This window comes from Bradyrhizobium sp. BR13661, assembly GCF_029892425.1.
Lineage (GTDB): Bacteria > Pseudomonadota > Alphaproteobacteria > Rhizobiales > Xanthobacteraceae > Bradyrhizobium.
The window spans coordinates 1-55,059 of the sequence record NZ_JARXWB010000032.1; the positions used below are offsets into that span (position 1 = coordinate 1).

The 55,059-nt window shown below is 64.2% G+C and carries 58 protein-coding genes and 1 pseudogene (1 of these 59 only partly in view); 38 read left to right on the forward strand and 21 right to left on the reverse strand.

The window, feature by feature from the left end; genetic code table 11:
• The first annotated feature begins 418 nt into the window (after positions 1-418).
• A complete protein-coding gene (locus M2427_RS34500; protein ID WP_280711280.1) occupies positions 419-1,162 on the forward strand; it encodes a hypothetical protein in 744 nt (247 codons plus the stop codon).
• Between the two features lie 196 nt (positions 1,163-1,358).
• Positions 1,359-2,462 carry a S8 family serine peptidase gene (locus M2427_RS34505; RefSeq protein WP_280711281.1) on the forward strand — a complete coding sequence of 368 codons (1,104 nt, stop codon included), beginning with the start codon at positions 1,359-1,361 and terminating at the stop codon, positions 2,460-2,462.
• A 3-nt stretch (positions 2,463-2,465) separates the two neighbouring features.
• Here M2427_RS34505 and M2427_RS34510 read toward each other — a convergent pair whose 3' ends face one another.
• From M2427_RS34510 to M2427_RS34530, 5 genes are all read right to left on the reverse strand, one after another.
• The gene (locus M2427_RS34510) at positions 2,466-3,773 is read right to left on the reverse strand and encodes a Gfo/Idh/MocA family oxidoreductase (RefSeq protein ID WP_280711282.1); all 1,308 of its coding nucleotides are present in this window, start codon (positions 3,771-3,773) and stop codon (positions 2,466-2,468) included.
• A 161-nt stretch (positions 3,774-3,934) separates the two neighbouring features.
• The gene (locus M2427_RS34515; RefSeq protein ID WP_280711283.1) at positions 3,935-4,735 is read right to left on the reverse strand and encodes a phytanoyl-CoA dioxygenase family protein; all 801 of its coding nucleotides are present in this window, start codon (positions 4,733-4,735) and stop codon (positions 3,935-3,937) included.
• Positions 4,736-4,872: 137 nt separating this feature from the next.
• Positions 4,873-5,550 (reverse strand): GntR family transcriptional regulator, encoded by a 678-nt coding sequence (locus M2427_RS34520; protein WP_280711284.1) that lies wholly within the window; start codon positions 5,548-5,550, stop codon positions 4,873-4,875.
• A 163-nt stretch (positions 5,551-5,713) separates the two neighbouring features.
• Complete coding sequence (locus M2427_RS34525; RefSeq protein ID WP_280711285.1) at positions 5,714-6,526, reverse strand: alpha/beta hydrolase; 813 nt, start codon at positions 6,524-6,526, stop codon at positions 5,714-5,716.
• Between the two features lie 2 nt (positions 6,527-6,528).
• Complete coding sequence (locus M2427_RS34530) at positions 6,529-7,347, reverse strand: alpha/beta hydrolase (protein WP_280711286.1); 819 nt, start codon at positions 7,345-7,347, stop codon at positions 6,529-6,531.
• Positions 7,348-7,499: 152 nt separating this feature from the next.
• On the opposite strand from M2427_RS34530, the gene M2427_RS34535 reads away from it, so the two are divergent.
• Positions 7,500-8,042: a methylated-DNA--[protein]-cysteine S-methyltransferase gene (locus M2427_RS34535; RefSeq protein ID WP_280711287.1), complete on the forward strand. Its 543-nt coding sequence runs from the start codon at positions 7,500-7,502 to the stop codon at positions 8,040-8,042.
• A gap of 3 nt (positions 8,043-8,045) precedes the next feature.
• Here M2427_RS34535 and M2427_RS34540 read toward each other — a convergent pair.
• Both M2427_RS34540 and M2427_RS34545 read right to left on the reverse strand, forming a co-directional pair.
• Positions 8,046-9,589, reverse strand: a pseudogene (locus tag M2427_RS34540) (acyl-CoA synthetase).
• A gap of 91 nt (positions 9,590-9,680) precedes the next feature.
• Positions 9,681-10,853 (reverse strand): acetyl-CoA C-acetyltransferase, encoded by a 1,173-nt coding sequence (locus M2427_RS34545; RefSeq protein ID WP_280711288.1) that lies wholly within the window; start codon positions 10,851-10,853, stop codon positions 9,681-9,683.
• 207 nt (positions 10,854-11,060) lie between these two features.
• Here M2427_RS34545 and M2427_RS34550 point away from each other — a divergent pair, with 207 nt between their 5' ends.
• The 8 genes from M2427_RS34550 (at position 11,061) to M2427_RS34585 (ending at position 20,028) form a co-directional block, all read left to right on the forward strand.
• Complete coding sequence (locus M2427_RS34550; protein ID WP_280711351.1) at positions 11,061-11,663, forward strand: TetR family transcriptional regulator; 603 nt, start codon at positions 11,061-11,063, stop codon at positions 11,661-11,663.
• Between the two features lie 55 nt (positions 11,664-11,718).
• Positions 11,719-12,477: an SDR family NAD(P)-dependent oxidoreductase gene (locus tag M2427_RS34555; RefSeq protein ID WP_280711289.1), complete on the forward strand. Its 759-nt coding sequence runs from the start codon at positions 11,719-11,721 to the stop codon at positions 12,475-12,477.
• Between the two features lie 188 nt (positions 12,478-12,665).
• Positions 12,666-13,472: an enoyl-CoA hydratase/isomerase family protein gene (locus M2427_RS34560; protein ID WP_280711290.1), complete on the forward strand. Its 807-nt coding sequence runs from the start codon at positions 12,666-12,668 to the stop codon at positions 13,470-13,472.
• A 43-nt stretch (positions 13,473-13,515) separates the two neighbouring features.
• The gene (locus tag M2427_RS34565) at positions 13,516-15,387 is read left to right on the forward strand and encodes an AMP-binding protein (RefSeq protein WP_280711291.1); all 1,872 of its coding nucleotides are present in this window, start codon (positions 13,516-13,518) and stop codon (positions 15,385-15,387) included.
• 27 nt (positions 15,388-15,414) lie between these two features.
• Positions 15,415-16,542, forward strand: coding sequence for an acyl-CoA dehydrogenase family protein (locus tag M2427_RS34570; protein WP_280711292.1), 1,128 nt, complete (start codon positions 15,415-15,417; stop codon positions 16,540-16,542).
• Positions 16,543-16,683: 141 nt separating this feature from the next.
• Complete coding sequence (locus M2427_RS34575) at positions 16,684-17,928, forward strand: acyl-CoA dehydrogenase (protein ID WP_280711293.1); 1,245 nt, start codon at positions 16,684-16,686, stop codon at positions 17,926-17,928.
• A 9-nt stretch (positions 17,929-17,937) separates the two neighbouring features.
• On the forward strand, positions 17,938-19,182 hold the full coding sequence (locus M2427_RS34580) for an acyl-CoA dehydrogenase (RefSeq protein ID WP_280711294.1): 1,245 nt from the start codon (positions 17,938-17,940) through the stop codon (positions 19,180-19,182).
• Between the two features lie 132 nt (positions 19,183-19,314).
• Positions 19,315-20,028: a nitroreductase family protein gene (locus tag M2427_RS34585; RefSeq protein WP_280711295.1), complete on the forward strand. Its 714-nt coding sequence runs from the start codon at positions 19,315-19,317 to the stop codon at positions 20,026-20,028.
• A 68-nt stretch (positions 20,029-20,096) separates the two neighbouring features.
• On the opposite strand, the gene M2427_RS34590 is transcribed toward M2427_RS34585, so the two are convergent.
• Both M2427_RS34590 and M2427_RS34595 read right to left on the reverse strand, forming a co-directional pair.
• Positions 20,097-20,645 (reverse strand): sigma-70 family RNA polymerase sigma factor, encoded by a 549-nt coding sequence (locus M2427_RS34590; protein ID WP_092288831.1) that lies wholly within the window; start codon positions 20,643-20,645, stop codon positions 20,097-20,099.
• Positions 20,645-20,878 (reverse strand): NepR family anti-sigma factor, encoded by a 234-nt coding sequence (locus M2427_RS34595; protein WP_280711296.1) that lies wholly within the window; start codon positions 20,876-20,878, stop codon positions 20,645-20,647. The genes M2427_RS34590 and M2427_RS34595 overlap by 1 nt, the downstream gene beginning before the upstream one ends.
• 222 nt (positions 20,879-21,100) lie before the next feature.
• Here M2427_RS34595 and M2427_RS34600 point away from each other — a divergent pair, with 222 nt between their 5' ends.
• The gene (locus tag M2427_RS34600) at positions 21,101-21,907 is read left to right on the forward strand and encodes a response regulator (RefSeq protein ID WP_008135383.1); all 807 of its coding nucleotides are present in this window, start codon (positions 21,101-21,103) and stop codon (positions 21,905-21,907) included.
• Positions 21,908-21,975: 68 nt separating this feature from the next.
• Here M2427_RS34600 and M2427_RS34605 read toward each other — a convergent pair whose 3' ends face one another.
• Complete coding sequence (locus M2427_RS34605) at positions 21,976-22,803, reverse strand: energy transducer TonB (RefSeq protein WP_280711352.1); 828 nt, start codon at positions 22,801-22,803, stop codon at positions 21,976-21,978.
• Between the two features lie 211 nt (positions 22,804-23,014).
• On the opposite strand from M2427_RS34605, the gene M2427_RS34610 reads away from it, so the two are divergent.
• The 4 genes from M2427_RS34610 to M2427_RS34625 all read left to right on the forward strand — a co-directional run bounded on the left by M2427_RS34610 (position 23,015) and on the right by M2427_RS34625 (position 26,746).
• Positions 23,015-23,614, forward strand: coding sequence for a nuclear transport factor 2 family protein (locus M2427_RS34610; protein WP_280711297.1), 600 nt, complete (start codon positions 23,015-23,017; stop codon positions 23,612-23,614).
• Between the two features lie 277 nt (positions 23,615-23,891).
• Positions 23,892-24,323: a hypothetical protein gene (locus tag M2427_RS34615; protein ID WP_280711298.1), complete on the forward strand. Its 432-nt coding sequence runs from the start codon at positions 23,892-23,894 to the stop codon at positions 24,321-24,323.
• A 139-nt stretch (positions 24,324-24,462) separates the two neighbouring features.
• Positions 24,463-26,340 carry a molecular chaperone HtpG gene (gene htpG / locus M2427_RS34620; protein ID WP_280711299.1) on the forward strand — a complete coding sequence of 626 codons (1,878 nt, stop codon included), beginning with the start codon at positions 24,463-24,465 and terminating at the stop codon, positions 26,338-26,340.
• A gap of 121 nt (positions 26,341-26,461) precedes the next feature.
• The gene (locus M2427_RS34625) at positions 26,462-26,746 is read left to right on the forward strand and encodes a DUF3551 domain-containing protein (RefSeq protein WP_280711300.1); all 285 of its coding nucleotides are present in this window, start codon (positions 26,462-26,464) and stop codon (positions 26,744-26,746) included.
• Between the two features lie 40 nt (positions 26,747-26,786).
• Here M2427_RS34625 and M2427_RS34630 read toward each other — a convergent pair whose 3' ends face one another.
• The gene (locus M2427_RS34630) at positions 26,787-27,767 is read right to left on the reverse strand and encodes a tripartite tricarboxylate transporter substrate binding protein (RefSeq protein WP_280711301.1); all 981 of its coding nucleotides are present in this window, start codon (positions 27,765-27,767) and stop codon (positions 26,787-26,789) included.
• A gap of 227 nt (positions 27,768-27,994) precedes the next feature.
• Between M2427_RS34630 and M2427_RS34635 the strand changes: the two genes are divergently transcribed.
• From M2427_RS34635 to M2427_RS34655, 5 genes are all read left to right on the forward strand, one after another.
• The gene (locus M2427_RS34635) at positions 27,995-29,809 is read left to right on the forward strand and encodes a long-chain-acyl-CoA synthetase (protein WP_280711302.1); all 1,815 of its coding nucleotides are present in this window, start codon (positions 27,995-27,997) and stop codon (positions 29,807-29,809) included.
• Between the two features lie 151 nt (positions 29,810-29,960).
• The gene (locus tag M2427_RS34640; RefSeq protein ID WP_007597226.1) at positions 29,961-30,206 is read left to right on the forward strand and encodes an acyl carrier protein; all 246 of its coding nucleotides are present in this window, start codon (positions 29,961-29,963) and stop codon (positions 30,204-30,206) included.
• Entirely contained in the window at positions 30,193-31,575 is a 1,383-nt protein-coding gene (locus M2427_RS34645; protein ID WP_280711303.1) for a fatty acid--CoA ligase family protein, read from the forward strand. Before M2427_RS34640 ends, M2427_RS34645 begins: the two co-directional genes overlap by 14 nt.
• Positions 31,568-32,290, forward strand: a complete 723-nt coding sequence (locus M2427_RS34650; RefSeq protein WP_280711304.1) for an SDR family NAD(P)-dependent oxidoreductase — start codon at positions 31,568-31,570, stop codon at positions 32,288-32,290. The genes M2427_RS34645 and M2427_RS34650 overlap by 8 nt, the downstream gene beginning before the upstream one ends.
• A gap of 132 nt (positions 32,291-32,422) precedes the next feature.
• On the forward strand, positions 32,423-32,638 hold the full coding sequence (locus tag M2427_RS34655; protein WP_280711353.1) for a hypothetical protein: 216 nt from the start codon (positions 32,423-32,425) through the stop codon (positions 32,636-32,638).
• A gap of 12 nt (positions 32,639-32,650) precedes the next feature.
• On the opposite strand, the gene M2427_RS34660 is transcribed toward M2427_RS34655, so the two are convergent.
• The gene (locus tag M2427_RS34660) at positions 32,651-33,034 is read right to left on the reverse strand and encodes a hypothetical protein (protein ID WP_280711354.1); all 384 of its coding nucleotides are present in this window, start codon (positions 33,032-33,034) and stop codon (positions 32,651-32,653) included.
• Positions 33,035-33,232: 198 nt separating this feature from the next.
• Here M2427_RS34660 and M2427_RS34665 point away from each other — a divergent pair, with 198 nt between their 5' ends.
• Positions 33,233-34,387 (forward strand): DUF3095 domain-containing protein, encoded by a 1,155-nt coding sequence (locus M2427_RS34665; RefSeq protein ID WP_280711305.1) that lies wholly within the window; start codon positions 33,233-33,235, stop codon positions 34,385-34,387.
• Here M2427_RS34665 and M2427_RS34670 read toward each other — a convergent pair.
• Both M2427_RS34670 and M2427_RS34675 read right to left on the reverse strand, forming a co-directional pair.
• Complete coding sequence (locus M2427_RS34670) at positions 34,384-34,824, reverse strand: DUF2147 domain-containing protein (protein ID WP_280711306.1); 441 nt, start codon at positions 34,822-34,824, stop codon at positions 34,384-34,386. The genes M2427_RS34665 and M2427_RS34670 overlap by 4 nt on opposite strands.
• Positions 34,825-34,912: 88 nt before the next feature.
• Complete coding sequence (locus tag M2427_RS34675; protein ID WP_280711307.1) at positions 34,913-35,440, reverse strand: GNAT family N-acetyltransferase; 528 nt, start codon at positions 35,438-35,440, stop codon at positions 34,913-34,915.
• Positions 35,441-35,558: 118 nt separating this feature from the next.
• Here M2427_RS34675 and M2427_RS34680 point away from each other — a divergent pair, with 118 nt between their 5' ends.
• A complete protein-coding gene (locus M2427_RS34680) occupies positions 35,559-37,019 on the forward strand; it encodes a caspase family protein (protein WP_280711308.1) in 1,461 nt (486 codons plus the stop codon).
• A 6-nt stretch (positions 37,020-37,025) separates the two neighbouring features.
• Here M2427_RS34680 and M2427_RS34685 read toward each other — a convergent pair whose 3' ends face one another.
• A complete protein-coding gene (locus M2427_RS34685) occupies positions 37,026-37,532 on the reverse strand; it encodes a hypothetical protein (RefSeq protein ID WP_280711309.1) in 507 nt (168 codons plus the stop codon).
• A 193-nt stretch (positions 37,533-37,725) separates the two neighbouring features.
• On the opposite strand from M2427_RS34685, the gene M2427_RS34690 reads away from it, so the two are divergent.
• The 11 genes from M2427_RS34690 to M2427_RS34740 all read left to right on the forward strand — a co-directional run bounded on the left by M2427_RS34690 (position 37,726) and on the right by M2427_RS34740 (position 45,679).
• Complete coding sequence (locus M2427_RS34690) at positions 37,726-38,322, forward strand: superoxide dismutase (RefSeq protein WP_280711310.1); 597 nt, start codon at positions 37,726-37,728, stop codon at positions 38,320-38,322.
• A gap of 168 nt (positions 38,323-38,490) precedes the next feature.
• A complete protein-coding gene (locus tag M2427_RS34695) occupies positions 38,491-39,093 on the forward strand; it encodes a permease (RefSeq protein ID WP_280711311.1) in 603 nt (200 codons plus the stop codon).
• Positions 39,090-39,590, forward strand: a complete 501-nt coding sequence (locus M2427_RS34700) for a hypothetical protein (RefSeq protein WP_280711312.1) — start codon at positions 39,090-39,092, stop codon at positions 39,588-39,590. Before M2427_RS34695 ends, M2427_RS34700 begins: the two co-directional genes overlap by 4 nt.
• Positions 39,591-39,634: 44 nt before the next feature.
• On the forward strand, positions 39,635-39,895 hold the full coding sequence (locus M2427_RS34705) for a hypothetical protein (protein ID WP_280711313.1): 261 nt from the start codon (positions 39,635-39,637) through the stop codon (positions 39,893-39,895).
• A 2-nt stretch (positions 39,896-39,897) separates the two neighbouring features.
• Positions 39,898-40,650, forward strand: coding sequence for an ABC transporter ATP-binding protein (locus tag M2427_RS34710; RefSeq protein ID WP_280711314.1), 753 nt, complete (start codon positions 39,898-39,900; stop codon positions 40,648-40,650).
• A gap of 6 nt (positions 40,651-40,656) precedes the next feature.
• The gene (locus tag M2427_RS34715; RefSeq protein WP_280711355.1) at positions 40,657-41,526 is read left to right on the forward strand and encodes a metal ABC transporter permease; all 870 of its coding nucleotides are present in this window, start codon (positions 40,657-40,659) and stop codon (positions 41,524-41,526) included.
• Positions 41,527-41,528: 2 nt separating this feature from the next.
• On the forward strand, positions 41,529-42,389 hold the full coding sequence (locus M2427_RS34720) for a zinc ABC transporter substrate-binding protein (RefSeq protein ID WP_280711315.1): 861 nt from the start codon (positions 41,529-41,531) through the stop codon (positions 42,387-42,389).
• A gap of 54 nt (positions 42,390-42,443) precedes the next feature.
• Complete coding sequence (locus M2427_RS34725; protein ID WP_280711316.1) at positions 42,444-43,493, forward strand: GTP-binding protein; 1,050 nt, start codon at positions 42,444-42,446, stop codon at positions 43,491-43,493.
• Complete coding sequence (locus M2427_RS34730) at positions 43,493-44,512, forward strand: WD40 repeat domain-containing protein (protein WP_280711317.1); 1,020 nt, start codon at positions 43,493-43,495, stop codon at positions 44,510-44,512. The genes M2427_RS34725 and M2427_RS34730 overlap by 1 nt, the downstream gene beginning before the upstream one ends.
• 30 nt (positions 44,513-44,542) lie before the next feature.
• On the forward strand, positions 44,543-45,259 hold the full coding sequence (locus M2427_RS34735; RefSeq protein ID WP_280711318.1) for an MgtC/SapB family protein: 717 nt from the start codon (positions 44,543-44,545) through the stop codon (positions 45,257-45,259).
• A 78-nt stretch (positions 45,260-45,337) separates the two neighbouring features.
• Positions 45,338-45,679 carry a hypothetical protein gene (locus M2427_RS34740; protein ID WP_280711319.1) on the forward strand — a complete coding sequence of 114 codons (342 nt, stop codon included), beginning with the start codon at positions 45,338-45,340 and terminating at the stop codon, positions 45,677-45,679.
• 84 nt (positions 45,680-45,763) lie between these two features.
• Here M2427_RS34740 and M2427_RS34745 read toward each other — a convergent pair whose 3' ends face one another.
• The 4 genes from M2427_RS34745 to M2427_RS34760 all read right to left on the reverse strand — a co-directional run bounded on the left by M2427_RS34745 (position 45,764) and on the right by M2427_RS34760 (position 49,657).
• Positions 45,764-47,206 (reverse strand): homospermidine synthase, encoded by a 1,443-nt coding sequence (locus M2427_RS34745; RefSeq protein ID WP_280711320.1) that lies wholly within the window; start codon positions 47,204-47,206, stop codon positions 45,764-45,766.
• Between the two features lie 63 nt (positions 47,207-47,269).
• Complete coding sequence (locus M2427_RS34750; protein WP_280711321.1) at positions 47,270-47,659, reverse strand: RidA family protein; 390 nt, start codon at positions 47,657-47,659, stop codon at positions 47,270-47,272.
• Between the two features lie 137 nt (positions 47,660-47,796).
• Positions 47,797-48,384, reverse strand: a complete 588-nt coding sequence (locus tag M2427_RS34755; protein WP_280711322.1) for an N-acetyltransferase — start codon at positions 48,382-48,384, stop codon at positions 47,797-47,799.
• 130 nt (positions 48,385-48,514) lie between these two features.
• Entirely contained in the window at positions 48,515-49,657 is a 1,143-nt protein-coding gene (locus M2427_RS34760) for a type III PLP-dependent enzyme (RefSeq protein WP_280711323.1), read from the reverse strand.
• On the opposite strand from M2427_RS34760, the gene M2427_RS34765 reads away from it, so the two are divergent.
• On the forward strand, positions 49,656-49,844 hold the full coding sequence (locus M2427_RS34765; RefSeq protein ID WP_164935684.1) for a hypothetical protein: 189 nt from the start codon (positions 49,656-49,658) through the stop codon (positions 49,842-49,844). The two genes, M2427_RS34760 and M2427_RS34765, sit on opposite strands and share 2 nt — an antisense overlap.
• 488 nt (positions 49,845-50,332) lie before the next feature.
• On the opposite strand, the gene M2427_RS34770 is transcribed toward M2427_RS34765, so the two are convergent.
• On the reverse strand, positions 50,333-50,587 hold the full coding sequence (locus M2427_RS34770; protein WP_280711324.1) for a hypothetical protein: 255 nt from the start codon (positions 50,585-50,587) through the stop codon (positions 50,333-50,335).
• A 136-nt stretch (positions 50,588-50,723) separates the two neighbouring features.
• Between M2427_RS34770 and M2427_RS34775 the strand changes: the two genes are divergently transcribed.
• From M2427_RS34775 to M2427_RS34785, 3 genes are read left to right on the forward strand one after another with little or no spacing between them, the layout of a single operon-like run.
• Positions 50,724-52,799: a M3 family metallopeptidase gene (locus M2427_RS34775; RefSeq protein ID WP_280711325.1), complete on the forward strand. Its 2,076-nt coding sequence runs from the start codon at positions 50,724-50,726 to the stop codon at positions 52,797-52,799.
• Positions 52,799-53,437, forward strand: a complete 639-nt coding sequence (locus M2427_RS34780; RefSeq protein WP_280711356.1) for a DUF1007 family protein — start codon at positions 52,799-52,801, stop codon at positions 53,435-53,437. Before M2427_RS34775 ends, M2427_RS34780 begins: the two co-directional genes overlap by 1 nt.
• On the forward strand, positions 53,434-54,558 hold the full coding sequence (locus M2427_RS34785) for a nickel/cobalt transporter (protein ID WP_280711326.1): 1,125 nt from the start codon (positions 53,434-53,436) through the stop codon (positions 54,556-54,558). Before M2427_RS34780 ends, M2427_RS34785 begins: the two co-directional genes overlap by 4 nt.
• Positions 54,559-54,710: 152 nt before the next feature.
• On the opposite strand, the gene M2427_RS34790 is transcribed toward M2427_RS34785, so the two are convergent.
• Positions 54,711-55,059 carry the 3' portion of an MAPEG family protein gene (locus M2427_RS34790; RefSeq protein ID WP_280711327.1) on the reverse strand. 50 nt of this gene lie beyond the right edge of the window, so only the last 349 of its 399 coding nucleotides appear in the window; its start codon lies off the right edge, out of view; the stop codon is at positions 54,711-54,713.

Consider the following 55,059-nt stretch of genomic DNA (forward strand, 5'->3'; position numbering starts at 1 on the left):
TGCTCGCAAGCTTCTCACCATCCTCAACGCCATGCTCAGGGACCAAAAACCATGGCAACCCGCTTGACAAAGAACACAGTCGCTGAGGAGACCGCCACCGGGTCCGCGCAAAGCGCGGCCCGATGACAGGCTCCGCGGTCGTCGCGAAGGACGAGGCGCGCGCTCGGATCGCGTCGAACGGCTGTCTGCTCGCGGGCGTAGACCGAACCTGGGTGTGGCCAATCTTCAGTTCGGCTCTTGGAACCCGTAGCGGACAATCGCGCTCAGCCGAAGCCAGCCAAATTCTGCCAACACATTGATCTCGATCAAAGGGCGAATATCAGCGAGACGCTAGTTGAGCGTGTGCCGCTTTTTTCGCGCGCGGCTTTGCTGCCGGGCGCAATGATCGCGTCGCACAGTGAGAGAAGGAGGACGATCGATGTCGTTGCCGAAATTCTTCTCCAAACAGTTCCGCGAACAGATGCTGTGCCACCCCGTCTGGCTTCCTGGCGAGAGTAGAGTGCCGGGCGATATCGGCGTGATGCACGACGGCATCTTCACACGTCAGGGCAGCTTCTCCGACTTTACGGCAGTCGAGGCCAACATAGTCGACGAGGAGATCCCGGTCTCCACAAAGAGCAAGTTCTCGATCGGCGTCACCATGTCGCTCCGGCTAGGCGCCAAAGCTACCATCGATCCCAACGCGCAGGTCGGCGCAGAGCTCAGAATCGAGCGCGGCGGCGGCATGGTGCTGCACATTCCCAATCAACGCCGCCGCTACATTAGCAACCTGCTCGAGGTGTTGCATGCGCTCCCCTGGAGCAGCGAGGGCTTTGGCATGGACACCGTACTGGTGTCCGAGGTCAAGCTGGCGAAAGCGATCGCGCTGGTGCTGTCGGAGACAGGCGATACCAACGTAGACCTCACCGGCAAGGCGCTTGCGCTGCAAGCGCTCGATATTGCAGACGCCTCGGTTTCGTTCGGTGCGACCACGGCAGCTTCCTACACGACCTCGGTAGGTGATCCGCAGGGCCAGGCCTTTTATCCCTATGGCTTGCTGCTCTACAGGGCGCGCAACGGTTGGTTTCAGGATGGCAAGATCGTGCCGCTCGAAGCCACGCCGGGTACCGGCATGGACATGGCGCCATTTGAGGAAGTCTCGCCCTATGACGAGGAACTCTGAGGCAGCGCTCCAATATTCCGGTGCGGCAGCGGAAGCGCTGATCGCCGGTTACGATCCCGCGAGCGGGAGCTGGGCCTTTCCCCGCCTGGGTCCTTTCTGGGACGCGGTCGCAGAGGCGCATCGGCGCGGACAGCGTGGCTTCGGGCGGCGCATCGCGATTCTCGATTCGGCATTCGATCTTTCAGCGCCAATCCTCGTGCGCGACGCGGCGGTGTGCCTGCCCAACCGCCTCGGCGCCGACCTATCGCACGGCACTGCAGTCGCGTTGCTCGTGCGTACTGTGGCGCCCGAAGCGGCACTCGACCTTTACGCGATCGGCAGCGCCGATGGACCCGATCGTCACGCGATCGGGGCTGCGTTGCGCAAGGTCGCGGCTTCCGAAGCGACGGTTTTGTGCATGAGTCTCGGCGTGCCGGTATCCCTTGCCAACGTCGAACTGAACATGCTCGACCCGTCGCTGCTGGCGGTGGCGGCCCGGCCGCGGCAATGTCCTATACCTTCGGGCTGCCTGTGCGAGGCGATCACAGCGCTGGGCGATCGCGCGGTATTCGCTGCGGTCGGCAATGACGCCGGCAGCCTGTTCTGCCCGGCCATGTCACAGGCCGTTTACGCGATCGGCTTTCAGCTTGAACGGCGAATTGCCGATCCCGAGCGCGGCGAAAGCGCTTGGGCAACCGAGCCAAGCGGCTACGGTCAATCGGCCGCAGTGGTCGACTATACGCTGATGCAGCCTGAGGGCGTGCTCGGCAGTAGCTTCGCGACACCGCTCGTTGCCGGGGCCGCAGCGCTGCAGAACGATCCGGCGGCGATTGAGTCGATGCAGCAGGCTTGTCATCTAGGCGCAGTGGCGGACAATTTGCTCGCCGACTATCGTTCGAAAGTCGCTGATCCAGTCGAGCTGGCGCAAGCGCTTGAATTATACAATAAGGCCCTCCTCACCTTTCCCCATCAAGCGGACCTGCAGGCTGGTGCGCACTGGTGCATAGGGTGCGCGCTTTATGGCGGCACGCTGTTCGTAAATGCCGGCTTGGCGCATCTCGAAGCGAAAGATTTTGCGAGCGCCGAGCGGCTGCTCCGCATCGCGCGGCAGATTACGCCGCGCAGCGCGGACGCAGCCGCCAATCTCGCGACCTGTCTGATGCTGCGCGCCGAGACGATTCCCGACGAAGCCGGTGCATCGCTCTTGCGAGAGGCGGTCGCCGCTTTTGACCAGGCGATCGCCCTGCGCCCCAACTATCGTGGCTACGACCAGGCGCGGGCGCACGCGGCAACGATGCTCGCATCGCGTAACGCTCGGTGATCGCTACTTCGCGAACGCCGCCTCCATCGCCTTCCGCGTCTTGATCGTCTCGTTATTCGCGTCGAACGCGACATCGCTCCAGCGCACGATCTCGCCATGGGGGATGTCGTGCTTCAGCTTGAGGCGGTGGGCGAGGCCGATCGGCAGGGCACCTGTCTTCAGGCTCGCGGCCGCAGGCACGAGCTTGCCCCACACGGTGTAGCCGCCTTCGCCGTCCAGGATCTCGCCGGCGCGAAGGTTTCGCTTGGCGACGGAGGCGACATCGCCGCGGAAGCCGAAAGGCTGGCCGGTCGGCTCGCCCCGCAATGCCGCCGACAGGACCGAAATGTTCAGCTCGAGCCCGATCAGATGATAGGGCTTGTACATCGCGGCGAAGCGCCCGCTCGCGTCCGTCTTCAGGCCGTATTGCTTGAAGCAATCGGCGGCGTAATCGTTCGGCGCCTCCAGCACGACATAGACGCCCCAGCGCAGATCGCGAAATACCGGGCGGCCGTCGCGCTCCAGCGAGGAGACGACTTCGACCACGCCCGACCGTTCCAGCACGCCGCCGCGCGATCGTGGCCGCATGATGTGCGGCAGATCGTCGACGCCGCAGGGTGGAAACAGAAGTCCCTCCGAGGGCACGTCGAGCCCGCAGGCATTCGCAATCGCGGCCATCTCGATCGCCGATTTGGTGCCGTCGAGGAAGGAGTTGAACATCTGCGGATTCATGCCCGCCGACTGCGCCTCGCCGGCGGTGAGGCCATAATGCTGCCAGACGCCATCAGGCGTCACGTCGTGATAAGCGGGCAGATATTTTGTCCCTTTACCGGCGGCGACGACGCGAAAACCTGTGGCGCGGGCCCAGTCGACCATCTCCGCCGTCAGCGCCGGCTGGTCGCCATAGGCGAGCGAATAGACCACGCCGGCTTTCCGCGCCTCCTCGGCGAGCAGCGGGCCCGCCAGCACGTCGGCCTCGACATTGACCATCACGACATGCTTGCCCGCCGCGATCGCGGCGCGCGCATGCTTTATGCCGACGGCCGGATTGCCGGTCGCCTCCACCACCACATCCATCGCCCCACCCGCGATGGCGCGCGCGCCGTCATCGGTGAAGATGGTGGCAGCGATCCGCTCGGCGCTCCAGCCGACGGTGCGGCAAGCCTCGCGCGCGCGGTCGCGATCGATGTCGACGATGATGGGCACCTCGAGCCCCGGCGTGTGCGGCACCTGCGCCAAAAACATCGAGCCGAATTTACCGGCGCCAACAAGCGCGACACGGACAGGCTTGCCGGCGGAGGCGCGGGCCTGGAGGAGACGGAAGAGGTTCATGGGGATGTGTCCTGAGCAACTACCGTGTCCCGGACAAGGTGCAGCGTGTAACGCTGCACCGCAGAGCCGGGACCCAGTGTGAGGGAATTCAGTGTCGCCTGGGCCCCGGCTCAGCAGCGCATCACTGACGTGCTGCGCTGCGTCCGGGGCACGAGGCCAATCTACTCCGCCGCCTGCCGAGGCGCCCGCGTCAGCCGCAGCAACGCATCGTCATCCACCGTCTTGATCGGCGCAAAATCGCGGTGCGCGATGTACTCGGGGCGCGTCGGCGTGCGGATGTAGTTCGAGACCGCGTTCAACGTCAGGTACACGATCTTGCGCGGATAGGGCGTGATGTTGCCGCTTGAGCCATGCACGAGATTGCCGTGGAACATCAGCATGCCGCCGGGCTTGCCGGTTGGCGCGACGATGCCGCCCTGCTTGACGAGACGCGTCACGGTGTCCTCGTCCAGCGTCCAAAGCGGGTACGAGGTCGTCGAGAGGTCGTGGGAAGCCTGCAGATCGCCGGCGTTCTGACTGCGCGGCACCAGCATCAAGGGCCCGTTGATCGGCATCACCTCGTCGAGGAAGATCGCGATGTTCATCGCGCGCGGCTCCGGCATGCCGTCGTCGCGCTTCCAGGTGCCGTAATCCTGGTGCCACTGCCAGACATCGCCGGTGAAGGCCGATTTCGCGTTGATCTTGAACTGGTGCATGTAGACCGGCTCGCCGAAAACCTGTTCGACCGGATCGATCATGCGCGGATGCGCGCCCAGAATGCCGAACGCTTCGTTGTAGAGATGCGCAGCAAAGGCCGTGCGTGGCGCGCCGCTCTTCTCGCGCCAGACCTCGGGCCGGTTGGTGTCGTAAATGCCGACCGCCTCGCGCGCGAGCAGATCGACCTCCTCTTGGGCAAACAATTCAGGCAAAAACAGCCAGCCCTCGCGGTGGAAGAACTCCAATTGCGCCTCGGACAGTTTCATGGGTCGTCCTCCTTGGTTTTGTTTTTTCGTCATTCCGGGGCGCGCGAAGCGCGAACCCGGAATCCATTTGTCGTCAGTCTCTGCGGCCTAATGGATTCCGGGCTCGGTCCTACGGACCGCCCCGGAATGACGGCGAGCTACGCCGCCACCTCGTCCGCAGCCCTCAATCTCTCCTCAGTCATCCGTCCCGCCGTCTGCGCATGCGCCAGCGCGGCGCGCTCGGCCGCGTCAGCATCGCCTGCGAGAATGTGCCTGGCGATATCGGCATGCTCGGCCCAGGCGCTGCCGCGATAGTCGAGCTCCGACAGCACCGTCGCCATCGAGCGGCGCATATGCGGCCATTGCGGCGTGATCGTCTCCTCGATCACGGGATTGCCGGCGAGTTGATAGATCGCGCGATGAAATTCGACGTCGAGCGCGATCAGCTCGGCGAGAACAGTCTTGCGATCGATGCGGCGTCCGGCGGCGAGCGCCGCCTGCAGCCGCGCGCGTCCGGCTGCGTCGGTTGCAGCACGCTGAGCCGCAAGCCGCGCCGCGAGCGCATCGATGGCACCGCGCACCTCGTAGAGTTGGCGGATCCGCGCGGGATCGAGCTGAGTGACTTCAAAGCCGCGCTTGCCGCTTTCGGCGACGAGACCCTGACGGTGCAGCAGATGCAGCGCATGCGAGACCGGCTGGCGCGACACGCCGAGCTTGTCGGCGAGCTCGTTTTGCCGGATGCGCTGGCCGGGCTGCAGCGTGCGATCGGAGATCGCCTCCAGGATCCGTGCATAGACCTGGTCGATGAGGTTCGGGAGCGGGTCGAGAGGGATCACGCCGGCAGCTCCAAAAAGGGAATACCGAATTCCGTATTCGAAAATAGGGCGGTAAGGGAAGACCGTCAATGCCGACGGCGCTGCTCCGATAAGCCTTTGATTTTATTGAGGCCGTCTACTGTGCATGGGGTTGTTTTCGCAGGTCTGAGGCGGACACTGGCCGTTACTCCGCTAAAAACCGATCCACCGCCTCGCCGAACACCTCGGGCGCCTGCTCGAACATCCAGTGTCCGGCATTGGGGATCACCGCCGTCTTGCTGCCCGCGATGTGCCCTGCCAGCACCCGCCATAGCACCGACAGGCTGCCGGTGGTGGCGCCGCCGCCGATCAGCAGCGTCGGCGTCTTGATCGCCTGCGCATCCGCAACCGTATAGGGCCTGCGCTGCTCGTTGATCTGGCCGAGGAAGGTGAGCGTGTTGTCGCGCAGCTGCTGCTTGGCCGCCGCCGGCAAGCGCCGCCACGTGCCGTCGCCCTCGATGCCTTCGTAGAAATTCTGCAGCGCGCCCTCGATGTCGCCGGCGCGGATCATCTCGACCGAGCGAATCGTCTTCGCGGCGAGCGGCGGATGCGCCGGCGTTCCCTCCGGCAGCGGCAGGCTGGCGTCGAGATCGCCGCCGGGCTCGGCCAGCACCAGTTTTCGCAGGAGATCAGGCCGCGCCTGTGCCACGCGAAACGCGATGTGCCCGCCGCGCGAGTGGCCCATTAGGTCGACCGGCCCGGGCGTGACCTGCTCGATGAAGGCGATCGTATCAGCAACGTGCTGCGCCATCTTGTAATCGTCTCCGACGGCATCCCAATGCTCGGGAAAGAAATGCCGCAGGCTGACCGCGATGACGCGATGGTTCTTCGACAGCGGGCCAAGCACCGAATACCAGGTGCGGAAGTCGCCGAGCGTGCCGTGCACGCAGACCAGCGGGTGGCCTTGGCCTACTTCGAGATAGGCCATGTCGTAACCGTTGACGCGAAAGCTCTGCATGATCAGCTCGCCAGAAAATCCAGGACCACTTCGGAATATTTCTGCGGCGCCTGCTCGAACATCGGATGCGTCGCGTTCGGGATGATCGCCGTCTTGGAATAGGGCACGTGCGCGGCCAGCGCATGCAGCACCTTCGGCAGCAGGCCCTTGGTCCGTGCGCCCAGGATGAACAGCGTCGGCATCAGAATCGCTTCCGCATCCGCCTTCGAGAACGGCGGACGGTTGTCGCGGACCTGCCCGATCAGCGTGGTGGCGTTGTCGCGCAGATTCTGCTTCACCATCGCCGGCAGCCGCGGCCAGGTGCCAGGCCCTTCCAGCGTGTCGACGAAGACGGCAAGCCCGCCATCGACATCGCCCGCCGCGATCTTCTCGGCCGACGCCGTGAAGCGCGCCAGCAGCGGCGAGGGGCCGCCGGCATAGTCAGGATCGAGGCTGGCATCGAGCTCGCCGCCGGGTTCGGCGAGCACCAGCCGCCGCAGCAGATCGGGCCGTTGCTGCGCCACGCGAAAACAGATGTGCCCGCCGCGGGAATGGCCCATCAGATCGACCGGGCCGAGGTCGAGCTTCTCGATGAAGGCGATGACGTCGCTGACATGCTGGGCGATCGAATAGGTGTCGCCGACGCCGTCCCATTGTGCAGGGAAGAAGTGCCGGAGGCTCGGGACGATCATCCGGTGCCGTTGCGTCAGTGGGCCGAGCACGCAGCCCCAGACGCGGAAGTCGGAGAGCGAGCCGTGCACGCAGACCAGCGGCGGTCGGTCTCGATCCTCGCCCACGTCGAGATAGGGCATGTCGTATCCAAGGACGTCGAGGCTTTGCATTTGGTTCTCGGAAGTATTGGCTCGCGGAAAGGTAAAGCGGAACTCCTGTGCAAGATTCCCGGAAACCGGGTGGATCGCAACTATTTCCAAGCCTAGATTTGCACCGAGATCACAATGGGGGCATGCGAAGACGCCAGTCCAGGAACCCAGTCATGACCGACCAGCATTTTGCCCTGTTCGACACCAGGATCGGCCTCTGCGCCATCGCCTGGGGCCCGCGCGGCATCAACGGCACGCAGCTCCCGATGGGCGGTGAGCAGAAGATCCGCACCCGCATCAGCCAGCGCCACACCGACGCTACCGAAGCCGAACCGACGGCCGAGGTGCAGCAGGCGATCGACCGCATGACAAAATTGCTTGCGGGCGAGCCCGATGACCTCACCGATATCGAGCTCGATCTCGACGGCGTGCCCGACTTCAACCGCGGCGTCTATGAAATCACGCGCGCGATACCGCCCGGCAAGACCATCACCTATGGCGACATCGCCAAGCGCCTCGGCGGCGTCCAGCTCTCGCGCGACGTCGGCCAGGCGCTCGGACACAATCCTTGCCCGATCGTCGTGCCCTGCCATCGCGTGCTTGCGGCCGGGAACAAGCCCGGCGGCTTCTCGGCCAACGGCGGTGTGGTGACGAAGCTGAAGATGCTCGAGATCGAGGGTGCGCTGGTGAACCACACGCCGAGCTTGTTTGATTGAGCGTTAAATCTTCGCCGCCGTCTTCGGCCAATACCGATCGCGCAGATGCCGCTTCACCAGCTTCCCCGTCGGCGTGCGCGGTAGCTCGGCTTCGAAATCGATCGAGCGCGGGCATTTGATCGCCGACAGGCGCGTCTTGCAGTAGGCGATCAGGTCTGCTTCCAGCGCCTTGCCGGCGCGATTCATGTCGTGCGGCTGCACCACCGCCTTCACCTCTTCGCCCATCTCCTCGTTCGGCACGCCGAACACCGCGACGTCGGCGATGTCGGGGTGGGTGATGAGGACGTCCTCGGTCTCCTGCGGATAGATGTTCACCCCGCCGGAGATGATCATGTAGGACTTGCGATCGGTGAGAACAGGAAGCCGTCCTTGTCGAGATAGCCGACGTCGCCGAGCGTCGACCAGCCCTTGGCATTGTAGGCCTTCTTCGTCTTTTCAGGGTCGTTGTGATAGGTGAAAGCGGGCGCATCGGCGAAATAGACGGTGCCGATTTCGCCGACAGGCCGCTCCTCGTCGTTCTCGTCTAGGATCTTGATCTTGCCGACCACGGCGCGGCCGACGCTGCCGCGATGCTCCAGCCATTGTTGCGAGTTGCAGACGGTGACGCCGTTGCCTTCCGAGCCCGCGTAATACTCGATCAGGATCGGCCCCCACCATTCGATCATCTTCGCCTTGACGTCGACCGGGCAGGGCGCGGCGGCGTGGATCGCGCCCTTCAGCGTCGAGACGTCGTATTTCGCGCGGATCTCGCCGGGCAGCTTCAGCATGCGCACGAACATGGTCGGCACGAGCTGGGACTGCGTGACCTTGTATTTCTCGACGAGCCTCAGAAATTCCTCGGCGTCAAAATGCTCCATGATGATCGAGGTGCCACCGAGCACGACAGCCATCATGTTGAAGCGCAGCGGAGCCGCATGATAGAGCGGCGCTGGCGACAGATATGTGCTCTCGGCATTCATGCCGCACATGTCGGCACAGAGCACGCGCAGGAACGCGTTGGGCACGTCGATCTTGTTGCCTTCGAACGCCTTCTTGATTCCCTTCGGTCGACCGGTGGTCCCCGACGAATACAGCATGTCGTAGCCGGCGACTTCGTCCGCAATCGGCGTTTTGGGCTGCGCGGCCACTTCCTTGTCGTAGGAGCGGAAGCCGGGCAGGGGCTCGTCGACCATGTAGAAGATCGGCTCGCCCGGCGCACCCTTGACCAGGTCCTTGATCTGGTCGACGCATTTCGGCGTGGTGATCACGACCTTGGCGCCGCAATCGCCGATGATGTAGTCGATCTCGTCCTGCTTCAAATAGCGGCTGATCGCGGTGTAGTAGAGCCCGCTGCGTTGTGCCGCCCAGCAGATCTCCATGAACGCGAGCCGATTTTCCATCAGTAGCACGATGTGGTCGCCGGCCTTCAGGCCGAGCGAACGGAACAGGTGTGCGCCCTGGTTCGAGAGCTCGTCGAGCTCGCGATAGGTGATTGCCTTGCCAGTCCCTGCCATCTGGTAGGCGATCTTGTCAGGCGTGGTTCTGGCGTAGACGGACGGGTGGGTCATGGCGGTTCCTCGAATGTGCGAATGGCGAGTAGCGAGTGGCGAATAGGGCCACCCCACTCACCATTCGCAACTCGCTATTCGCTTCTTCTCGTTACAGCCGCTCCACGATCGTGACGTTGGCCATGCCGCCGCCTTCGCACATGGTCTGGAGACCATAGCGCTTGCCGCGCTGGTGCAGGGCGTGAACCAGCGTCGTCATCAGCTTGGTGCCGGAGCCGCCGAGCGGATGGCCGAGCGCGATCGCACCGCCATTGACGTTGAGGCGATCAGGATCGGCGCCGGTGGTCTTGAGCCAGCCTGTTGGAACCGAGGCAAAGGCTTCGTTGACCTCGAACAGGTCGATGTCGCCGATCTTCATGCCGGCCTTTTCCAGCGCCTTCTTGGTGGCGTGCAGCGGCGCGTCCAGCATGATGACGGGATCACCGCCGGTCATGGTCATGTGGTGGACGCGCGCAAGCGGCTTCACGCCGAGCTGCTTGAGGCCGCGCTCGTTGACGACCATCACGCCGGAGGCGCCGTCGCAGATCTGGCTGGCGCTGGCCGCAGTCAGCTTGCCGTTCTCGGCGATCAGCTTGACGCCCTTGATGCCTTCGAGCGTAGCGTCGAAGCGGATGCCTTCGTCGATGTGGTGGGTGTCCCTGCTGCCGTCGGCTCTGACGATCTCGAGCGGCACGATTTCCTTCTTGAAGTGACCGGCTTGCGTCGCCGCGATCGCGCGCTGGTGGCTGTTGTAGGAGTACTCGTCGAGATCATCCTTCGACAGGCCGTACTTCTCGGCCATCATCTCGGCGCCGGTGAACTGGCTGAACACGATGTTCGGATATCTCGCCTCGATGCCCGGGCTCTTGTAGTTGCCAAAGCCGTTCTTGGCCGGAAGCTGGGACGACAGGCCCATCGGCACGCGCGTCATCGATTCCACCCCTGCCGCGATCACCACGTCCATGGTGCCGGACATCACGGCTTGCGCGGCGAAGTGCAGCGCCTGCTGCGAGGATCCGCACTGACGGTCGATCGAGGTGCCCGGCACGCTCTCCGGCAGCTTCGAGGCCATGATCGCGTTGCGCGCGACGTTGTTGGACTGTTCGCCGACCTGCATCACGCAGCCCATGATCACGTCCTCGACCAGAGCGGGATCGACCTTGGTGCGATCGACCAATTCGTCCAGCACCTTGGCGGCGAGATCGGCCGGATGCCAGCCGGCGAGGCGGCCCCCCTTGCGCCCGCCCGCGGTACGCGCAGCGGCGACGATGTAAGCCTCGGCCATTTCGGTCTCTCCCATGATTGTTCTGAATTGGGTTGTCGGGGTTTTAAGGGGCGCGCTATCGTTTAGTCAATCGATCAATTAACTCTTGTGGGGAGGCGCTGCTTGGGCTTATCTGCGGCCCGCCTCAAGCGGCGAGAGCAAGGGATCTCCGTGAATACCAGCGTACCGAACAGGCTCCCCAGCGGAAAGAATTCCACGGCAGAGAAATTGCTCGTGGCCGCCAGCGAGCTGATGATCGAACGCTCCTCGATCGAGATCTCGCTCTCCGACATCGCGCAGAAGTCCGGCGCGAATGCCGCGCTGGTCAAATATCACTTCGGCAACAAGGACGGCCTGCTGCTGGCGCTGCTCGCGCGCGATGCCGCGACCGAAATGTCCAATCTCGAATATCTTTTGGCGCAGCAGATCACCTCGACCGCGAAGCTGAAGCTGCATATCGCCGGCATCATCCGCGCCTATCACCGGTTCCCCTACATGAACCGGCTGATCCACTATCTCCTGCACGAGAGCGCTGCCGGCTCCGCCGACGAAGTCTCGAAATTCTTTGTCGCGCCGCTACTCGACTTTCATCGCCGGCTCCTTGCAGAAGGCGTCAGCCGTGGCGAATTCCGCCCAACCGATCCGGTGTTGTTCTACACCAGCCTGATCGGCGCCTGCGATCACCTGTTCTTCGGCCGGCACGCGATGTCTCGCGCGACCGGCGTCGGCCCGGTCACCGACGACGTCTGCCGGCAATACATCAAACATATGGAAACGCTGATTTGCGGCGGCATCCTCACGCAAGCCGAGGAAGCAGTCGCGGCCGGATAATCCGGCCATCACTCTCAAGTCTAGAGAAGAAACGTCCAAGGAAAGGTAGCCTGTCATGGAATTGAAAGACGTAGCCGTTCTCATCACGGGTGGTGGCTCGGGTCTCGGCGAAGCGACCGCTCGCGCCATGGCCGCCAAGGGCGCCAAGATCGGCGTCATCGACCAGAACAAAGCCAATGCCGAGAAAGTCGCGGCCGAAGTGAAGGGCGTCGCACTCCATGCCGACGTCACCAGCGAGGAGCAGATCAAGGCCGCGATCGCGAAGGCTGAAGCCGCGCACGGCGTGGCCCGCGTGCTGATGAACTGCGCCGGCATCGGCGGCTCGCAGCGCATCGTTGGCCGCGACGGCGTTTATCCGCTCGAAAAGTTTGCCCGCATCATCAACGTCAACCTGATCGGCACCTTCAACTGCCTGCGTCTGTTCGCCGAGCGCCTCGTCACGATTGAGCCGATCGGTGAAGAGCGCGGGGTCATCATCAACACGGCCTCGGTTGCCGCATACGAAGGCCAGATCGGCCAGATCGCTTACTCGGCGTCGAAGGGTGGCGTCGTCGGCCTGACGCTGCCGGCCGCGCGTGACCTCGCCAGCCAGAAGATTCGCGTCAACACCATCGCACCCGGCCTGTTCTTCACGCCGCTGCTGATGGGTCTCAACGAGGAAGCCCGCAAGAGCCTCGGCGCCCAGGTTCCGCATCCCTCGCGCCTCGGCGATGCCAAGGAATACGGCGCGCTCGCCGTCCACATCGTCGAGAACGCCATGCTCAACGGCGAGACCATCCGCCTCGACGGCGCAATCCGTATGGCTCCGCGGTAAGCGATGCCCTTCTTACCCTCCCCTGGAGGGGGAGGGTCGGCGCGAAGCGCCGGGGTGGGGTGATCCCTCCACTCGGGCAGTGTTCGTTGGGGAGAGACCGTCACCCCACCCCGCTCGCGCTGCGCGCGATCGACCCTCCCCCTCCAGGGGAGGGTGGCAGTCCGGCTCACGACGATGTGCGAGGCCTTATGTCCCAACCGCTGCTGATCGAGCATGACGACGGCGTCGACCGGGTGACGCTCAATCGTCCTGACAGCCTCAATGCGCTCGATCCCGCGCTGATCGATGCGCTCACCATTTATTTCCAGGGGCTCCAGCGCAACCGCGATACGCGCGTGGTCGTGCTCCGGGGCGCCGGCAAAAACTTTTGTGCCGGCCTCGACCTCAAGGCCGCGATGGCGCGCCGTGCCGGCCAGCAGGAACCGCCCGGCGTCACCGAGTCCTTGGACTCGCAACGTCGCATCGCCGACATCGTGATGTTGATGCGGCGCTGTCCGCAGCCGATCCTGTCGCTGGTGCAGGGCGCGGCGGCCGGCGGTGGCTTTGCGCTGGCGCTCGCTTCCGACATTCGCATCGCGACCAGATCGGCGCGGATGAACTGCGCCTTTATCAAGCTTGGCCTTGGCGGCTGCGACATCGGCACCAGCTACTTTCTGCCGCGGCTCGTCGGCGTCTCAGTTGCCTCTGAACTCATCCTTACCGGGCGTTTCATCGGCGCCGAGCGCGCGCTCGCGGTCGGGCTGGTCTCCGAGGTCGTCGACGAAGACAAGCTCGATGCCGCGGCCGAGCCTTATGTCGACGCGATGATGATGGCCTCGCCAGTGGGACTGCGTCTCTCAAAGGAATGTCTCAACATGAGCGTCGATGCGGGATCTCTGGAAGCTGTCATCGCGATGGAGGACCGCAACCAGGTCCTGTGCAGCCGCTCCGAGGAATTTTCGGAAGGCATCAGGGCCTTCCTTGAGAAGCGAAAGCCTGTCTATATCAAGCGCTGAACAACGAAGATCCGCAAAGGACGATAATTCCGGGAGACGCAAAATGAGTGGAAGCGCGGCGGCGGTGCTGGCAAAGCCCGCCTTTCGCAAGGTCGAGTGGCTGGCGCGCGACATCGATGTCGAGCGGCGTAGCGACGGCACCGTGTTGCTGAAGTCGCGCATTCCGCTGCAGGCTTACGAGACCCATCTTCCGGCCTCGCTCGCGAAATGGGCGAAGGAAGCACCGGAACGCATCTGGCTGGCGCAGCGTGGTGGTCTCAACCGCGAATGGCGAAAGGTGTCATATGGCGAGGCCAAGCGCACCGTGGATGCGCTCACTCAAGCGCTGCTCAACCTTAGGCTCGATGGACGCCCGGTCGCGATCCTGTCCGGCAATTCGATCGAGCACGCGCTGATGACGCAGGCCGCGATGCAGGCGCGTGTCCCTGCGGCGCCGGTGTCGCCGGCCTACTCGCTGATGAGCCACGATCACGTCAAACTGAAGTACCTGTTCGACCTGATCAAGCCGGCCGTGGTGATGGTGCAGGACGGCCCGGCCTTCGAGAAGGCGCTGAAAGCGCTCGATCTCGACGGCGTCACCGTCGTTCACGTCGTGCCGCCCTGCGAGGGCATCAAGAGCGTCAGCTTTGCCGAGCTCGCGGCGACGCCGATGACCAAGGATGTCGATGCTTCGATCGCTGAGATCACGCCCGACACCGTCGGCAAGCTGCTGTTCACGTCGGGTTCAACCGGCATGCCCAAGGCCGTCATCAATACGCAACGCATGATGTGCGCCAATGCGGCGATGATGATGCAGGTGCGGCCGCGCACGCCCGGCGGCCCGTTGCCGGTGGTGCTCGACTGGATGCCCTGGAACCACACCATGGGCGGCAATGCCGCGTTCCACCCCGTGCTGGTCGACGGCGGCACGCTCTATATCGACGACGGTCGGCCGATGCCGGGCCAGCTCGAGGAAACCATCAAGAACCTGCGCGAGATCTCGCCGACCTATTACGCCAACGTGCCGGCCGGTTACGCCGCGCTTGCGGCGGCGATGGAGAAGGACGACGCGCTCTGCCGGTCCTTCTTCAAGAACCTCTCGATCATGGCCTATGGCGGTGCGCGGCTGCCGGACGATCTCTATGATCGCATGCAGACTCTCGCTGTGAAAACCACCGGCGAGCGGATCGTGTTCTACACCGGCTGGGGCTCGACCGAGACCGCGCCGACGTCCACCGGCACCTATTGGGACACCGAACGCGTCGGCCTGATCGGCCTGCCGTTCCCCGGCGTCGAATTGAAGATGGTGCCGTGCGGCGCGAAATACGAGCTACGCCTGCGTGGCGTCAACGTCACGCCCGGCTATTTCGGCCAGCCTGAACTCACCAGGAAGATGTTCGACGAGGAAGGTTTTTACTGCATCGGCGACGCCGGCATCTTCGTTGACGATGCCGATCCGGTGAAGGGTATCATCTTCGCTGGTCGCGTCGTCGAGGACTTCAAGCTGACGACCGGCACCTTCGTGCATGTCGGTTCGCTCCGCACCGATGCGATCGCGGCTGCGACGCCGGTCGTGCATGACGCGCTGGTCGCGGGGCAGGATCGCGCCTTCATCGGTCTGCTCGCCTGGCCGAACCTCCACGCCTGCCGCCAACTGGTCGGCAATCCCGACCTCAGTTTCGAGGAGGCGGTGAAGCATCCCGAGGTGATCGCCTGCTTCAGGCGCGGGCTGCAGGCGCACAACAAGGAGTGCGAGGGTGCCAGCAGCCGCGTTATTGCCCGCGCAATGCTGATGGCCGAACCTCCTTCGATCGACGGCAATGAGCTCACTGACAAAGGCTACATCAACCAGCGCGCCGGCCTCGAGCGCCGCGCCATACTGGTCGAACGGCTTTATGCCGACAAGCCGGATCAAGACATCATCCTTCTCAAGTAATCGACCTCATCAACACGGGTACGCGCCATGAATTTCGATTTCTCCGACGACCAGAAGCAGCTCCGGGACCAGGCGCGAAAATTCCTCGCCGAGAAGTGCTCGCCCAAGGCGGTGCGCGTCGTGCTCGACGGCAAGGCTCCTTACGACAAGGAGCTCTGGAAGGGCCTCGCCGAGATGGGCTTCCTCGGTGTCGCAATCCCCGAGGAATTCGGCGGCGCCGGTGCCGGTCATCTCGAGCTCTGCGTGATTGCGGAAGAGATGGGCCGTGCCAATGCGCCGGTGCCCTTCTCCTCGACGGTTTATCTTGCGGCGGAAGCGCTGCTGATCGCCGGCAGCGACGCGCAAAAGAAGAAGTGGTTGCCGGCAATTGCCTCGGGTGAGGCGATCGGCACGCTGGCGCTGTTCGAGGGTAAGGGCAATCCGGCGCCGAAGAACGTCAAGCTGATGGCTACGAATGGCGTGCTCAACGGCGTCAAAAAGCCGGTGGCCGATGGCGCGATCTCCGACTTTGCGGTGGTCGCCGCGCGCACGGGATCGAGCGGGCGCGACGCCGATATCTCGCTGTTCCTGGTCGACCTCAGGGCCGGCGGTGCCGAGGTGAAGAGCCTGACCAATCTCGATCCGACCCGCGGGCAGGCCGAGATCATTTTTAGGGATTGCAAGGCCGAGCCGCTCGGCGCGCCCGGCGAGGGCTGGAGCATTTTGACCCAGGTGCTCGACCGCGCTGCGGTGCTCTGCGCCTTCGAGCAGGTCGGCGGCTCCGACCGTGCGCTGGAGATGGGCCGCGACTACGCGCTCGACCGCATTGCGTTCGGCCGCCAGATCGGTTCTTTCCAGGCGGTCAAGCACATGCTCGCCGACATGTATGTCTCGGCGACGCTGGCGCGCTCCAACAGCTATTATGGCGCCTGGGCGCTCTCGACCAACGCGGCCGAGTTGCCCGAGGCCGCTGCCGCCGCGCGCATCAGCGCGACGCAGGCGTTTCAGCACTGCGCCAAGAACAACATCCAGGTTCATGGCGGCATGGGCTTCACCTGGGAGTTCGACTGCCACATGTACTACCGCCGCGCCAACGCGATGGCGCTTGGCCTCGGCAGCCTGTCCTACTGGGAAGACCAGCTGATCGATCGCATGCGCAAGAAGAACGCGGCGTAATGCCGTTGGTGTCCCGGACGCGATGCGGCATGCAATGCCGCTTCGCAGAGCCGGGACCCAGGGGCCGCAATGGACCCCGGATCTGCAGCGCACCACTTCGTGCTGCGCAGCGTCCGGGGAACGAAACCGAGAGATGAGACCATGAACTTCGACGACACCCCGCAGGAAGCCGAATTCCGCAGCCTGGCCCGCGCCTGGATCGGCGCCAATGCGCCCAAGCAGTATGAGGACGAGCTGCGCAAATCCTCGCTCGGCCGCACCGTGCTCAAGGACGCCAACATTCTCGAGGTCGCAAAAGCCTGGCAGAAGAAGAAGGCCGACGCCGGCTGGGCCTGCCTGCATTGGCCGAAGGAATATGGCGGCCGCGGCTCCTCGCCGATCGAGCGCGTGATCTGGCAGCAGGAAGAGGGGCCGTTCGGCCAGCTCTCCCGCATGTTCATCATCGGCCACGGCATGTGCGGGCCAACCATGATGGCGTTCGCGCGCGAGGAGCATAAGCGCACCTATCTGCCGCCGCTCGCATCAGGCGAAAAGATCTGGTGCCAGCTGTTCTCTGAACCCGCCGGTGGTTCGGACGTCGCAGGGCTCCGCACCCGCGCGGAAAAGGACGGCGACGACTGGGTCATCAACGGCCAGAAGATCTGGACCTCGGGGGCGCATTATTCCGATTACGGCATCCTGCTCACGCGCACCGATCCAACCGTGCCCAAGCACAAGGGGCTCACCATGTTCTTCCTGGACATGAAGAGCCCGGGTGTCGAGGTACGGCCGATCAAGCAGGCGAGCGGTGCCTCCGATTTCAACGAGGTCTATTTCACCAATGTCCGCATCCCCGACCATCAGCGCCTCGGTGAGGTCGGTGACGGCTGGAACGTCTCGCTGACCACGCTGATGAACGAGCGCAGCGCGATCGGCGCCGCGGTCTCGACCGGTTTTCCGGAGCTGTTCGAATATTGCTCCAGCCTGATGCTCGACGACGGTCCCGCGATCGAGGATCGCGCGGTGCGCTCGAAGCTGGCGAACTGGGCGGTGAAGGCAAGCGGGCTGAAATACACCAGCATGCGCGCGATCTCCGCGCTGTCGAGGGGCGAGCGGCCAGGACCGGAGAATTCCATCGGCAAGCTGGTCGCGGGTTCGATGATCCAGGACGTCGCGACCTACGCGCTGGATTTGCAGGGGGCGAGCGGCGTGGTCAGCGGCGAGGATGCCGAGCTGGCCGGCCGCTTCCAGGCCATGCTGTTGCGTGCGCCCGGCACGCGTGTCGAAGGCGGCACCGACGAGATCATGCGCAACATCATCGCCGAGCGGGTGCTGGGCCTGCCCGGCGACATCAGGGTCGACAAGGACGTGCCGTTCAACAAGATCCCGACCAAGGGAAGAGGGTAGAGGTTCGCCATGAATTTCGACGACACCCCGCAGGAAGCCGCATTCCGCGAGACCGCGCGCAAATGGGTCGCCGCCAACGCGCCGAAGGAGTTCGAGGAGGAGTTGTCAAAATCCTCGCTCGGCCGAATCCGGCTTGCCAAGCACGACATGGTCGAGGTCGGAAAAGCCTGGCAGAAGAAGAAGGCCGAGGGCGGCTGGGCCTGCCTGCACTGGCCGAAGGAGTATGGCGGCCGCGGCGCCACGCCGATCGAGAAGGTGATCTGGCAGCAGGAAGAAGGTGTCTACGGCAAGCTGACGCAGCCGTTCCAGATCGGTGAGGGCATGTGCGGTCCGACCGTGATGGCCTGGGGCAGTGAGGAACTTAAACGCCGCTATTTGCCGAAGCTCGCCTCCGGTGAAGAGATCTGGTGCCAGTTGTTCTCCGAGCCCGCCGGCGGCTCCGACGTCGCCGGACTACGCACCCGCGCGGAAAAACAGGGCGACAACTGGATCATCAATGGCCAGAAGATCTGGACCTCCGGTGCGCATTATTCCGACTACGGCCTCCTGATCACCCGCACCGATCCGAACGTGCCCAAGCACAAGGGGCTCACCATGTTCTTCCTGGACATGAAGAGCAAAGGCGTCGAAGTGCGACCGATCAGGCAGGCCAACGGCATGCAGGAGTTCAACGAGGTCTATTTCACTGACGTCGTGATTCCCGACAGCCAGCGGCTCGGCGCGGTCGGTGATGGTTGGAACGTTTCACTGACCACGCTGATGAACGAGCGCATGTCGATCGGCGCGCGGCTCGCGACCGGCGTGCCGGAGTTGTTCGAATTCTGCTCGAACCTCATGCTGGAGGACGGGCTCGCGATCGATGATCCCGCCGTGCGTTCGAAACTTGCCACTTGGGCTGTCAAATCCAGCGGGCTCAAATACACCAGCTACCGGGCGATCTCGGCATTGTCGAAGGGCGAGCGGCCCGGTCCTGAAAACTCAATTGGCAAGCTGGTGTCGGGCACGATGCTGCAGGACATTGCGGCTTACGCGATGGATCTTCAGGGAGCTGCCGGCGTGCTCACCGGGGATGCAGAGGAAATCGTCCAGGGCCAGTTCCAGCAGATGCTGTTGTCCTCTCCCGGCATGCGCATCGCCGGCGGCACCGACGAGATCCTGCGCAACATCATCGCCGAGCGCGTGCTGGGATTGCCGGGCGACATCCGTGTCGACAAGGACGTGCCGTTTAACAAGATCCCGACCAAGGGCAGGTAATCTCTCTCGTGTCCCGGACGCGGCGCAACGCGCCGCAGAGCCGGGACCCAGGGGTTACAATGGGCCCCGGCTCTGCAGCGCACCGCTGAAAAAGCGCTGCGCTGCGTCCGGGGCATGAAAGCGAGACAAGTGATGGACGCCAAAGCATCAAACTCCCGCCACTCCAATGAAGACCGCATCGGCGTGCTCGAAGAGCTCCTCAACGAGCGCTATTCCGTGCGCGCCTTCCTGCCCAAGGAGGTCGATCGCGCCACCATCGAGCATGTGCTCACCACCGCGCAACGCACCGCGTCCTGGTGCAATAGCCAGCCCTGGCAGGTCGTCATCGCCAGCGGCGAGGCCAAGGAACGCTTTCGGCAGCTGATCTACAAGGAGGCCTCAGGCGGTCTCGGCGATGACTATGATTTCAAGCCGCCGCGCGAATATGTCGGCGTCTATCTCGATCGCCGCCGGGAGAGCGGCTTCCAGCTCTACAACACGCTCGGCATCGCCCGCGGCGACAAGATGGCTTACGCAAAGCAGGCGCTGGAGAACTACAATTTCTTTGGCGCGCCGCACGTCGCCATCATCCACACCAACGAGCCGCTCGGCATCTACGGCGCGATCGATTGCGGGGCCTATGTCAGCAATTTCATGCTCGCGGCCCAGGCACTCGGGCTCGGCACGATTCCGCAGGCAGCACTTGCGCGCCATTCCGGCCTGATCCGCCGCCACTTCAACCTGGCCGATGACCGCCGTGTCGTCTGCGGCATCTCGTTCGGGCATGCGGACGATTCGCACAAGGTCAACAGCTACCGCACTTCGCGCGCATCAGTCGCTGACACCGTGACATTCATCGACAAGTGATCACACGCTCGCAAAGACGGCCGCGCGAACGGCCGCCTTCGCAGCTTTGCCTTCAATCGATTGACGCGCTATCCGCCGCTGCCGCCGATCACGGCGCGCACGGTCTCGTCCGGCCCGAAATCCTCGGCGCCGTCGACATAGAGCAGCGCGGCGAGCTTCGAGCGCGCGCGGTTGACGCGGCTCTTGATGGTGCCGACCGCGCAGCCGCAGATCGAGGCCGCATCCTCATAGGAGAAGCCGGAGGCGCCGACCAGGATCAGGGCTTCGCGCTGGTCCTGCGGAAGCTTGTCGAGCGCGGTGCGAAACTCCTCGAACTCGAGATGCGCGTTCTGCGAGGGCTGCGTCTTCAGCGTCTTCGCATAATTGCCCTCGGCATCCTCGACCTCGCGCCGCCGTTTGCGATAGTCGGAGCGGAACAAATTGCGCAGGATCGTGAACAGCCACGCCGGCAGGTTGGAGCCGGGCTGAAATGAGTCGATGTTGGCGAGTGCGCGCAACAACGTCTCTTGCACCAAATCGTCGGCGCGGTCCGCATTGCCGCTGAGCGAGATCGCGAACGCGCGAAGGCTCGGCACCGCGGCCAGGATGTCGTCCCGCAGGGAGTTCGTGAGAGGCATTAGTCCCTCCCATTGTTGTCGTTGGAGCCCCCAGCCCCATTCTCGTTCCGGGATTCACCTCCCGGCGCATCAAGTTTCTTGATGAGCTCCGCGAACCGGTCCGGAACCCCCTGCCGCACGACGTCGTCATACATCGCGCGCAGCTGATGCCCGATCCGGGATTGGATCTCCGGAGTTAGGCCTCCCTTGCCGGGGGTCGTGCTTTTGCTGGCTTGAGACTTGAGATCTTTCATGACCTGTTCCACGTTTCCCCGAGTTAAGTAACTGTATAATCGAGAAGTTTTCTCAACCGGGAGCCGTTCCCTGGATAAGCACAATTCCAGGTTCGACAAAAAGTTCCCTAGTCACGGGAACTTTTCTTATCCTGAGGCGTAATCAGCCCCAGCAGGGGAACCTGGGCCACCCCTCGTATTGCCTGGTTCTTCAAGGTTGGCCCGATGATGAATGGAGTGGGGATGTCCCGTTCACAGCTCGTTGCTGAACACTTGCCGTTGTTGCGCCGGTATGCCCGCGCCCTGACGGGCAGCCAGGCCTCCGGCGACGCCTATGTCGCAGCCATGTTGGAGGCCATGCTGGGGGATCCCAGCGTGCTCGACGAGTCCCACGGGCCGCGGGCTGGGCTGTTCCGGCTGTTCACGCAGATCTGGAATTCGGTCTCCGTCAATGACGATTCCGAGGTGACGACGCTCCCGATGCCGCCGGAGCGGCGGCTGTCGAACATCACGCCACTGCCGCGACAGGCCTTCCTGCTGCTCTCGCTCGAGGGATTTTCGGAAGAGGAAGTCGCCTATGTGCTCGGCACCGATGTCGCCGAGACGCGCCGGCTGGCCGACGCCGCCGGCCGCGAGATGGCGGCGGAGATCGCCACCGACGTCCTGATCATCGAGGACGAGACCTTCATTGCCATGGACCTCGAGAGCCTGGTGAAGAATCTCGGCCACAACGTCGTCGGCGTCGCGCGCACCCACGCGGATGCGGTGGCGCTGGCGAAGAACAAGCGGCCGGGCCTGATCCTCGCCGACATCCAGTTGGCTGACGGTTCGTCAGGTCTCGATGCCGTCAACGAACTGCTACGCACCTTCGAGGTGCCGGTGGTGTTCATCACCGCCTATCCGGAGCGCTTCCTCACCGGCGAGCGTCCGGAGCCGGCCTTCCTGATCTCAAAACCGTTCCAGCCCGCCATGGTGTCGGCGGTGGCGAGCCAGGCGCTGTTCTTCCAGCGCAACTCGCGCAATCGCACGCCCAAGGCGCCGGCGGCTTAAGGAAGCTTTCGTCGGATAAGGAGACGGCGCGTCGCAGGGCGCGCCGTTTTTTTCTGCCGACACCCACCTCAGCAGCCGCGGCAGATGCTGCGAAGCATGGAATTAAGCTTGACGTCGCTCGGCCCAGGCGATTTCGCATTCAGCTTGGCCTGATCCTTGATCCAGGATTGGAGCGTTTTTTCCTGCTCCGGCGACGGCGCCAGGTTCGGCTGCGTCCCGTCGAAAGCTATGAGGACGGTCACTCTCTGCAGGTCGTCCTTCGCATCGGCGGGCGGTTTCGGGAATGGCACGGATCGCTCGACCATGGCGAGCGTCTCGGTATCCAGCGGCGCGAAGCCCGTGCTTTCCACCAAAGCGCTTGAGATGAGTTTGCCTGAACGATCGACCACGAATGTGACGCCGGCATCACCTCTGCGGCCGATCGCCTGCGGAGGAAACGCCCTGTTGCGCCAGACGTGCTCGGTGACCGCCTTGCGCCAAGCGGCCATAGCCTCGGACTCTGCGAAGCCGGAAGCCGGCGTGCTCAGCACCAGCCCGTTGGTCGAGACCTGGAATTGACGGCCGTTGAATACAATCGGCACTATGAAATAAAAAGTCTCTCCCTTCAGCTCCGAAGGCGGCTGCGGAAACGGTTGGGCGCGGGCGACGATCTCCAGCGCAGCATCGTCGAGCAGTCGCGAGCCGGTGCTCCCAACCAGTGCCCGCGAGACCAAATTGCCGGACCGGTCGATGACGAAGCCTACCCTGGCCTCACCGGTTTGCCCCAGTGCCCCGGCTGGAAATAGCCTGCTCTTTGCGATGTGTGCGGACAGCTTCGCCTTCCAGGCCTGGGCACTTTCGCTCTGCGTATCCGTCTGCGCATATGCGGGGAAAGTCGCGAGCAATCCGAGAAGCACGGCCAGCAAGGGGAATTTCATCTGCATCGGTGCGGATACTAATCGCGGTCCGGTTGATTGCAAGGTTCGTTGCTCGTATCGCGCTTGCTCCGCTGTGGGCAATTCGAACGGCCCCGAAGCAGCGAGCGCTTGACGCCAATCTCATTGCCCCGTTGATACGTTAGGCCGATGACATTCATCGCAGCCTCAAGCCGCCGGGAGGGACGTGCCCATGGACCAGCAACTGCTCGACCGCCTCGCCATCCGCGACCTCGTCGAGAATTGGGCGGTGTGGCGCGATGCCGGCGATTGGGAGCGGTTTGCCACCGTCTGGCATGAAGAGGGCTGGATGTCCGCGACCTGGTTTCAGGGGCCGGCGCGGGAGTTCATGCGCGTCAGCCAGGAGGGCTTTGCCAGGGGCGTGCGCATCCTGCATTTCCTCGGCGGCACCAGCATTGATCTCCAGGGTGAGCGGGCCATCGCCCAGACCAAGATGACGATTTCGCAACGGGCTCTGGTGCACGACGTGCTCTGCGACGTCGTCTGCACCGGGCGCTTCTACGATTTCCTGGAGAAGCGGAAGAGCCAATGGGGCATCGTCCGCCGCCAGCCGATCTACGAGAAGGACCGGATCGACCCGGTCGACCCCGCAGCAAATCTTCGCCTCGACCAGACGGCGCTGGCCGCGCTGCCCGAGGGTTACCGCCACCTCGCCTACATGCAGGAGCTGATCGGCTACAAGGTCAAGCGGGACATGCCAGGCCTGATCGGCCCCGAGGTCGAGAAGCTCTATGGCGAGGGACGGGACTGGCTCGCTGGGAAGGCCAAGTAAGCAAGCAAAGTGAGCCCCAGACAAAAGTAAGGCGCGACTGGCATCACCACAGTCGCGCCCTACGTCGCCGGCTTATGGGGCAGGGGGGAATAGCCGGCTGTGGAGACGACTCCCGGGCGCGAGAGTCGTTCCAGGGACCTGCAAAATTTTTTGTGCGGCGTCTTTGTGCGGCCTGGCGTGAATTTAGCACACGGTTAAGTGATCTTAACGTTCCGGAAACTCCGGTCCTCCCTTCGCGTTGTTCCCGCGATCGCCATGGGGCGAGGGATCGACAGCCATGCCACAGATTCAAAAGGTATTCTTTGGTGCCGTCGCACTCGCCGCGACGTTGGGCGTCGTCCAGGTCGGCGCCGTGCAGTTGGCCGCCGGCCATGATCTGGCCGACCGGTGGGACGCGGTCGCTGATCAGCCGGCCCAGACCTCAGGCCGCAACCTCGCAAGTCAAAACGTCAATCGGTCGGTCAAGTCCGACCGGCTCGCCGAGATGAAGCCGGCAGCGGTTCCCACCCGAACCGTCTCGATGCGACTGAACGACCTGCCCGGTACGTCGGTGCTGCTCCGCGTCCCCGCTTCCATCGAGACTGGCAATGCCAAGCCGGCCTCCACGCTGCTGAAGCAGGGTCGCAAGCCGACCATCGCCTGCGAGCCCATGGTCAGCTCCCTGACCGAGGTCGCAAAGCTGCTGCAGCCCGGTCGCTGCGTGACCTGATCCGCATCGGCTGCCTCGATGTCGGCTGTGTTGGAGAAAGGCCTTCCCGGCGGGAGGGCCATTTTGCATGTGCACTTGATCCCTTTTCCCGTCGCGCTATATCCCGGCTTTCTCCATTTCCGATTGACCGGGTAAACGCATGACGACGTCAGACACCGCCACGCATACGCAGCCCTTCCAGGCCGAGGTTTCCGAGCTGCTGCACCTGATGGTGCATTCCGTCTATTCGGAGACCGACATTTTCCTGCGCGAGCTCGTCTCCAACGCCTCGGATGCCTGCGACAAGCTGCGCTATGAGGCGATCGCCAATCCCGCCCTGCTGGGCGAGGGCGATGCGCTCAAGATCCGGATCATCCCGAGCAAGGCCACTGGGACGCTCACGATCGCCGACAATGGCATCGGCATGGAGCGGCAGGAGCTGATCGACCATCTCGGCACCATTGCCCGCTCCGGCACCAAGGCCTTCGTCTCGAAGCTGAAGGAGGCCAAGGACGGCCTCGGCCTGATCGGCCAGTTCGGCGTTGGCTTCTATTCCGCCTTCATGGTCGCCGACAAGATCGTCGTCATCAGCCGCCGTGCCGGCGAGAGCGACGTCTGGACCTGGACGTCGTCGGGCGGCTCCGGCTTCGAGATCGCGCGTGCCAGTGACGACGAGGCGGCGCGCGTTCAGCGCGGCACCGAGATCGTCCTGCACCTGAAGGACGACGCCAAGAAATATCTCGAAACCTACGAGATCGAGCGCATCGTCCACGCCTATTCCGACAACATCCTGTTTCCCATCGAGCTGGTGCCGGAAGAAGGCGAGGCGCGCCAGATCAATTCGGCGAGCGCGCTGTGGCAGCGCTCGAAATCCGAGCTTTCGACTGAAGACTACAAGAAGGCCTATCAGCAGATCGCATCCGCCTTCGACGACCCCGCGATGACGCTGCATTATCGCGCCGAGGGGCGCTACTCCTACGCCGTGTTGCTGTTCGCGCCGTCGACGAAGCCGTTCGACCTGTTCGAGCCGAACCGCAAGGGCCGCGTCAAGTTGTACGTCCGCCGCGTCTTCATCACCGATGATGCCGACCTCTTGCCGGGCTATCTGCGCTTCATCCGCGGTGTCGTCGACAGCGAGGATCTCCCGCTCAACATCTCGCGCGAGATGCTCCAGAACAACCCGCAACTGGCCCAGATCCGGAAAGCGGTGGCGACCCGGGTCGTCAACGAGCTCGAAAGCCTCGCCGAGAAGGACGTCGAGAATTTCGCAAAAATCTGGGACGCCTTCGGTGCCGTGCTGAAAGAGGGCATCTACGAGGACTTCGAGCGTCGCGAGAAGCTGCTGGCTCTGTCGCGCTTCACCACCACATCAGGTGAGAAGCGCGCGCTCAAGGACGTCATCGCCGATTTCAAGCCGAACCAGACCGAGATCTATTATCTGGTCGGCGAGAGCATCGAGCGGCTGAAATCCAGTCCGCGGCTCGAGGCCGCGGCCGCGCGCGGCATCGAGGTGCTGCTGCTGTCCGACCCGGTCGACGCCTTCTGGACCTCGATGCCGACGGAGTTCGAGGGCAAGCCGCTGAAATCCCTGAGCCAGGGCGACCTCAATCTCGACTTGATCCCGCGCGTCGACGACAAGGACGAGGCGAAGAAAGACGAGCCCGCGGCAGACGAGGCCGCCACCATCGCCGTGATCAAGGCGGCGCTCGGCGAGCGCGTCAGCGACGTCAAGGCCTCGACCCGCCTGACCAGCTCCGCTTCCTGCCTGGTCGCCGACAGCCAGGGCCCGAGCCGCGAGCTCGAGCGCATCCTGGCGCAGCAGAACCGCGGCATGCGCACCAAGCCGATCCTGGAGATCAATCTGCGCCACCCGATGGTCACGGCGATCTCCAGATCCCAGGCCGGCTCCAAGACGGTCGACGATCTCAGCCTGCTCCTGCTCGAACAGGCGCAGATCCTGGATGGCGAACTGCCGGAGGATCCGGCGGCGTTTGCGGCGCGGTTGAACCGGCTGGTGTTGCAGGGGCTGGGCGGGTAGCGCGTGCGGCGCGCTCACCTTGCCGTCATTGTCCCCAGGAACAGTCGCTTCCGGTGTGGTGTTGTGTCATAGGAGGCGTCGGCGTCATATCCGCCGACGCCGCGAATTCGAGGAAATGTCCATGCGCCTGCCTCTCCTGATCCTCACCGCCATTGCCACGCTGTTCGTCGTGGCAGATGCCAGCGCCCAGACCTATGATCCGCGCTACCCGGTGTGCATGCACAAATACTCGGGTGGCGGCGGTGGCTTGGGTGGTGGTGGCGGCGGCGGCTATTTCGATTGCTCGTTCACGTCGCTGGAGCAGTGCCGAGCGACGGCATCGGGCCTCGCGGCCAGCTGCGACGTCAATCCATACTACGCGTTCGACGAGCACACACCGCGCAGGCGCTACAAGAAGGTGCACTGACGGGCCGCGCACGAGCGTGGCTTGCGCCCGCGGGGGCAAGCTATTCCTTCTTGATCCCCGACAGTGATACCACCTTGCGCCACCGCTCGGTCTCGGCGGTGAGCATGCCGCCGAACTCGCCGGCATTGCCGTGCAGCGGGATCGCGCCGAGTTCGGCAATGCGCGCCTTGATCCCGGCGTCGGAGAGCGCCGCATCGATCTCACGGTTGAGCAGGTCGACGATCTCGCGCGGCGTGTCGTAGGGCGCGCCGACGCCGTAGAAGGACGATGTCTCGTAGCCAGGCAGCGAATCCGCGATCGGCGGCACGTCGGGCAGGATGTCCGAGCGCTCGCGCGTGGTGACGCCGAGCGCACGCAGCTTGCCGGCGCGCACCAGCTCGAAGGACGAGGTGACGTTGTCGAACATGCCCTGAATCTGGCCGCTCATCACGTCGGTCAGCCCCGGCGCGGAGCCGCGATAGGGCACGTGCGTGAACTGCACGCCGGCCATCGATTTGAACAGCTCGCCGGAGAGATGCAGCGAGGTGCCGATGCCGGAGGAGGCGATCGACATCTTGCCGGGATTGGCCTTGGCGTAGGCGATGAAGTCGGCGACGTTGCTGACCGGAAGATCGTTGTTGACGACCAGCACCAGCGGAATTCGCGCGACGCCGGCGACCGGTGCGATGCCTTTGGCAAAGTCATACGGCAGCGCCGGATCGAATGAGGCGTTGATCGCATTTGCAGTCGAGGTGAGTAGCAGCGTGTAGCCGTCCGGTGCCGAATTGATCACCGCCTGGGTGCCGATATTGCTGCCGGCGCCGGGCTTGTTCTCGACGATGAAGGTCTGGCCAAGCCGGTCGGAGAGGCGCTGGCAGATCAGCCGCGACAGCACGTCGGTGGCGCCTCCGGGTGCATAAGGCACCACCCATTTCACGCTGCGCGAAGGATAGGACGGATTGCCGAGGGCAAAGGCAAGTGGCGCCGTGAGCGCAGCCGCGGCACAAGTCGCGGTCTGAAGGACATGTCGCCTGGTGATCATCGTGGCCTCCAGTTCTCTCGCGCGGGGCGAAGTGGCGCGCGCTTAGCGCGCCCGAATGACTGGAGTTGCTATCGCAAGAATCGCGGCAGGCCGCACGCCGATCCCGCCGGTTTGGTAAAGGATGATCGCAGTTAATCGAGAGCTAACCGAGTTTTACCTTGTCTCTTAACACCTGGGCAGGGCGCGCGGGCTAATCTGCCGGCAACAAGCAGATACCGCCCGAAAGAATGAACGACATGACCACCGGCGTCATCGAGCAAGCGAAGGCGGCGCGCGCGCCGTCGGCTTCGAAGATCTGGCTGAAGGCGATCGAGCTGACCGCGCGGATCGAGACCTTGCCGGGACGCTTGTTCGCCGACGTTATCGATGATTGGGCACGGCGCCAGCCCGACCGCGTCGCGCTGGTTACGGACGACGCAACACTGGATTATGATGCTCTGTCGAAGCGCATCAATCGCTATGCGCGCTGGGCGCGCTCGGTTGGCGTGGCCAAAGGCGACACCGTCGGCCTGATCATGCCGAACGGCATCGACTATGTCGCGGCCTGGCTCGGCATCAGCCGTGTCGGCGGCGTGGTCGCACTCCTCAACACCAAGCTGGTCGGCCAATCGCTCGCGCATTGCATCGATGTGGCCAAGCCCTCGTACATCGTCGTCGCGCATGAGCTCGCGGAGACGTTGGAAAGTGCAAGTCAGCATCTGAAGACTGACGCCAAGATCTGGACCCATGGCGATGCGCGCAGCGAGCACGCGATCGATGTTGCGCTTGCCGCGCTGGACGATGGTCCGCTCTCGCCTGAGGAGCGCGGCGACGTCACCATCGATGACCGCGCGCTGCTGATCTACACGTCAGGCACGACGGGATTACCGAAGGCTGCCAGCATCAGCCATCGCCGCATCCTCAATTGGGGCTTCTGGTTTGCCGGTCTTACCGGCGCGACGCCGCAGGACCGGCTGTATGATTGCCTGCCGTTGTTTCACTCGGTCGGCGGCATCGTTGCGCCCTGCAGCATGCTTGCTGCCGGCGGCTCGGTGGTGATTGCCGAGAAATTTTCGGCCTCGAGCTTCTGGTCCGATATCGTGCGGCACGATTGCACGCTGTTCCAGTATATCGGCGAGCTCTGTCGCTATCTGCTCAAGGCGCCGCCGTCGGAATACGAAAACCGTCATCGGCTGCGGCTCGTCTGCGGCAACGGGTTGCGCGGCGATATCTGGGAAGATTTCCAGGGCCGCTTCGCCATTCCTCGCATTCTCGAATTCTATGCCGCGACTGAAGGCAATTTCTCGCTGTTCAACGTCGAGGGTCAGCCCGGCGCAATCGGCCGTATCCCGCCGCTGCTGGCGCATCGTTTCCCGGCAAATCTCGTCAAGCTCGATCCCGATAGCGGTGCGCCGCTGCGCAATGACGAGGGCTTTTGCATCGCATGCGCTCGCGGTGAGGCGGGCGAAGCGATCGGCCGCATCGGCAAGGCGGATGAAGGCGGTGGCCGCTTCGAGGGCTATACAGATGCCGGCGAGACCGAGAAGAAGATCCTGCGCGACGTCTTCGCCAAGGGCGATGCCTGGTTCCGTACCGGCGACCTGATGCGGCTCGACGACAAGGGCTTTTTCCACTTCGTCGATCGCATCGGCGATACCTTCCGCTGGAAGGGCGAAAACGTCGCGACTTCGGAGGTCAACGATGCCGTGCGCGATTTCACCGGCGTCGTCGATGCCACTACCTACGGCGTCAGCGTTCCCGGAGCCGATGGCCGTGCCGGCATGAGTGCGATCGTCGTGAACGAGGGTTTCGATATCGAGGCATTGCCGCCGCACCTCGCGCAGCGCTTGCCGGCCTATGCCCGCCCCGTGTTCGTCCGCATCTCGCGCGAGCTCGATGCGACCGAGACGTTCAAGCAAAAGAAGGGCGAGCTCGCGCGCGAGGGGTTTGACCCCAATGCGTTCGCTGATCCGGTCTTCATGCTCGATCCGATATCCGGTGCCTATATCGCGCTTGATTCCGTGGTCCTTGCGCGGATCGTGGATGGCACGATCCGGCTGTAGCGGAACCAAAATCGGCAGATAGGTCCAATTTTATCTGAATTGTCCAAGAGCCCATTTACTTCTGTCGGGTAAACACATGGCCATGGGAGGCGGTCATCAAGAGCCGCCGCAAGAGATACGATCGATTAACTAAGGAAGAGGCGAGCCAGTCATGTCGGTAAGGTCCAAGGTCATCGAAGCAATCCAGCAGATCGCCAAGGAGCAGCACGTCGCGCTTCCCGCGCTCTCGGACGATCTGTCCCTGCATGAAACGGGCTTCGACTCGCTCGCATTCGCCATCCTGGTCGCCCGTCTCGAGGACGAGACCGGCGTCGACCCCTTCACCATTTCCGAGGACGCAGCGTTCCCCGCCACCGTGGGCGATTTCGTGCGGGCCTACGAAAATGTCCCCGCGTGAGATCTTTGCGCTCCGCGATCATCTCGGCGCGGAGCTGAAAGGCCGTACGCTTTCGGATGCGCACGATGTCGTGTCGCTGACCGACATCCTGTCGCAGACGGTCCTCGGTGGCCGCCTGCCTGAGCTGTCTGGCCGCGCCGTCCTCTTGAAACTGTCGGACCAGCTCCGCTCCGGCCTTGCCATGATCGAGCTCGACGGCATCGCCCGTCGCATGCTGCTCTGCCCGCCCGATCTCAACCCGGCGCATCTGGATGCGCTGATCGCGGATGCCGGAATCGATGCTGTCGTCACTGACGAACCCGATCGCTGGACTGAGACCTCCGTGTCGCTGGTCGTCACCGCACGATTGCCGCTTCAAGACACTGCGCCCGCCAGGACTGAGCGTGCCACCGAATGGCTGATGCTGACCTCGGGCACATCGGGCGTGCCGAAAATCGTCGGGCACACGCTGGAAGCGCTCACCGGTGCCATCGTCGCCGAAGGTCCTGCGAAGGGACTCGCGCCGGTCTGGGCCACGTTCTACGACATCCGCCGCTATGGCGGCCTGCAGATATTCCTCCGCGCCATCCTCTCCGGCGGCTCCATGGTGCTGTCTGATCCGCACGAAGCGCTCGCCGATCACGTCGCGCGGCTGAATGCGCGCGGTGTCTCCCATATTTCCGGCACGCCCTCGCACTGGCGCAAGCTCCTGATGAGCGGTTCGGCCGCGCAATTCGCGCCGGGTTACGTTCGGCTCTCCGGTGAGATCGCCGACCAGGCGGTGCTTGACGGCCTCAAGGCCGCCTTCCCCAATTCCTCCGTCGGGCACGCCTATGCCTCGACCGAGGCCGGCGTCGGCTTTGCGGTCAATGACGGGCTCGAGGGTTTTCCCGCCAGCTATCTCGGCAACCGCAACGGCGTCGAGATGAAGGTCGTCGACGGCTCGCTACGTATCCGTTCAACGCGCACCGCGCATGCCTATATCGGCCGCAGCGCCGCCGCGCTCACCGATGGCGACGGTTTCGTCGACAGCGGCGACATCGTCGAATTGCGCGGTGATCGCTACTACTTCGTCGGCCGCCGCGGTGGCATCATCAATATCGGCGGGCTCAAGGTTCATCCTGAGGAAATCGAGGCGGCCATCAACCGTCACCCTGACGTGCGGATGTCACGGGCGAAGTCGCGGCGCAGCCCGATCACCGGCGGCATCGTCGTCGCCGACGTGATCCTCGCTGAGGGCACCGATCAGGCGCGCGCGAAGGAAATCCGCGACCAGATCCTGGATCAGTGCAGGGCACAGCTCGCCGCGCACAAGGTGCCCGCGGTGATCCGCTTCGTCGAGGCACTCGACGTCACCCCGGCCGGCAAACTGGCGCGCACCGATGCATAATGTTCTCGTCACCGGCGGCAGCCGCGGTATTGGTCTTGCGATTGGCAAGCGTCTGGCTGGCGCTGGCTACAACGTGATTGCGGCGGCGCGGCGCGAGAGCGACGAACTGAAGGCCGCGATCGCCGAGTCCGATGGACGCCTGCATTTCCGCTCCTGCGATCTGGCGGTGGTCGACGCGATCCCGGCTTTCGCAAAACTCGTGCGCGATGAGTTTGGTCCGACCTACGGCCTCGTCAACAATGCCGGCCTCGGCACCGAGGGCCTGCTCGCGACCATGCACAATTCCGAGATCGAGTCGCTGGTGCAGCTCAACGTGCTGTCGCCGATCATCCTCACCAAGTATGTCGCGCGCCAGATGATGGCCGACGGCGCCGGCCGCATCATCAACATCTCCTCGATCATCGCGACCACGGGCTATAACGGCCTCTCGGTCTACGGCGCGACCAAGGCGGCCGCGACCGGCTTCACCCGCTCGCTCGCGCGCGAGGTCGGCAAGCTCGGCATCACCGTGAATGCGATCGCGCCCGGCTTCATCGACACCGAGCTGACGCACAATCTCTCCGACGACGGCCGCAAGCGCATCGCCGGACGCAGCGCGCTGCGCCGCCTGCCGGAGACCGACGACGTCGCGCGCATGGTTGAATATCTGCTCGGCGAGGGCGGCCGCAACGTGACCGGCACAGTGTTCACGATCGACGCCGGGAACACGGCCTAGAAGCGGAACTCCCCCGTCAAAATTCTGTTGACCCGGCGCAATGACATCAAGCCGGATTTGGTCGTAAGATGTCAGAGTTACGTCAATCGAGCTGCCCTAAACGACAAGGAGCAGTCCATGGCTTCTCAAAATATGGCAACGCCAAACATCAACGTTGCGACTAAGGGTCAGGCCTCACCGGAGCCATCGTCCGCAAAACTGGACAATGTCCGCTGCCCGCCAATGTCGCATCAAAACTCCGGCAGCCACGGCCATGAAATGTATCCGCAGCAATTCGTGCGGCTGGTCGGCTGTCATGGCGCGCCGTCGCCAAGCGTGCGCAAGCGCCAGGACGAGAAGCTGCATTAACGCCGCCAACGCTCACGGCTGATGTTTTGGCAGGTCAATCCGCTCGTGCGTGAATTCCGGAGGTCCCTCGGTCAGGCGACGAATGCGGCGCTCTCGCTCGTCCGCGGGCAATGCGGGATCGAGCAGAGCCTCGATCTCGTGCACCGCGACTTCCTCGATCTTGGTCGGGTCTGACGTGACCGCGCCCGGCGATGCCGGTGCCGCGGGCGCAATCTTGAGGCCCAGCTCGACCAGCTTGCAGATCGCGTCCGAGCGCGACTGATAATGGGCCCTGGCCCAGACGTCCACGGCCGCGGTCAGTCGCTCCGGCATCCTGACCGCGCTGACGATCTGGCCTCCCCTGCGCGGGGGCAACGGAGCAGTGGAATCCTTTTCGCCGAAGTCAGACACCCCGATCGCCCCGTGTGACCCTTAGTTGATTCAACACTAGGCGTGATGCCCGGCCGGCAGTTTGATGCCGATCAATGACGACGGGCGGAATTGCGGCGCGGCGCGACCTTGTCGTCCGGCGTCATTTCGGCCAAAGATCGAGAACCCCGATCGATCCTGCCCCGTATCTCGTTCGGACGCGTCCCAACCATCCGGCATCGCGCGATGACCCCAGGCGAATCATTTTACGGCAGCATCCCGGTCTTCCGCGGCTTCACCAGCCTGATGGACCCGGCGCTGTATTTGCCGCTGCCGGAGGACTGGAGCATTGGCGTCGCCGACATCGTCGATTCCACCAAGGCGATTGCAGCGCAGCGCTACAAGGCGGTCAACATGGCCGGGGCCGCGGTGATCGCGGCGGTGACGAATGCGCTGGAGGGACGCGAATTTCCCTTCGTGTTCGGCGGCGACGGCGCGAGTTTTGCCGTTGCGCCTGATGATCTCGAACTGGCGCGCGAAGCCCTGGCCGCGACCGCGACCTGGGTGCGGGAAGATCTCGATCTGAAGATGCGCGTCGCGCTGGTGCCCGTCAGCGCCATCCGCGCCAGAGGCCTCGACGTGCGCGTCGCGCGCTTCGGCCCGTCCGCCAATCTGTCCTATGCGATGTTCTCCGGCGGGGGACTGGCCTTCGCCGACGCGGCGATGAAGCGCGGCGAGTTCGCGGTGACCGAGGCGCCCGCGGGCACGCAGCCCGATCTCTCCGGCCTGTCCTGCCGCTTCGAGGTGATCCCGGCCTCGCGCGGTTTGATCCTCTCGGTGCTGGTGATGCCGGCTGCTGGCGCCGATCCGCTCGCCTTCCGCAAGGTGATCGAGGACATCATCCATCTCGTCGAGCGCAGCCCGGAGGCCGGCCGTCCCGTGCCGCCGCAGGGCCCGCCGCTGAAATGGCCGCCGCAGGGGCTCGACTACGAGGCACGGGCGATGCGCGGAGGCTCGCTGCTCAAGCGCCGCGCCGGCCTGCTTGCCTTTACGTTTTTCGCCTATCTCCTGATGCGCTTCGACATCAAGGCCGGCGGCTTCCTGCCGAAAGTCTACAAGCGCCAGGTGGTCGAGAATTCCGACTTCCGCAAATATGACGACGGCCTGCGCATGATCCTCGACTGCACGGTCGAGCTCGAGCGCGCCCTGAGCGATCGTCTCGCCACCGCGGCGCGCGACGGCATTGTGCGCTATGGCCTCTACCAACAGGATGCCGCGATGATGACTTGCTTCACGCCCTCGGCGCTGCGCAGCGACCACGTGCACTTCATCGACGGCGCCCGCGGCGGCTACGCCTCGGCGGCAACGGCGCTGAAGGCGATGGTCGCTACGGCGCCTTAGCGGCCCGCGCGCGTCCAGGTCTCGCCGCCGCAGAGCGCGCCGACGCAGCCTTCCACACGCAATGTGTCAGCGCCCGTCACCGCGATGCTGCTCGCATAGGTGCTGCCGTCATCGGCATTGTAGATATGGCCCGACCATTTGTTTGGTCCCGCGGGCTGCATGCCGGAGAACAGCGGCAGTCCGATCATCGGCCGCTTGGCGAGAGCGGGATTGGGATTCTTGCTGTCGGTCGCGGGTTTGCCGGTGGCGGTATCGTACGGCTCCTTCAGCCAGACGATCACGCCGCAGATGCCGCCGCCGCATTTGCTGATTTTCACGCGGGCATCGCCTGCCTGGGTCAGCCAGGTCCCGCTCGCCTCGGCGCTCTGCGCCTGGGCGGCCGTCGCGCCAGACAAGGCAGCCAGAAGGACGGTGAGAACGGCAAATCTGCGGGACATGGGAGGACCTCGGAATGGAGGCGTCTCCATAGCAGCAAATTTGGATCGTGCAACGCCTGATGGAGTCAAATTCCCGCGCTCCAACCTGTCACCAGGGCAGGCCGCACAGGTCGATGGTGCCGAGCGTCGGCGCGCGGACGATGTTGAAGACATAGGGCGCCATGGCGTCGAAGCGGATTCGCGCCCCAGGCTGCTCGCAATAGACCTCGCCCTTGAAGGGCAGCCAGCTGCGGGCCTGGTAGAACGCGAAATTGTGCGGCTCGCAGAACAGGAGTGCAAAACGAACCGCCTCATTGGCGCGCATGGTATGCACCGCCGCGTCGATCGCCATGGTCGCATAGCCGCGGCCGCGGCGATCCTCGCGCGTGCAGACGCCGCCGATGCCGCCGATATGCACCTTCTGCCCATTCCAGGTGACGGTGCGGAAATAGATGCCGACGTGGCAGACGAGGCCGTCTTCGGGAGTCTCGATCAATACCCGTAAATCGGCATTGGCCCATTTGACGTGGGCCCAGGGCTTGTCCGCGACCTGTTGCGGGCCCCAGACCGCCTGATGCAGCGGTTCAGCGATCTTCCATGAGGCGTCGCCGTTCAAAATGTCGATTTCGATGCTCATGGTGGTCGCGGATTTGTTGCAGGGCGGTAGGAGATCGGTGATTTCTATCACAGACGGCGCTCGGTTGCCGGGATAGAGGTGAATGATATGCTCGCCCCGTTGGAACGCTGGAGTTTCGATGCGCCGGCTGGTCGCCCCTTTGCTGACGGTCTTGCTGGTTGGCTGCGCCAGTGGCCCGGCGATGGCCGACAAGCGTGTGGCTTTCGTGGTCGGCAACTCCAACTACCAGACTGTGGTGGCGCTTGCCAATCCGGCCAATGACGCCGACGCCATCGCAAATTTGTTCAGGAAGGCCGCTTTCGACGTCGTCGAAAGTCGCCGCGATCTGAAGAACACGGATATGCGGCGTGCGCTGCGCGACTTCACCGAGAAGACGCGCGATGCCGACATCGCCGTGATCTATTATGCCGGCCATGGCATGGAGGTCGACGGGACCAACTATCTCATTCCGGTGGATGCCGTGCTGGAGCGCGACACCGACGCCTATGACGAGGCGATCGCGCTCGATCGGATCCTGCAGGCCATCGAGCCCGCCAAACAGTTGCGTCTCGTCATCCTCGATGCCTGCCGGGACAATCCCTTCGTCAAGAGCATGAAGCGAACGGTGGCCTCGCGCTCGCTGGGCCGGGGCCTTGCGGGCGTCGAACCGTCGCGGCCGAACACCCTTATCGCCTTCGCGGCAAAGGGCGGATCGACCGCCCAGGACGGTGACACGAAAAACAGCCCCTTCACCACCTCGCTGCTGAAATATCTGGGAACGCCGGGCCTTGAGCTTGGCAAGGCTTTCAGGCTGGTTCGTGACGACGTGATGAATGCGACCAGTAACAAGCAGGAGCCGTTTGTCTATGGTTCGCTCGGCGGTAACGACGTCGTGCTGGTGCCGGTAGCGGCGTCGCCCCCGGCGGCCAACTCCGATATCCGTGCCGACTACGAGCTTGCCGAACGCGTCGGCACGCGGGAAGCGTGGGAGTCCTTCATTGCCGCGCATCCGAGCGGCTTCTATGCCGATCTCGCCAGGTCCCAGCGCAACAAGCTGGAGCAGGGCAGGCCACAGGCTCCGCCGCCGGACGTCGTGGCGAAACCGGCGCCGCCGGCAGTGGAGCCAGCCAAGCCTGTTGACAAGCCTGTCGAAGTGGCCGTCGCCTCGCGCGCGCCAGCCGAGGTCAAGCCGGAGCCATCGCCATGGCCGGATCTTCCGCGACTGCTCCAGGCTGAGCTGAAGCGGGTTGGCTGCAAGGCGGGCGACGTCGGCAGCGAATGGGATGCATCGGCAAGGCGGGCGCTCGCGGCATTCAACGACAATGCCGGCACCAAATTCGACGTCAAGCTTGCAAGCCTTGATGCGCTGGACAGTGTCCGCGCCAAGGCCGGGCGCGTCTGCCCGCTCGAATGCGACCGCGGCTTCCGTGCGAGCGGCGAGGCTTGCGTCAAGATCGTCTGCGATGACGGCTACGTGCTCGGCGCCAAAAACACCTGCGAGAAGCGGCCCGAACGCAAGGCAACATCAGCCCCGCGGCGTGCCACCGGAGGAGGCGGCCGCCATTGCTTCGTCTATGGCGGCAACTCCTTCTGCGAGTAGAAGCTCTCAGTACGGCGTGCACTCGCTGCGCACGATCCGCGGTTTCGAGCACAGCGCGGTGCCTGTCTTGCCCTCGAAGGCGTATTGTCGTTTGCCCGGCTTTAGCCGGTTCTCGATTCGTAGCGAGCATGCATTCCCAATCACCGTCATGTAGACGATGATGTAATTGTTCGGATATTCGCGCACGGCTTTCAACGTGTGCTTGCCCGCCACGCGCAGCGACGCGGAGCCGCCTATCGCTTCCGTCGGCTTGGCGCCGAGCTTCGCCGTATATTCCGTATGGCCCTCGATATTGGACTGCATGTCGAGCCTGGCGGTGCGGTCTGTCGACAGCATGCCGGTGCCCTCGGCATGAACGGGAAAATCCTTCACGGAAGGTTGCTCGCAATCGGCTAGCGCGTCGAACGAGAATTTGGCGCGCGCGGTGACGCCGGCGGCATCGCTTTCCGGAGGCATCAGCAAGAAGGTGGCGGCGAGCGTGCTGAAAATGCAGGCGGACTTGAATTTGGACATTTCGACCACCCTCAAGTTAAACATTTCATTCGCAACAATAATTTGCGGATTTAATTCTATCCGCGGGCCGGACGCAATCAGGCCATGCGACCGCGGTCGCGCCTTTTCGCAAATTGGCGGTATTTAACGGCGCAGGAACCTTCTATAAGGGGTGACCGTTAGAACGTTCCCCACCAGTTGCGGACAAGAACCCATGACATTCACGCTGCCCCCACTCCCTTACGCCTATGACGCCCTCGGCCAGTTCATGTCGAAGGAGACGCTGGAATTCCACCACGACAAGCATCATCAGGCCTACGTCACCAACGGCAACAACGCGCTCAAGGGCACCGAATGGGAAGGCAAATCCCTGGAGGAGATCGTCCAGGGCTCGTTCGGCAAGAACCCCGCGGTGTTCAACAATGCGGGCCAGCACTACAACCACATCCACTTCTGGAGCTGGATGAAGCCCAATGGCGGCGGCACCAAGCTGCCGGGCAAGCTCGAGAAGAAGATCAACGAAGACCTCGGCGGCTTCGAGAAGTTCAAGACCGACTTCCAGGCGGCGGGCGTCGGCCAGTTCGGCTCCGGCTGGTGCTGGCTCCAGGTCAAGAACGGCAAGCTCGAGATCTCCAAGACCCCGAACGGCGAGAATCCGCTGGTGCACGGCGCCACCCCGATCCTCGGCTGCGACGTCTGGGAGCACTCCTACTACATCGACTATCGCAACCGCCGCCCCGACTATCTCAAGGCGTTCGTCGAGAACCTCGTGAACTGGGAATACGTCGAGTCCCTGTTCGACAAGGTGTAAGTTCGCGCGCCCGGGAATGACAACAAAGGCGGTCGCTCACGCGGCCGCCTTTTTGCTGTGCGGAATTGTCCTGCGCGGCGCGCGTATCGGCCTGTGATCCTACCGTTTGCATCACCTCGGCGGCGCGCTTAATCAGGACGGGCATCACCCTCGAGCCGATCCCGCCCGTTGTCAGATCCACTCCCGAATAATCCGGCGCCTGCCGAGGACGAGCCGCGGCCCGGACGCATCCGCAAGCCGATCGGTTGGTCGACGATCATCATCGCCGTGCTGGTGGCGGTCAGTGCGGCCCTGGTCTGGCGCCGTGACGGCACCGACGGCGTGCTCGAAATCCTCACCCACGATCTCTCATTGTTCGGCGGCATCCTGCCGCGCGTGCTGGCCGGTTGCCTGCTCGGCGCGTTCATCTCGGAAATCCTGCCGCACGAAAAAGTCTCGCGCTCGCTCGGGCCGAAATCCGGCCTGAAGGGCCTTCTGATCGGCACCGCCTTCGGGGCGATCCTGCCAGGCGGTCCCTTCACCGCCTATCCCGTCGCGAGCGCGCTCTTGGCCGTCGGCGCCGATTTCGGCGCCACCATCGCCATGGTCGTGAGCTGGACGCTGATCGGTTACGGCCGCGCGGTCGCCTGGGAAATCCCGATCATGGGCACCGACTTCACGCTGTGGCGGATCCTGATCTCGCTGCCGCTGCCGGTGCTGGCAGGCGCGCTCGGCCGCTTCGTCTATGTCCGGGTCTATCCGAAGCGCGACGCCGACGAGGATGCGGCATGAGCGCAGCGCTGCTCATCGATATGCTGCTCTGGGGCTCGGTGTTCGGCGTCGGCCTGATTGCGTTCCGCCGGGGGCCTCCCGTGTTCAAGGCCTCGCTGCGCGAGGGCACGATGGATTTCGTCAACATCGTGCCGCGGATCGCGCTGGGCGTGATCGGCTCCGGCTACATCGCCGCCATCATCCCGCAGGAGGTGATCACCGGCTGGCTCGGCCCCGACAGCGGCTGGCTGGGGGTCACGAGCGCGGTGATTGCCGGCGCCGCCACCCCCGGCGGCCCGGTGATCGGCTTTTCCATTGGCACCGTTGCCCTGAAGTCGGGCGGCGGGGTGCCCCAGGTGGTCGCCTATGTCGTCGCCTGGGCCCTTTTTGCCTTCCAGCGGGTGATTTTGTGGGAAATCCCGTTCATGCCGGCCCGTTTCGTCTGGTTCCGCTGCGCTGTCTCGGTGCCGTTCCCGTTCCTGGCCGCTGCCATCGCGATGGTGATCGGGAAGCCCTGAGCCGGCCGTGGACATGGGTAATGTTATAATATAACGTCATCAGCATGGTTCCCGCCGCGTCCCACGCCCATCATCACGATCATGCCCATGGTCATTCCCATGACCACGACCATGACCACGACCATGACCACGGGCATTCGCATGGGCACGACCACACCCACGCCCATGTTCACGACGCGGCCTCGCCGCATCCGGCCCAGGACGCGCCCTGGTCGATCCTGCGCATGACCATGGCCGGCCGCCTCTCGGCCGCCGTCGCCGTCTGCGCCGTGCTCTGGGGCATCGTTTGGCTGGCGATGAGGTGACTATGGCCCAGCTCGCCTTCCGCAACGTCACGCTCGGCTATGACCGTCATCCGGCCGTGCACCATCTCAATGGCGAGATCGCATCCGGCGCGCTCGTCGCGGTGATCGGCCCCAACGGCGCCGGCAAGTCGACCCTGCTGCGTGGCATCGTCGGCATCCTGAAGCCGCTCGACGGCAGCATCCATCTCGGCGGGCTGGATGCCCGCGACATCGCCTATCTGCCGCAGAGCGCGGACATCGACCGCAGCTTCCCGATCTCGGTGTTCGATTTCGTCGGCACCGGGCTGTGGCGGTTGACCTCCCTGTTCGGCGGCATCGGCAAGGCCGCGCGCCAAAAGATTCTTCGCGCGATCGCCTCCGTCGGCCTCAACGGTTTCGAGAACCGCCCCATCGGCACGCTCTCGGGCGGGCAGATGCAGCGCGTGTTGTTCGCGCGCGTGCTGCTGCAGGATGCGCGCCTGATCGTGCTCGACGAGCCCTTCAACGCCATCGACAGCAAGACCACGGCCGATCTGCTCGCGCTGGTGAAGCACTGGCACGGCGAGGGCCGCACCGTGCTCGCCGCGCTGCACGACATGGAGATGGTGCGCACCCATTTCAGCGAGACGCTGATTCTGGCGCGCGGCCCGGTGGCCTGGGGACTGACGGCGGAGGTGCTGACGCCGGAGAATCTGATGGTCGCGATGCGGATGTGCGAGGCCTTCGACGACAGTGCCACGGCCTGTGCCGAGGACGGACGCTCGCGGGCGGCGTGATTGCAGATGGTTTATGACGCGCTGATCGGCCCGTTCACCGAATTCGAATTCATGCGGCGGGCGCTGGCCGCCGTGATCGCGCTGTCGCTGGCGGGCGCGCCGATCGGCGTGTTCCTGATGCTGCGGCGGATGAGCCTCGTCGGCGATGCCATGGCGCATGCGATCCTGCCCGGCGCGGCCGTCGGCTTCCTGCTCTCCGGCCTCAATCTGTTCGCGATGACCGCCGGCGGGCTGATCGCCGGCTTTGCGGTGGCGATCCTCGCCGGCGTGGTCGCGCGCTCGACCGGGCTGAAGGAGGATGCGTCGCTGGCGACCTTCTATCTGGCCTCGCTGGCGCTGGGCGTCACCATCGTCTCGATCAAGGGCACCAATATCGATCTGCTGCACGTCTTGTTCGGCAATATCCTCGCGATGGACGACCAGACGCTGCTCGTTGTCGCCTTCAACGCCACGGTGACGCTGCTGGTGCTCGCGGTGATCTATCGCCCGCTGGTGATCGAGAGCGTCGATCCGCTATTTTTGCGCACGGTCAGTCGCGCCGGCGGCCCCGCGCATCTGGCCTTCCTCGCGTTGGTCGTGATCAACCTCGTCAACGGCTTCCAGGCGCTCGGCACGCTGCTGGCGGTGGGCCTGATGATCCTGCCGGCGGGTATCGCGCGATTCTGGTCGCGCGATCTCACCGTCATGATCTGCATCGCGGTCGTCGCAGCTGCGCTCTCGGGCTACGCCGGTCTCGTGCTGTCGTTCCAGACCCGCGTGCCCTCGGGCCCTGCGATCATTCTGGTCGCGACGGTGCTCTACATCGTCTCCGTCCTGTTCGGCCGTGTCGGCGGCATCATCAGGCAGATGTTTCCCGGCCGGCATCTGGAGGCGTGACGATGCGCGTTCTTCTCCTTGCCTTGCTGCTATCAGCCTCGCCGCTGCACGCGGCTGAACGGCTCAACGTGGTCGCGAGTTTTTCGATCCTCGGCGATTTCGTTCGCAACGTTGGCGGTGACCGGGTCAACGTCACGACGCTGGTCGGCCCCGACAGCGACGTCCATGTCTATACGCCTGCGCCAAGCGATGCGAAGCGGATTGCGGATGCGAAGCTCGTCATCGTCAACGGGCTCGGCCTCGAAGGCTGGCTGCCGCGCCTCGTGCAGTCCTCCGGCAGCAAGGCAAAGGTCGTCACCGCGAGCGCCGGCATTGCCCCGCACAAGCTCGGCTCGGCCGCCGATCCCCATGCCTGGCAGTCCGTGCCGAATGCCAGGATCTACGTGGCCGACATCGCCAATGCGCTGGCCGCGGCGGACCCTGATGATGCGGACTTCTTCCGCGCCCAGGCCAGGGCCTATCTGGAAAAGCTCGAAGCGCTCGACCGCGAGGTTCGCGAGTCCGTGGCCAAAATTCCGCCCGAGCGGCGCAAGGTGATCTCGACCCATGATGCGTTCGGCTATTTCGCCGCCGAATACGGCATCCAGTTCATCGCGCCCCTCGGCGTTTCGACCGAAACCGAGCCCAGCGCGCGGGACATTGCGGCCATCATCGGCCAGGTCAAGGCGCAGAAAATTCCGGCCGTTTTCCTTGAGAATATCAGCGATGACCGGCTGATCCGGCGGATCGCGGCCGAGACCGGCGCAAAGGTCGGCGGGACCCTGATTTCGGACGGTTTGACCGCCGAAAAGGGGCCTGCACCCACTTACATTGACATGGTCAGGCACAATATAAAGGCCCTGACCAGCGCGCTTGACCATTAGGGCAGGGGGCCACCCCGCCTCGCGTCGCGCGACCAGCCTACGTCCGGAGTTCTTATGTCTGAAGCGACCGCCTCCAAAATTCCCGTGACCGTCCTGACCGGCTATCTCGGTGCCGGCAAGACCACGCTGCTCAACCGCATCCTGTCGGAGAACCACGGCAAGAAATACGCCGTCATCGTCAACGAATTCGGCGAGATCGGCATCGACAACGACCTCATCATCGGCGCCGATGAGGAAGTTTTCGAGATGAACAACGGCTGCATCTGCTGCACCGTGCGCGGCGACCTCGTGCGCATCATGGACGGCTTGATGAAGCGCAAGGGCAAGTTCGACGCCATCATCGTCGAGACCACAGGCCTTGCCGATCCGGCGCCGGTCGCCCAGACCTTCTTCGTCGACGAGGACGTGCAGAAGAATGCGCGGCTCGACGCAGTCGTCACGGTTGCTGATGCCAAGTGGCTGTCCGACCGTTTGAAGGACGCGCCCGAGGCCAAGAACCAGATCGCCTTCGCCGATGTCATCGTGCTGAACAAGACCGATCTCGTCACCAAGCCGGAGCTTGCCGAGGTCGAGGCCCGCATCCGCGGCATCAACCCCTATGCGAAACTCCATCGCACCGAGCGCTGCTCGGTCGCGCTGGCCGACGTGCTCGATCGCGGCGCGTTCGATCTCGACCGCATCCTCGACATCGAGCCTGACTTCCTCGTGGCCGACGATCATGATCACGACCATGATCATCACCACCATCACGACCACGATCATCATCACCATGATCACGGTCACGGCCTGAAGCACTATCACGACGAGGACATGCAGTCGCTCTCGCTCAAGACCGACAAGCCGCTCGATCCCAACGTGTTCATGCCCTGGCTCCAGAACCTGGTGCAGGTCGAGGGCGGCAAGATCCTGCGCTCCAAGGGTATCCTCGCCTTCCACGACGACGATGATCGCTACGTGTTCCAGGGCGTCCACATGATGCTGGAGGGCAACCACCAGCGGAAGTGGAAGGAGGGTGAGGCCCGCGAGAGCCGGCTTGTCTTCATCGGCCGCGAATTGCCGGAAGAGCTCATTCGCACCGGCTTCGAGAGCTGCATCGTCTCGTGATGAAAGAGTTTACGCCCGCCCCCGATTCCGCCTCGATCGTCTCCGTCACCGACCGCGTCAAGCCTGTGACGCTCGGCATGGGCGTGACCTCGGTGCACTTCCTCGGACCTCGTGCCGCCTTTGTCGGTGCCGAGGAGAATGTCGCGTTTGTCGACGACAAGGGTGAGGTCACGTCAGTCGCCGTGCACAGCGGCGGCATTCTTTCGGCCGCCTCCGACGGCAAGCGCCTCATCATGGGCGGCGACGACGGTAAGGTTGTCTCGCTCGACGCCAAGGGCGAGGTGACGCTGCTTGCGACCGATCCGAAGCGGCGCTGGATCGATGCGGTGGCGTTGCATCCGGATGGTGCTTACGCCTGGTCGGCCGGCAAGACCGCGACCGTCAAGAGCGGCAAGAACGAGGAGAAATCGCTCGACGTGCCCTCGACCGTCGGCGGCCTCGCCTTCGCCCCAAAAGGCCTGCGCCTCGCGATCGCGCATTACAATGGCGCGACGCTGTGGTTTCCCAACATGGACGGATCAGCCGAATTCCTGCCCTGGGCCGGCTCGCATCTCGGCGTCACCTTCAGCCCGGACAACAAGTTTCTGGTGACCTCGATGCACGAGTCGGCCCTGCATGGCTGGCGGCTCGCCGATAACAGGCACATGCGGATGACCGGCTATCCCGGCCGCGTCCGTTCGATGTCCTGGAGCGCGGGCGGCAAGGGGCTCGCGACCTCGGGTGCCGACACCGTCATCATCTGGCCGTTCGCCAGCAAGGACGGCCCGATGGGCAAGGAGCCCGCGATGCTCGCGCCGCTGCAGGCGCGCGTGGCCGTGGTCGCCTGCCACCCCAAGAACGACATTCTGGCCTGCGGCTACAGTGACGGCACCGTGCTGATGGTGCGGCTGGAAGACGGCGCCGAGATCCTGGTCCGCCGCAACGGCACGCCGCCGGTCGCAGGCCTCGCCTGGAACGCCAAGGGCACGCTGCTGGCCTTCGCCGACGAAAATGGGGACGGCGGCCTGCTGGAGCTTTGATCTGTCATCGTTCCGGCCTTATAGGGAATCATGCGATTCCTGACGACCTTCCAGATTGCTGACTTCCTCGACACGCTGATCAGCCTGTTCACGGCCTTTGTGCTGGGCACGCTGATCGGTGCCGAGCGGCAATATCGCCAGCGTACCGCAGGGCTGCGCACCAACGTGCTGGTCGCCGTTGGCGCTGCGGCCTTCGTCGATCTCGCCATGCATTTGGCCGGCGCCGACGGCGCGGTGCGCGTGATTGCCTATGTCGTCTCCGGCATCGGCTTCCTCGGCGCCGGCGTCATCATGAAGCAGGGCATGGACGTGCGCGGCCTCAACACCGCGGCGACGCTATGGTCTTCGGCCGCGGTCGGCTCCTGCGCCGGCGCCGACATGGTGGCGCAGGCGGTTGCACTCACCGTCTTCGTCATCGCCGGCAACACGCTGCTGCGTCCGCTGGTCAACGCCATCAATCGCATCCCGCTGGATGAAAAGGCGATCGAGGCGACCTACTATTTCAAGCTCGCGGTTGCGTTGGACGCCTTGCCCGACATGCGCGACCGGCTCATCGACAGGCTCGAGGCCGCAAAATATCCGGTAGCCGATGTCGAGATCGTCGAGACCGGCGACGATCTGATCGAGATCGTCGCAGAGCTGGTTGCAACCGCGGTCGATCCCAACGAGCTCAACGCGGTGGCGACCGAGCTCCAGCACCTGCCAGGCGTCCGTCACGCCACCTGGGAAGTCAGCACCACGGATTGAGCGCGGTTCCCGCCGCTCCCGGCGCGGAACCCGCAGGCTCCAGTTTCGTTGATCCCGTGGACAAAGGCGGTGATTGACATGAGCGGCCAGAATGACAAGCGAAGCCTGAAGCTCGACCTCACAATCGCCTGTTCGCTGTTCGCAGCAGGCGTCGTGGTGTCCGTAATGTCGCTGGCGCAAATCCGCGCCGCGAGCAGGACTGAGCTGGCGCAGGCGACGCAGCCGCTCCAGGGCACACCGTCCAACGATCAGGACAAGACGCCCGCCGAGGCCAAGCCCGGCGGCGCGCGTCCGACCACGCCCGCGCCAGAGCCCGCGCAACCGGATCCACAGACGCAAGGTGCGGCGGGTTCTGCCAAGCCGGCATTGCCGCCGGCCCCGGCTGAGAAGATCGCCCCGCCGATCAAGGACAAGCAGTAGACGTCACATGCTTTTTTGGCCCACGCGCGCAATGGCCTGCCATTGCGCCGTCTACTGTGCATGGGGTTGTTTTCGCGGTTTTTGTCAGCGCACCAGAATATTCTTGAACTGCCAGGGATCGCTGGTGTCGATATCCTCAGGGAACAGCCCCGGACGATCCGTCAGCGGCGTCCAGTCGGTGTAGAAACCCTTCACCGGGCCGAGATACGGCAGCTGGATTTCCAGCAGGCGATCGAAATCCATCTCGTCGGCTTCGACGATGCCTTCGTTCGGGTTCTCCAGCGCCCACACCATGCCGCCGAGCACGGCGGAGGTCACCTGCAGGGCGGTGGCGTTCTGATAGGGCGCGAGCGCGCGGGTCTCTTCGATCGAGAGCTGGGAGCCGTACCAATAGGCGTTGTTGTCGTGGCCGAACAAGAGCACGCCGAGCTCGTCGATGCCGTCGACGATCTCGTCCTCTTCGAGGATGTGGTGCTTTTCCTGCATCTTTCCGGCGCGGCCGAACAGCTCGTGCAGCGACAGCACGGCATCGTCGGCCGGGTGATAGGCATAGTGACAGGTCGGCCGGTAGACCGCCTTGCCCGAGGCGTCGCGCACCGTGAAGTAATCGGAGATCGAGATCGACTCGTTGTGGGTGACGAGGAAGCCGTATTGGGCGCCGCGCGTCGGACACCAGGTGCGCACGCGCGTGTTGGCGCCGGGCTGCATCAGATAGATGGCAGCGCCGCAGCCGGCTTCGTGGGTATGCGCATTCTCCGGCATCCACTTTTCATGGGTGCCCCAGCCGAGTTCGGACGGCTGCATGCCCTCCGACAGGAAACCTTCCACCGACCAGGTGTTGACGAAGACGTCGGGCTCCTTCGGCTTCTTCGCGCGCTGGGTGTCGCGCTCGGCGATGTGGATGCCCTTGATGCCGGCCTGCCGCATCAAATCGGCCCATTCGGCCTTGGTCTTCGGCTTCGGCGCATTGAGCTTCAAATCGGCGGCGACATTGAGCAGCGCCTGCTTGACGAAGAACGAGACCATGCCGGGATTGGCGCCGCAGCAGGAGACGGCCGTGGTCGAGCCTGCGGGGCGCGCCTTCTTGGCGGCCAGCGTCACCTCGCGCAGCGCGTAGTTGGAGCGCGCCTCGGGGCCCTTCGACGCGTCGAAATAGAAGCCGAGCCAGGGCTCGTTGACGGTGTCGATATAGAGCGCGCCGAGCTCGTTGCAGAGCTCCATGATGTCGGTCGAGCCGGTGTCGACCGAGAGATTGACGCAAAAGCCCTGGCCGCCGCCCTCGGTCAGCAGCGGGGTCAGCAATTCGCGATAATTGTCCTTGGTCACGGCCTTCTGGATGAAGCGCACGTTCTGCTTCTCGCAATGCGCCTTGCGGCCCTCGTCCTTGGGATCGATCACGGTGACGCGCGACTTGTCGTAGTCGAGATGCCGCTCGATCATCGGCAAGGTGCCTTTGCCGATGGAGCCGAAGCCGACCATGACGATGGGACCTGTGATCTTCGCGTAGATCTGCGAGGGGTGGCTCATGGATGGTTTCTCCGGAACGTGCTGACGGACGATTGGCGGGTGGATCAGGTGCTGCGGCGCTTGTTAGGCGCTGCGGCGCTTGGCGGTGACTTCGATCTCGACCTTCATCTCGGGCCTGGCGAGGGCGGAGACGACGAGCAGCGTCGCAGCCGGCCTGATGTCACCGAGAACCTCGCCGCAGACGGCGAAGTGCGCGTCGATGCTGCTGGCGTCGGTGACGTAGTAGGTCGCACGGACGATGTCGGCCATCTCGAATCCACCCTCCTTCAGGGCGGCCGCGATGGTCTTGAAGCAGTTGCGTGACTGGCTCGTGACATCATCGGGCATCGTCATCGTCGTGTAATCATAGCCGGTGGTTCCCGCGACGAAGGCGAAATCGCCGTCGAACACGGCGCGGCTGTAGCCGACGCTCTTCTCGAGGGGGGAGCCGGTGGAAATCAGGCGACGGGACATGGGTTCGGCCTCGACTGAAAGGGGGAATTTCGTGGGGTTAAACGGCGTTTCCGGGGCTCACGCAACCCCAAAGCAACAAGCCGTAGCCGACCGTCGCCGCGGGACGCAGCTCCGGCCGGCGCCATCATGTTGATGTCTTAGGCCGCGTGCGCTTCGAGGGGACGAACTACCCTCCGTTTAGGCAGGCGCGCGCCGGTCGGGATGATCATCCCCTCGGCGCCTTCAAGCGCGCCGCCAGTGAACTCGATCGCCAGCAGGCGGTCGCGCTCGAACGGGCCGGGCAGCATCAAGGCGCCGGTCTGATCGGCCGAGAAGCCGAAGCGGGCGTAGTAGGGCGCATCGCCGAGGAGGATCACGGCGTCATGCCTGCGCGCCCGGGCGGCAGCCAGCGCTTGCTTCATCAGCGCGGCGCCGATCCCGAGCTCGCGGCAGGCAGGGTCCACCGCCAGTGGTCCGAGGACCAGGGCGGGCCTGCCTCCGGCGCTGACGTGCCACAGCCGCACGGTTCCCACGAATGTCCCCTCGCGCACGGCCGACAGGGCAAGGCCTGCGGCTGGTGCACGTCCGTCGCGCAAGCGCTGGCAGGTGCGGTCGTGGCGGTCTTCGCCAAAACAGGCATCCAGCAGCGCTTCACGGGCGGCGACGTCGACAGCACGCTCGCTGCGGATCGCGAACGGAGCGGCTTTCGAGGTGAGGGCGACTTGTGGCTTCCGAAAAGCAGTCATGGCGCGTCAGTCCCCGCTTGAACAGACGTGCGCGCAGCACGCCGGTTCAAGGCGTCGTCAGAAATCAGTGATGTGAGGAAGGAGCCGGCAAGCCGGCTCCCGGTTTCGTCAGGCCTCGAAAGAGAGGCGCTTAGATATGATACGTCTTCAGCGGCGGGATGCCGTTGAACGCCACCGCCGAGTAGGTCGACGTATAGGCCCCGGTGCCTTCGATCAGCAGCTTGTCGCCGATCTCGAGCGTGACCGGAAGCGGATACGGGGTCTTCTCATACAGCACGTCGGCGCTGTCGCAGGTGGGGCCTGCGAGCACGCACGGGGTCATGTCCGCGCCGTCATGCGGGGTGCGGATGGCGTAGCGGATCGACTCGTCCATGGTCTCGGCGAGGCCGCCGAACTTGCCGATGTCCAGGTACACCCACCGCACCTCGTCCTCGTCGCTCTTCTTCGAGATCAGCACGACCTCGGATTCGATGATGCCGGCGTTGCCCACCATGCCGCGGCCTGGCTCGATGATGGTCTCCGGAATCTGGTTGCCGAAGTGCTTGCGCAGCGCGCGGAAGATCGAGCGGCCGTAGGTGACGACCGGCGGCACGTCCTTCAGGTACTTGGTCGGGAAGCCGCCGCCCATGTTGACCATGGAGAGGTTGATGCCGCGCTCGGCGCAGTCGCGGAACACCTGCGAGGCCATCGCCAGCGCACGGTCCCACGCCTTCACCTTGCGCTGCTGCGAGCCGACATGGAAGGAGATGCCGCACGGCTCGAGGCCCAGACGCTTGGCGACGTCGAGCACCTCGACCGCCATTTCCGGATCGCAGCCGAACTTGCGCGACAGTGGCCACTCGGCGCCGGCGCAGTCGTAGAGGATGCGGCAGAACACCTTTGCGCCGGGGGCGGCACGGGCGACCTTCTCGACTTCGGCGACGCAGTCCACCGCGAACAGGCGAATGCCGAGCGCGAAGGCGCGCGCGATGTCGCGCTCCTTCTTGATGGTGTTGCCGAAGGAGATGCGGTCGGGCGTCGCGCCGGCGGCCAGCGCCATCTCGATCTCGGCGACGGTCGCGGTGTCGAAGCAGGAGCCCATCGAGGCGAGCAGCGCCAGCACTTCCGGCGCCGGGTTCGCCTTGACGGCGTAGAACACGCGGCTGTCGGGCAGCGCCTTGGCGAAGGTCTGGTAATTGTCGCGCACGACCTCGAGGTCGACGACGAGGCACGGCTCGGTATCGAGACCTTCCTTGCGACGGTTACGCAGGAATTCCTGAATACGTTCGGTCATGGCACTCTCCAACGGTCCCAGCGACGGGATCCGCATCAACGTGACGTCGGATAAGAGCGCTTCGGCCACATCGCGCGATGGAGGCGCGCTGAAGCCAAAAGACTCAAACCAGACTGTGCTGCCGTGGATTGGTTGGGAGAGCTTCCCGCCCGCACACCTGGCAATGAAGGACAAGCCTTTTCAGTAGCCCGCGCCGGCGGTGGAATGCCGGTAGAGACCAAAAAAGCCCGATCCGTCGTTGCTTTAAGTCGCGTCCCCCGTTGAGAGCGGGGTGCGCCGGTTCGCCTCCGGCTGCCAGTCACGGTTGCAAAAAGTGAAGTCACCTTCGACAAGGCATCTCTTTGAGAGAGATGCTGGACGCTCCGGGTTTGCGGTCAGTCCTTCGACTTTTCAGTCATGGACTTCTGCACTTCCGAAGAGCCCCTCGGCTTCTTCACCCCTTGGCGGCTGTCCGGCCTCTTGTCCGGATACCTACCGACTGACACACGACCACAGGCACGTGCGAAATTGGGCAAAAACGCACATAAGGGTTTTGCCTCAGCTTCGCAAGAATTTTTTTAGGCTGAGAAGAGAATTGCCTAACATCTGCTTGCGCAGTGTTGCGCGAGCGTCGCGGAAGATGAACGTGCGTTAAGTTTTCTGTGTCGCGCGCGTGACCCCGTCGCGCGAGACGCCTCAGCCGCGCTTGAAGAACGGCTCGACGCGCTGAGCGGCGCGGATGAAGGCGGTCATGACCAGCACGCCGAGTGCGAACAGCACGGCCTGAAGGATGTGCGCGCCCTGGTCACCGAGCCCCATCAGAATTGCGAGCGCCCAGCCGCCGGCAAACGCCGCGCCAAACACCTCGGCGCCGATCAGGATGGCGGCGCTGATGACGGTGATGACGCTCGGCCAGACGATCTGACGGGAAGACGAGGAGGGCGCGTTCATGGGCGATGGGGTCCGGTGTTTCGAGGGCCGCAATCTCCTCGAAAAGGCGGGCGGGAGCAAGGCCAAATGGCCCAAAAAAGCCCCATCGCGTGCTATAGCTGGCCCCAACAAATCGGCTCAAAAAACGGGACGTGCGATGTCAGACCGCCAAACTACGGACTCCGAGACCAATCCGCTGCTGAAGGCCTGGGTGACGCCGTTTGCGACCCCGCCCTTCAACGAGATCGTTCCGGAGCACTTCCTGCCGGCCTTCGAACAGGCCTTCGCCGATCACTCGGCCGAGATCGCCGCGATCACCAACGATCCCGCTGCGCCCGACTTCGCCAACACCGTCACGGCGCTGGAGCGCTCCGGCAAGCTTCTGAACAAGGTCGCGTCCGTGTTCTACGACCTGGTCTCGGCGCATTCCAACCCGGCCATCCTCGACATCGACAAGGAGGTCTCCTTGCGGATGGCGCGGCACTGGAATCCGATCATGATGAACGCCGTGCTGTTTGGCCGCATCGCCCAGCTGCACGAGAACCGCGCCAATCTTGGCCTTGATCCCGAGCAGCTCCGCCTGCTGGAGCGCACCTACACCCGCTTCCACCGCGGCGGCGCAGGCCTCTCCGACGAGGCCAAGACGCGGATGGCCGAGATCAACGAGAAGCTGGCCCAACTCGCGACCGGCTTCAGCCATCATCTGCTTGGCGACGAGCAGGACTGGTTCATGGAGCTCGGCGAGGCCGACCGCCAGGGCCTGCCGGAGAGTTTTGTGGCCGCCGCCAGGGCTGCGGCAGAAGATCGCGGCATGGCAGGCAAGGCCATCGTCACGCTGTCGCGCTCCTCGGCCGAGCCGTTCCTGAAGAGCTCGGCGCGGCGCGACCTGCGCGAGAAGGTCTACAAGGCCTTCACGGCGCGCGGCGACAACGGCAATGCCAACGACAACAACACGACCATCGGCGAGATCCTGAAGCTGCGCGAGGAGAGCGCCAAGCTCCTGGGCTATCCGACCTTCGCGGCCTACCGGCTCGAGGACTCCATGGCCAAGACGCCGGATGCGGTGCGCGGCCTGCTGGAGCGGGTCTGGAAACCGGCCCGCGCCCGGGCGCTCGCCGACCGCGACGAGATGCAGGCGCTGATTGCGGAGGAGGGCGGCAATTTCAAGCTCGCGCCCTGGGACTGGCGCTTCTACGCCGAGAGGCTGCGCCTCCAGCGCGCCAATTTCGACGATGCCGCAATCAAGCCGTATTTGACGCTCGACCACATGATTGCGGCCGCCTTCGACTGCGCCACCCGCCTGTTCGGCATCACCTTCGAAGAGCGCAAGGATGTGCCGGTCTGGCACCCTGATGTCCGGGTCTGGGAGGTGAAGGGCCCCGACGGCAAGCACAAGGCGCTGTTCTACGGCGACTACTACGCCCGGCCGTCAAAACGCTCTGGCGCCTGGATGACCTCGCTGCGCGACCAGCAGAAGCTCGATGGCGAGATAGCGCCGCTGATCATTAATGTCTGCAATTTCGCAAAGGGCACCGGCAGCGAACCCTCGCTGCTCTCGCCCGACGATGCCCGCACCCTGTTCCACGAGTTCGGCCATGGCCTGCACGGCATGCTGTCCAATGTGACCTATCCGTCGCTGTCGGGCACCTCTGTATTCACCGACTTCGTGGAGCTGCCGTCGCAGCTCTACGAGCACTGGCAGGAGCGGCCCGAGGTGCTGCAGCAGTTCGCCCGCCACTACCAGACCGGCGAGCCGCTGCCGGATGATCTGCTCAAGCGCTTCCTCGCCGCGCGCAAGTTCAACCAGGGCTTTGCCACCGTCGAGTTCGTCTCCTCGGCGCTGGTCGATCTCGAGTTCCACTCCCAGCCGGCCGCAGCCGCACAGGATGTCCGCGCGTTCGAGAAACGCGAACTCGAAAAGATCGGCATGCCCGAGGAGATCTCGATGCGCCACCGGCCCACGCAATTCGGTCACATCTTCTCCGGCGACCACTATGCGGCCGGCTATTACAGCTACATGTGGTCGGAGGTAATGGATGCCGACGCCTTCGGCGCCTTCGAGGAGGCCGGCAACATCTTCGACCCCGCCGTGGCAAAGCGCTTGCACGACGACATCTATTCGAGCGGCGGTTCGGTCGACCCGGAAGCCGCCTATGAGGCCTTCCGTGGCCGCCCACCCGAGCCCGACGCGCTGCTGCGTCGGCGCGGCCTGCTGGGCGAAAAGGCGGCCTGATCGGCATGCGCACCTTTCTCGGACTCCTGCTCGCCGCCGCCATGATGCTCGCCTCAGGCACGGCGAACGCGCATCCGCATGTCTGGATCACCGCTTCAAGCGAATTGCTCTACGCCGAGGACGGTTCGATCACCGGCGTCCGCCACGCCTGGACCTTTGACGACATGTTCTCGGCCTATGCCGTGCAAGGACTCGAGAGCAAGAAGAAGGGCGCCTATACGCGCGAGGAACTGGGGCCGCTGGCGCAGACCAATGTCGAGTCGCTGAAGGAATATGCCTACTTCACCTTCGCGAAAGCCGACGGCAAGAAAGAGCGCTTCAACGAGCCGGTCGACTACTTCCTTGACTACAAGGACGCGGTGCTGACCCTGCACTTCACGCTGCCGCTGAAGATTCCGGTCAAGCCCAAGCAATTGGTGCTCGAAGTGTTCGACCGCTCCTTCTTCATCGATTTCCAGATGGCCAAGGACAATCCGGTCAAGCTGGTCGGCGCGCCCGCCGGCTGCCAGATGAAGCTCGATCGTCCCAGCGACGGCACCGCGACCGCGCAGAAGCTCAACGAGCAGACTTTCATGGATGGTCCCAACGCCAATTTCGGCATGATGTTCGCCAACAAGATCACGGTGGATTGCCCTTGAAGCCACATCTCTCGCCGCTTGGGCGCGGGCTGCTCGCCTGCGCCGCTGTTCTCCTCGTCGTCGGCCTGGCCGATGCCGCGCTCCATGATGCCTTCGCGCAAAATCCATTCGGCGCGCCGAAACAGGCACCAGCGGCGGAGCCGGAGGCCGGCGGCCTCATCGGCTGGCTCTTGGCAAAACAGTCGGAATTCTATCGGCAGATGTCGTCGACCATCCGCGCCGCCAAATCCGACGGCTCCGCGGTGTGGACGCTGCTCTTCATCTCCTTTGCCTATGGCATCTTCCATGCCGCCGGCCCGGGCCACGGCAAGGCGGTGATCGCCTCCTATCTCGTTGCCAACCGCGAGACCGCGCGGCGCGGCATCGCACTGTCGTTTGCCTCGGCGCTGATGCAGTCGCTGGTGGCGATCCTGATCGTCGGCATCTCGGCCTGGATCCTGAACGCCACCGCTAAGACCATGTGCAAGGCCGAGGGCGCGATCGAAATCGCGAGCTACGCCCTGATCGCGCTGTTTGGACTCCGGCTGGTCTGGGTCAAGGGGCGCACCTTCACCCGCGCGCTCCAGGCGACGCAGCCGGTGCCGGCGATCGCTGGCGTGCCGCATGACCATGATCACGGCCACCACCATCATCATGATGCGCATGATCATCATGACCATGCTCATAGCCATGATCATCACCACGATCACGCGCACGCCCATCACCACCACACCCATGACCACGTCCACGACGAGCATTGCGGCCATTCCCATGGCCCCACGCCGAGCGAGCTTGCCGGCCCCGGCGGCTGGCGGCGTGGGTTCGCCGCGATCCTGACCGTCGGCATCCGCCCCTGCTCGGGTGCGATCCTTGTGCTGGTGTTCGCGCTGGCCCAGGGCCTGTTCTGGGCCGGCATTGCCGCGACCTTCCTGATGGGCCTGGGCACCGCGATCACGGTGGCCGCCATCGCGGTGATCGCCGTCTCCGCCAAGGACATCGCCGGCCGCCTCAGCGCGGGGCGCGATGGTGGCGGTGCGCTGTTCATGCGCGGCATCGAGCTCGGTGCCGCCGCTCTGGTGCTGCTGTTCGGGGCGGGTCTGTTGTTCGGCTATATCGCGGCCGAACGGACGACGTGTTTTTGAAGCGAACTCTCGTGCCCCGGACGCAGCGCAGCGTCCCTTCGACGGTGCGCTGCAGAGCCGGGGCCCATGTCTCCGTGCAGGAGGGCTTGGCCTTCTGGGTCCCGGCTCTGCGGAGCAGCGCAAGCGCTGCACCGCGTCCGGGACAACAGAGTTCACACCGGCAAGAATCTCTTCAACATCGGCATGAAGAAGATCCCGAGATTAATCGCAAACCCGATGCTCCAGAGGATGGAGCGCAGGGTCGGGCGGTTGCCGAGATAGGTCAGCACGTAGGCGATCCGGACGATCAGGAACAGCACGGCGAGCTCGTCGATCAGGCGCTGCGGCGAGTCGCGGAATTCGGCGAGCAGCACGGCGAAGGCGAAGAACGGGAAGGTCTCGATCCCGTTCTGGTGGGCGCCGAGCGCGCGGTGCGCGATGGCGTCTTCATAGAAGGCGGGATCGCGCGGCCGGGAATTGTCGAACCCGCGAAACCTGATCCATTTGATCGAGACGATCGTT

Excerpts from the sequence above, each read along its gene's own strand:
- M2427_RS34500 (WP_280711280.1), top strand. The coding sequence starts at position 419 with ATGTCGTTGCCGAAATTCTTCTCCAAACAGTTCCGCGAACAGATGCTG.
- M2427_RS34510 (WP_280711282.1), bottom strand. The coding sequence starts at position 3,773 with ATGAACCTCTTCCGTCTCCTCCAGGCCCGCGCCTCCGCCGGCAAGCCT.
- M2427_RS34515 (WP_280711283.1), bottom strand. The coding sequence starts at position 4,735 with ATGAAACTGTCCGAGGCGCAATTGGAGTTCTTCCACCGCGAGGGCTGG.
- M2427_RS34525 (WP_280711285.1), bottom strand. The coding sequence starts at position 6,526 with ATGCAGAGCTTTCGCGTCAACGGTTACGACATGGCCTATCTCGAAGTA.
- M2427_RS34530 (WP_280711286.1), bottom strand. The coding sequence starts at position 7,347 with ATGCAAAGCCTCGACGTCCTTGGATACGACATGCCCTATCTCGACGTG.
- M2427_RS34535 (WP_280711287.1), top strand. The coding sequence starts at position 7,500 with ATGACCGACCAGCATTTTGCCCTGTTCGACACCAGGATCGGCCTCTGC.
- M2427_RS34545 (WP_280711288.1), bottom strand. The coding sequence starts at position 10,853 with ATGGCCGAGGCTTACATCGTCGCCGCTGCGCGTACCGCGGGCGGGCGC.
- M2427_RS34555 (WP_280711289.1), top strand. The coding sequence starts at position 11,719 with ATGGAATTGAAAGACGTAGCCGTTCTCATCACGGGTGGTGGCTCGGGT.
- M2427_RS34560 (WP_280711290.1), top strand. The coding sequence starts at position 12,666 with ATGTCCCAACCGCTGCTGATCGAGCATGACGACGGCGTCGACCGGGTG.
- M2427_RS34565 (WP_280711291.1), top strand. The coding sequence starts at position 13,516 with ATGAGTGGAAGCGCGGCGGCGGTGCTGGCAAAGCCCGCCTTTCGCAAG.
- M2427_RS34570 (WP_280711292.1), top strand. The coding sequence starts at position 15,415 with ATGAATTTCGATTTCTCCGACGACCAGAAGCAGCTCCGGGACCAGGCG.
- M2427_RS34575 (WP_280711293.1), top strand. The coding sequence starts at position 16,684 with ATGAACTTCGACGACACCCCGCAGGAAGCCGAATTCCGCAGCCTGGCC.
- M2427_RS34580 (WP_280711294.1), top strand. The coding sequence starts at position 17,938 with ATGAATTTCGACGACACCCCGCAGGAAGCCGCATTCCGCGAGACCGCG.
- M2427_RS34585 (WP_280711295.1), top strand. The coding sequence starts at position 19,315 with ATGGACGCCAAAGCATCAAACTCCCGCCACTCCAATGAAGACCGCATC.
- M2427_RS34590 (WP_092288831.1), bottom strand. The coding sequence starts at position 20,645 with ATGCCTCTCACGAACTCCCTGCGGGACGACATCCTGGCCGCGGTGCCG.
- M2427_RS34595 (WP_280711296.1), bottom strand. The coding sequence starts at position 20,878 with ATGAAAGATCTCAAGTCTCAAGCCAGCAAAAGCACGACCCCCGGCAAG.
- M2427_RS34600 (WP_008135383.1), top strand. The coding sequence starts at position 21,101 with ATGTCCCGTTCACAGCTCGTTGCTGAACACTTGCCGTTGTTGCGCCGG.
- M2427_RS34610 (WP_280711297.1), top strand. The coding sequence starts at position 23,015 with ATGGACCAGCAACTGCTCGACCGCCTCGCCATCCGCGACCTCGTCGAG.
- M2427_RS34615 (WP_280711298.1), top strand. The coding sequence starts at position 23,892 with ATGCCACAGATTCAAAAGGTATTCTTTGGTGCCGTCGCACTCGCCGCG.
- htpG (WP_280711299.1), top strand. The coding sequence starts at position 24,463 with ATGACGACGTCAGACACCGCCACGCATACGCAGCCCTTCCAGGCCGAG.
- M2427_RS34625 (WP_280711300.1), top strand. The coding sequence starts at position 26,462 with ATGCGCCTGCCTCTCCTGATCCTCACCGCCATTGCCACGCTGTTCGTC.
- M2427_RS34630 (WP_280711301.1), bottom strand. The coding sequence starts at position 27,767 with ATGATCACCAGGCGACATGTCCTTCAGACCGCGACTTGTGCCGCGGCT.
- M2427_RS34635 (WP_280711302.1), top strand. The coding sequence starts at position 27,995 with ATGAACGACATGACCACCGGCGTCATCGAGCAAGCGAAGGCGGCGCGC.
- M2427_RS34640 (WP_007597226.1), top strand. The coding sequence starts at position 29,961 with ATGTCGGTAAGGTCCAAGGTCATCGAAGCAATCCAGCAGATCGCCAAG.
- M2427_RS34645 (WP_280711303.1), top strand. The coding sequence starts at position 30,193 with ATGTCCCCGCGTGAGATCTTTGCGCTCCGCGATCATCTCGGCGCGGAG.
- M2427_RS34650 (WP_280711304.1), top strand. The coding sequence starts at position 31,568 with ATGCATAATGTTCTCGTCACCGGCGGCAGCCGCGGTATTGGTCTTGCG.
- M2427_RS34655 (WP_280711353.1), top strand. The coding sequence starts at position 32,423 with ATGGCAACGCCAAACATCAACGTTGCGACTAAGGGTCAGGCCTCACCG.
- M2427_RS34665 (WP_280711305.1), top strand. The coding sequence starts at position 33,233 with ATGACCCCAGGCGAATCATTTTACGGCAGCATCCCGGTCTTCCGCGGC.
- M2427_RS34670 (WP_280711306.1), bottom strand. The coding sequence starts at position 34,824 with ATGTCCCGCAGATTTGCCGTTCTCACCGTCCTTCTGGCTGCCTTGTCT.
- M2427_RS34675 (WP_280711307.1), bottom strand. The coding sequence starts at position 35,440 with ATGAGCATCGAAATCGACATTTTGAACGGCGACGCCTCATGGAAGATC.
- M2427_RS34680 (WP_280711308.1), top strand. The coding sequence starts at position 35,559 with ATGCGCCGGCTGGTCGCCCCTTTGCTGACGGTCTTGCTGGTTGGCTGC.
- M2427_RS34685 (WP_280711309.1), bottom strand. The coding sequence starts at position 37,532 with ATGTCCAAATTCAAGTCCGCCTGCATTTTCAGCACGCTCGCCGCCACC.
- M2427_RS34690 (WP_280711310.1), top strand. The coding sequence starts at position 37,726 with ATGACATTCACGCTGCCCCCACTCCCTTACGCCTATGACGCCCTCGGC.
- M2427_RS34700 (WP_280711312.1), top strand. The coding sequence starts at position 39,090 with ATGAGCGCAGCGCTGCTCATCGATATGCTGCTCTGGGGCTCGGTGTTC.
- M2427_RS34705 (WP_280711313.1), top strand. The coding sequence starts at position 39,635 with ATGGTTCCCGCCGCGTCCCACGCCCATCATCACGATCATGCCCATGGT.
- M2427_RS34710 (WP_280711314.1), top strand. The coding sequence starts at position 39,898 with ATGGCCCAGCTCGCCTTCCGCAACGTCACGCTCGGCTATGACCGTCAT.
- M2427_RS34715 (WP_280711355.1), top strand. The coding sequence starts at position 40,657 with ATGGTTTATGACGCGCTGATCGGCCCGTTCACCGAATTCGAATTCATG.
- M2427_RS34720 (WP_280711315.1), top strand. The coding sequence starts at position 41,529 with ATGCGCGTTCTTCTCCTTGCCTTGCTGCTATCAGCCTCGCCGCTGCAC.
- M2427_RS34725 (WP_280711316.1), top strand. The coding sequence starts at position 42,444 with ATGTCTGAAGCGACCGCCTCCAAAATTCCCGTGACCGTCCTGACCGGC.
- M2427_RS34730 (WP_280711317.1), top strand. The coding sequence starts at position 43,493 with ATGAAAGAGTTTACGCCCGCCCCCGATTCCGCCTCGATCGTCTCCGTC.
- M2427_RS34735 (WP_280711318.1), top strand. The coding sequence starts at position 44,543 with ATGCGATTCCTGACGACCTTCCAGATTGCTGACTTCCTCGACACGCTG.
- M2427_RS34740 (WP_280711319.1), top strand. The coding sequence starts at position 45,338 with ATGAGCGGCCAGAATGACAAGCGAAGCCTGAAGCTCGACCTCACAATC.
- M2427_RS34745 (WP_280711320.1), bottom strand. The coding sequence starts at position 47,206 with ATGAGCCACCCCTCGCAGATCTACGCGAAGATCACAGGTCCCATCGTC.
- M2427_RS34750 (WP_280711321.1), bottom strand. The coding sequence starts at position 47,659 with ATGTCCCGTCGCCTGATTTCCACCGGCTCCCCCCTCGAGAAGAGCGTC.
- M2427_RS34755 (WP_280711322.1), bottom strand. The coding sequence starts at position 48,384 with ATGACTGCTTTTCGGAAGCCACAAGTCGCCCTCACCTCGAAAGCCGCT.
- M2427_RS34765 (WP_164935684.1), top strand. The coding sequence starts at position 49,656 with ATGGCACTCTCCAACGGTCCCAGCGACGGGATCCGCATCAACGTGACG.
- M2427_RS34760 (WP_280711323.1), bottom strand. The coding sequence starts at position 49,657 with ATGACCGAACGTATTCAGGAATTCCTGCGTAACCGTCGCAAGGAAGGT.
- M2427_RS34770 (WP_280711324.1), bottom strand. The coding sequence starts at position 50,587 with ATGAACGCGCCCTCCTCGTCTTCCCGTCAGATCGTCTGGCCGAGCGTC.
- M2427_RS34775 (WP_280711325.1), top strand. The coding sequence starts at position 50,724 with ATGTCAGACCGCCAAACTACGGACTCCGAGACCAATCCGCTGCTGAAG.